This window comes from Tolypothrix tenuis PCC 7101 (assembly GCF_963874875.1).
Classification (GTDB): Bacteria; Cyanobacteriota; Cyanobacteriia; order Cyanobacteriales; family Nostocaceae; genus Aulosira; species Aulosira tenue.
Map to the genome: position 1 here is coordinate 8,135,645 of NZ_CAWNJS010000001.1, position 57,671 is coordinate 8,193,315.

46 protein-coding genes and 1 pseudogene are annotated in these 57,671 nt (G+C 41.0%); 27 read left to right on the plus strand and 20 right to left on the minus strand.

The features are described 5' to 3' along the window. Nucleotides 1-28: 28 nt before the first annotated feature. The gene (locus tag AACU25_RS32070; RefSeq protein ID WP_096582625.1) at nt 29-994 is read right to left on the minus strand and encodes a glycosyltransferase family 2 protein; all 966 of its coding nucleotides are present in this window, start codon (nt 992-994) and stop codon (nt 29-31) included. Nucleotides 995-1,061: 67 nt separating this feature from the next. After that, the gene (locus tag AACU25_RS32075) at nt 1,062-4,058 is read right to left on the minus strand and encodes a UPF0182 family protein (protein WP_096582627.1); all 2,997 of its coding nucleotides are present in this window, start codon (nt 4,056-4,058) and stop codon (nt 1,062-1,064) included. Nucleotides 4,059-4,539: 481 nt separating this feature from the next. On the opposite strand from AACU25_RS32075, the gene AACU25_RS32080 reads away from it, so the two are divergent. Next, the gene (locus AACU25_RS32080; protein ID WP_096582629.1) at nt 4,540-4,956 is read left to right on the plus strand and encodes a cyclic nucleotide-binding domain-containing protein; all 417 of its coding nucleotides are present in this window, start codon (nt 4,540-4,542) and stop codon (nt 4,954-4,956) included. Between the two features lie 208 nt (nt 4,957-5,164). Beyond that, nucleotides 5,165-5,689: a GNAT family N-acetyltransferase gene (locus tag AACU25_RS32085; RefSeq protein WP_096582631.1), complete on the plus strand. Its 525-nt coding sequence runs from the start codon at nt 5,165-5,167 to the stop codon at nt 5,687-5,689. An 11-nt stretch (nt 5,690-5,700) separates the two neighbouring features. Here AACU25_RS32085 and AACU25_RS32090 read toward each other — a convergent pair whose 3' ends face one another. Next, a complete protein-coding gene (locus AACU25_RS32090; protein WP_096582633.1) occupies nt 5,701-7,266 on the minus strand; it encodes a cobyrinic acid a,c-diamide synthase CobB in 1,566 nt (521 codons plus the stop codon). 163 nt (nt 7,267-7,429) lie between these two features. On the opposite strand from AACU25_RS32090, the gene AACU25_RS32095 reads away from it, so the two are divergent. The 3 genes from AACU25_RS32095 to AACU25_RS32105 all read left to right on the plus strand — a co-directional run bounded on the left by AACU25_RS32095 (nt 7,430) and on the right by AACU25_RS32105 (nt 9,942). Next, a complete protein-coding gene (locus AACU25_RS32095) occupies nt 7,430-8,245 on the plus strand; it encodes a hypothetical protein (RefSeq protein ID WP_096582635.1) in 816 nt (271 codons plus the stop codon). A gap of 191 nt (nt 8,246-8,436) precedes the next feature. Then, nucleotides 8,437-9,318, plus strand: a complete 882-nt coding sequence (locus tag AACU25_RS32100) for a peptidoglycan-binding domain-containing protein (protein ID WP_096582637.1) — start codon at nt 8,437-8,439, stop codon at nt 9,316-9,318. A gap of 270 nt (nt 9,319-9,588) precedes the next feature. Next, complete coding sequence (locus AACU25_RS32105) at nt 9,589-9,942, plus strand: phage holin family protein (protein WP_045869922.1); 354 nt, start codon at nt 9,589-9,591, stop codon at nt 9,940-9,942. Here AACU25_RS32105 and AACU25_RS32110 read toward each other — a convergent pair. Together AACU25_RS32110 and AACU25_RS32115 are read right to left on the minus strand one after the other, a co-directional pair. Further along, nucleotides 9,905-10,507 (minus strand): cobalamin biosynthesis protein, encoded by a 603-nt coding sequence (locus AACU25_RS32110; RefSeq protein ID WP_321206703.1) that lies wholly within the window; start codon nt 10,505-10,507, stop codon nt 9,905-9,907. The two genes, AACU25_RS32105 and AACU25_RS32110, sit on opposite strands and share 38 nt — an antisense overlap. 911 nt (nt 10,508-11,418) lie before the next feature. Beyond that, nucleotides 11,419-12,702, minus strand: a complete 1,284-nt coding sequence (locus AACU25_RS32115; RefSeq protein WP_096582641.1) for an ankyrin repeat domain-containing protein — start codon at nt 12,700-12,702, stop codon at nt 11,419-11,421. A 203-nt stretch (nt 12,703-12,905) separates the two neighbouring features. Here AACU25_RS32115 and AACU25_RS32120 point away from each other — a divergent pair, with 203 nt between their 5' ends. Then, nucleotides 12,906-13,376: a DUF4079 domain-containing protein gene (locus AACU25_RS32120; protein ID WP_096582643.1), complete on the plus strand. Its 471-nt coding sequence runs from the start codon at nt 12,906-12,908 to the stop codon at nt 13,374-13,376. Between the two features lie 181 nt (nt 13,377-13,557). Here the strand turns inward: AACU25_RS32120 and AACU25_RS32125 are convergent, their stop codons facing one another. Then, entirely contained in the window at nt 13,558-14,238 is a 681-nt protein-coding gene (locus AACU25_RS32125) for a DUF1997 domain-containing protein (protein WP_096582645.1), read from the minus strand. Nucleotides 14,239-14,416: 178 nt separating this feature from the next. Here AACU25_RS32125 and AACU25_RS32130 point away from each other — a divergent pair, with 178 nt between their 5' ends. The 3 genes and pseudogenes from AACU25_RS32130 (at nt 14,417) to crtW (ending at nt 17,043) form a co-directional block, all read left to right on the plus strand. Continuing rightward, nucleotides 14,417-15,076, plus strand: a complete 660-nt coding sequence (locus AACU25_RS32130) for an SDR family oxidoreductase (RefSeq protein ID WP_045869926.1) — start codon at nt 14,417-14,419, stop codon at nt 15,074-15,076. A gap of 267 nt (nt 15,077-15,343) precedes the next feature. Next, nucleotides 15,344-15,949: pseudogene (locus AACU25_RS32135) on the plus strand (glycoside hydrolase family 24 protein); the annotation flags it as partial. A 320-nt stretch (nt 15,950-16,269) separates the two neighbouring features. Then, entirely contained in the window at nt 16,270-17,043 is a 774-nt protein-coding gene (crtW, locus tag AACU25_RS32140) for a beta-carotene ketolase CrtW (RefSeq protein ID WP_096582649.1), read from the plus strand. 162 nt (nt 17,044-17,205) lie between these two features. On the opposite strand, the gene AACU25_RS32145 is transcribed toward crtW, so the two are convergent. The 3 genes from AACU25_RS32145 to AACU25_RS32155 all read right to left on the minus strand — a co-directional run bounded on the left by AACU25_RS32145 (nt 17,206) and on the right by AACU25_RS32155 (nt 19,807). Next, on the minus strand, nt 17,206-17,883 hold the full coding sequence (locus AACU25_RS32145; protein ID WP_096582651.1) for a DUF2834 domain-containing protein: 678 nt from the start codon (nt 17,881-17,883) through the stop codon (nt 17,206-17,208). Between the two features lie 12 nt (nt 17,884-17,895). Next, nucleotides 17,896-18,972: a heat-inducible transcriptional repressor HrcA gene (gene hrcA, locus AACU25_RS32150; protein ID WP_096582653.1), complete on the minus strand. Its 1,077-nt coding sequence runs from the start codon at nt 18,970-18,972 to the stop codon at nt 17,896-17,898. Between the two features lie 475 nt (nt 18,973-19,447). Beyond that, nucleotides 19,448-19,807: a rhodanese-like domain-containing protein gene (locus AACU25_RS32155; RefSeq protein WP_096582655.1), complete on the minus strand. Its 360-nt coding sequence runs from the start codon at nt 19,805-19,807 to the stop codon at nt 19,448-19,450. A 90-nt stretch (nt 19,808-19,897) separates the two neighbouring features. Here AACU25_RS32155 and AACU25_RS32160 point away from each other — a divergent pair, with 90 nt between their 5' ends. The 3 genes from AACU25_RS32160 (at nt 19,898) to AACU25_RS32170 (ending at nt 23,582) form a co-directional block, all read left to right on the plus strand. Continuing rightward, on the plus strand, nt 19,898-21,577 hold the full coding sequence (locus AACU25_RS32160; RefSeq protein ID WP_096582657.1) for a DUF3352 domain-containing protein: 1,680 nt from the start codon (nt 19,898-19,900) through the stop codon (nt 21,575-21,577). A 637-nt stretch (nt 21,578-22,214) separates the two neighbouring features. Continuing rightward, nucleotides 22,215-22,700 (plus strand): tRNA adenosine(34) deaminase TadA, encoded by a 486-nt coding sequence (gene tadA, locus AACU25_RS32165; RefSeq protein ID WP_096582659.1) that lies wholly within the window; start codon nt 22,215-22,217, stop codon nt 22,698-22,700. A gap of 114 nt (nt 22,701-22,814) precedes the next feature. Next, on the plus strand, nt 22,815-23,582 hold the full coding sequence (locus AACU25_RS32170) for a lysophospholipid acyltransferase family protein (RefSeq protein WP_422641122.1): 768 nt from the start codon (nt 22,815-22,817) through the stop codon (nt 23,580-23,582). Nucleotides 23,583-23,766: 184 nt separating this feature from the next. On the opposite strand, the gene AACU25_RS32175 is transcribed toward AACU25_RS32170, so the two are convergent. Beyond that, a complete protein-coding gene (locus AACU25_RS32175) occupies nt 23,767-25,869 on the minus strand; it encodes a S8 family serine peptidase (RefSeq protein WP_096582663.1) in 2,103 nt (700 codons plus the stop codon). 172 nt (nt 25,870-26,041) lie between these two features. Between AACU25_RS32175 and AACU25_RS32180 the strand changes: the two genes are divergently transcribed. The 3 genes from AACU25_RS32180 (at nt 26,042) to grxD (ending at nt 27,489) form a co-directional block, all read left to right on the plus strand. Further along, entirely contained in the window at nt 26,042-26,641 is a 600-nt protein-coding gene (locus AACU25_RS32180; protein ID WP_096582665.1) for a hypothetical protein, read from the plus strand. Nucleotides 26,642-26,848: 207 nt separating this feature from the next. Beyond that, nucleotides 26,849-27,106: a BolA family protein gene (locus AACU25_RS32185; protein WP_045869685.1), complete on the plus strand. Its 258-nt coding sequence runs from the start codon at nt 26,849-26,851 to the stop codon at nt 27,104-27,106. Nucleotides 27,107-27,165: 59 nt separating this feature from the next. After that, nucleotides 27,166-27,489 carry a Grx4 family monothiol glutaredoxin gene (grxD, locus tag AACU25_RS32190; RefSeq protein ID WP_045869434.1) on the plus strand — a complete coding sequence of 108 codons (324 nt, stop codon included), beginning with the start codon at nt 27,166-27,168 and terminating at the stop codon, nt 27,487-27,489. 239 nt (nt 27,490-27,728) lie between these two features. On the opposite strand, the gene AACU25_RS32195 is transcribed toward grxD, so the two are convergent. Next, entirely contained in the window at nt 27,729-29,132 is a 1,404-nt protein-coding gene (locus tag AACU25_RS32195) for an amidohydrolase (RefSeq protein WP_096582667.1), read from the minus strand. A gap of 83 nt (nt 29,133-29,215) precedes the next feature. On the opposite strand from AACU25_RS32195, the gene AACU25_RS32200 reads away from it, so the two are divergent. The 4 genes from AACU25_RS32200 (at nt 29,216) to AACU25_RS32215 (ending at nt 33,077) form a co-directional block, all read left to right on the plus strand. Next, entirely contained in the window at nt 29,216-30,004 is a 789-nt protein-coding gene (locus tag AACU25_RS32200; protein WP_096582669.1) for a cysteine hydrolase family protein, read from the plus strand. A gap of 108 nt (nt 30,005-30,112) precedes the next feature. Further along, nucleotides 30,113-30,568 carry a cupin domain-containing protein gene (locus AACU25_RS32205; protein ID WP_096582671.1) on the plus strand — a complete coding sequence of 152 codons (456 nt, stop codon included), beginning with the start codon at nt 30,113-30,115 and terminating at the stop codon, nt 30,566-30,568. A gap of 1,218 nt (nt 30,569-31,786) precedes the next feature. After that, on the plus strand, nt 31,787-32,035 hold the full coding sequence (locus tag AACU25_RS32210) for a hypothetical protein (RefSeq protein WP_045869430.1): 249 nt from the start codon (nt 31,787-31,789) through the stop codon (nt 32,033-32,035). A 10-nt stretch (nt 32,036-32,045) separates the two neighbouring features. After that, complete coding sequence (locus AACU25_RS32215; protein ID WP_096582675.1) at nt 32,046-33,077, plus strand: hypothetical protein; 1,032 nt, start codon at nt 32,046-32,048, stop codon at nt 33,075-33,077. A 316-nt stretch (nt 33,078-33,393) separates the two neighbouring features. Here the strand turns inward: AACU25_RS32215 and AACU25_RS32220 are convergent, their stop codons facing one another. Next, on the minus strand, nt 33,394-34,707 hold the full coding sequence (locus AACU25_RS32220) for a family 10 glycosylhydrolase (RefSeq protein ID WP_096582677.1): 1,314 nt from the start codon (nt 34,705-34,707) through the stop codon (nt 33,394-33,396). An 887-nt stretch (nt 34,708-35,594) separates the two neighbouring features. Here AACU25_RS32220 and AACU25_RS32225 point away from each other — a divergent pair. Both AACU25_RS32225 and pgmB read left to right on the plus strand, forming a co-directional pair. After that, nucleotides 35,595-38,009, plus strand: a complete 2,415-nt coding sequence (locus AACU25_RS32225) for a sucrose synthase (RefSeq protein WP_096582679.1) — start codon at nt 35,595-35,597, stop codon at nt 38,007-38,009. A 103-nt stretch (nt 38,010-38,112) separates the two neighbouring features. Next, nucleotides 38,113-40,995, plus strand: a complete 2,883-nt coding sequence (gene pgmB / locus AACU25_RS32230) for a beta-phosphoglucomutase (protein ID WP_096582681.1) — start codon at nt 38,113-38,115, stop codon at nt 40,993-40,995. 10 nt (nt 40,996-41,005) lie between these two features. On the opposite strand, the gene AACU25_RS32235 is transcribed toward pgmB, so the two are convergent. Together AACU25_RS32235 and AACU25_RS32240 are read right to left on the minus strand one after the other, a co-directional pair. Continuing rightward, nucleotides 41,006-41,461: a hypothetical protein gene (locus AACU25_RS32235; RefSeq protein WP_096582683.1), complete on the minus strand. Its 456-nt coding sequence runs from the start codon at nt 41,459-41,461 to the stop codon at nt 41,006-41,008. A gap of 123 nt (nt 41,462-41,584) precedes the next feature. Beyond that, nucleotides 41,585-42,067: an adenosine-specific kinase gene (locus tag AACU25_RS32240; protein ID WP_096582686.1), complete on the minus strand. Its 483-nt coding sequence runs from the start codon at nt 42,065-42,067 to the stop codon at nt 41,585-41,587. A gap of 1,104 nt (nt 42,068-43,171) precedes the next feature. Between AACU25_RS32240 and AACU25_RS32245 the strand changes: the two genes are divergently transcribed. The 5 genes from AACU25_RS32245 (at nt 43,172) to AACU25_RS32265 (ending at nt 52,494) form a co-directional block, all read left to right on the plus strand. Further along, nucleotides 43,172-45,475 carry a sensor histidine kinase gene (locus AACU25_RS32245; RefSeq protein WP_096582690.1) on the plus strand — a complete coding sequence of 768 codons (2,304 nt, stop codon included), beginning with the start codon at nt 43,172-43,174 and terminating at the stop codon, nt 45,473-45,475. Beyond that, nucleotides 45,423-45,869 (plus strand): response regulator, encoded by a 447-nt coding sequence (locus AACU25_RS32250; RefSeq protein ID WP_045869951.1) that lies wholly within the window; start codon nt 45,423-45,425, stop codon nt 45,867-45,869. The genes AACU25_RS32245 and AACU25_RS32250 overlap by 53 nt, the downstream gene beginning before the upstream one ends. 232 nt (nt 45,870-46,101) lie before the next feature. Continuing rightward, nucleotides 46,102-47,277, plus strand: a complete 1,176-nt coding sequence (locus AACU25_RS32255; protein WP_096582692.1) for a hybrid sensor histidine kinase/response regulator — start codon at nt 46,102-46,104, stop codon at nt 47,275-47,277. A gap of 270 nt (nt 47,278-47,547) precedes the next feature. Continuing rightward, complete coding sequence (locus tag AACU25_RS32260; RefSeq protein ID WP_096582694.1) at nt 47,548-51,327, plus strand: PAS domain-containing protein; 3,780 nt, start codon at nt 47,548-47,550, stop codon at nt 51,325-51,327. A gap of 6 nt (nt 51,328-51,333) precedes the next feature. After that, nucleotides 51,334-52,494, plus strand: a complete 1,161-nt coding sequence (locus AACU25_RS32265) for a hybrid sensor histidine kinase/response regulator (protein WP_096582696.1) — start codon at nt 51,334-51,336, stop codon at nt 52,492-52,494. A gap of 243 nt (nt 52,495-52,737) precedes the next feature. On the opposite strand, the gene AACU25_RS32270 is transcribed toward AACU25_RS32265, so the two are convergent. The 4 genes from AACU25_RS32270 to AACU25_RS32285 all read right to left on the minus strand — a co-directional run bounded on the left by AACU25_RS32270 (nt 52,738) and on the right by AACU25_RS32285 (nt 55,961). Next, nucleotides 52,738-53,136: a helix-turn-helix domain-containing protein gene (locus tag AACU25_RS32270; RefSeq protein WP_096582698.1), complete on the minus strand. Its 399-nt coding sequence runs from the start codon at nt 53,134-53,136 to the stop codon at nt 52,738-52,740. Then, on the minus strand, nt 53,120-53,419 hold the full coding sequence (locus AACU25_RS32275) for a type II toxin-antitoxin system HigB family toxin (protein WP_096582700.1): 300 nt from the start codon (nt 53,417-53,419) through the stop codon (nt 53,120-53,122). The genes AACU25_RS32270 and AACU25_RS32275 overlap by 17 nt, the downstream gene beginning before the upstream one ends. A 128-nt stretch (nt 53,420-53,547) precedes the next feature. After that, a complete protein-coding gene (locus tag AACU25_RS32280) occupies nt 53,548-54,357 on the minus strand; it encodes an SDR family NAD(P)-dependent oxidoreductase (RefSeq protein WP_096582702.1) in 810 nt (269 codons plus the stop codon). An 857-nt stretch (nt 54,358-55,214) separates the two neighbouring features. After that, entirely contained in the window at nt 55,215-55,961 is a 747-nt protein-coding gene (locus AACU25_RS32285; protein WP_096582704.1) for a creatininase family protein, read from the minus strand. Between the two features lie 127 nt (nt 55,962-56,088). Between AACU25_RS32285 and AACU25_RS32290 the strand changes: the two genes are divergently transcribed. After that, entirely contained in the window at nt 56,089-56,649 is a 561-nt protein-coding gene (locus tag AACU25_RS32290) for a hypothetical protein (protein WP_096582706.1), read from the plus strand. Between the two features lie 63 nt (nt 56,650-56,712). Here AACU25_RS32290 and AACU25_RS32295 read toward each other — a convergent pair whose 3' ends face one another. Both AACU25_RS32295 and AACU25_RS32300 read right to left on the minus strand, forming a co-directional pair. Further along, nucleotides 56,713-56,985: a cupin domain-containing protein gene (locus tag AACU25_RS32295; RefSeq protein ID WP_096582708.1), complete on the minus strand. Its 273-nt coding sequence runs from the start codon at nt 56,983-56,985 to the stop codon at nt 56,713-56,715. 22 nt (nt 56,986-57,007) lie between these two features. After that, the gene (locus AACU25_RS32300) at nt 57,008-57,340 is read right to left on the minus strand and encodes a Mo-dependent nitrogenase C-terminal domain-containing protein (RefSeq protein WP_096582710.1); all 333 of its coding nucleotides are present in this window, start codon (nt 57,338-57,340) and stop codon (nt 57,008-57,010) included. Between the last annotated feature and the right edge of the window lie 331 nt (nt 57,341-57,671).

Below are 57,671 nucleotides of genomic sequence, written 5' to 3' on the forward strand. Positions count from 1 at the left end.
TCTTTTCCAATGCCCAATTATCACAGTTTTAAGAATGCTTCAATTGCGCGTAGGCTTCGTAAACACCCTTAACGTTGTACCAATTAAGAAAAATTCGGGCAACTTCTAAAGCTAATTGGGGTTTACCTAAGTTAATTAGCCATTGTAAAAACGGTGCCATTGTCCGTTCGTTTAGCGCACCATTGAGGGAGAGAATACCCCAAAGCAAACGATGTATCCAAGTCATTTGAATCATCATCCGCACTTCCCAAGTGGGGTGCTTTTGATAAAACAAAACTCCCATGCGTCCGCGTTGAATTTCTTTGTCAATTAAGTTAGGAATTTGCTCTAATCTAAATGCTGGATGCCAATGATAACCAACTGCTGCTGGACATTTAATTAGTTGTAAACCGAGATTTTTTAGCCTGACACCAAGTTCTAAATCTTCCCATCCATAGAGTTGAAATCTAGTGTCAAAAAGTCCTACTTTCTCTAACCAATGTTTAGGAATTGCCACATTACCTGTAGCGAAAAAAGCTGCGGAAAAATCTGTGACTTTATAAGGTTCAGAAGTGGGATGATCAAAATTAGCAGTATTAATCACTGCACCGTAGGTAAAAAAGCGATCGCTTCCCAATTTCTTTTGTCCTTGTACCAGCGCCTCAGCATGAGCCTGCAAGAAGTTGGACAGCACTACTAAATCGCTGTCAATAAAGATAATTGTGTCTCCCTGTGCTTGTTCTACTCCCAAATTCCGCGCCGCAGCAGGCCCTTGATGGTCTTGCTCAAAGCATCGCACATGGGGAAACTCTTCTTGATGTGCAGCTAACCATTCTAAAGTGCCATCAGTAGAACCATCATCTACCAAAACGATTTCATAACCTGTAATCGGGGTTGAATCACCCAAATCCTGCACTTCCAAAGCCCGCAGACACTTTTCTAAAATTGGTTTGCGATTGTAAGTTGGTATAACAACACTGAAAAACACATTCTCACCCACAACACTATTACCCATCTCCAGAATAGGACAACTGTGACGCTAGCACTGTTCCTCTCCCCAAATTTGGACATCTGCTAAATAATTAACCTGATGGAGATGCTTCTTCTACAGGACGAATAATGGCTGGTGCTGGGGTTACTTCTGGTTTAAAGATGGCTTGTAATGCTTGTTCTAAAGTTTGTGCCATGACAATTCGGTTTTCGTAAGCTACAACTACCCTAACTAAGGTAGGTAAACTATTTTTTGTAGCTTCTAAATAAATTGGCTCGACATAAAGCAAAGATTGTTCTATTGGTATTACCAAGAGATTGCCTTGTATAGCTCTAGAACCTTGGCGATTCCATAAAGAAATTTGCTGAGAAATTACAGGATCTTGGTTAATTCTGGCTTCGATTTGTTCTGTCCCGTAAATCAGTCGTTCTTTGGGAAATACATAAAGTAGCAATTTACCGTAATTTTGACCATCCGATCGCGCTGCTAACCAAGCAATTAAATTCGTTCTTTGCTTGGGAGTATAAGGTAAAAGCAAGAGAAATTCTTCAAAGGGGTTGGTAGGTAAGCTGGTAATTAAATAGTACGGTTCTACTGGACGCGCTTGATTACCATAGATTTCGTTGGGAATTTGCCATTGGTCTTCTCGGTTGTAAAATACCTGAGTATCTGTCATGTGGTATGTCATCAACCGTTCAGCCTGGATGTTGAAATAATCAACGGGATAGCGAATATGGTTGCTGAGTGTTTTCGGCATTGCACTCAGGGGTTTAAATAGTTTGGGAAAGATTTTTCGCCAGGTGGTAATTATTGGGTCATGGCGATCGGCAACATAAAAGTTAACAGTGCCGTTATACGCATCTACTACAACTTTGACAGAGTTGCGAATATAGTTAATGCCATCTTGATTAGGATCGGAATAGGGATAGTGATGACTTGTTGTGTAGGCATCAACAATCCAGTAAAGATAATTTTGGTTTGTTGAGTAATCTTGATTGCTATTATCCAGATTGGCATTGGCAACTGCTAAATAAGGGTCACTGTCATATTTTAAAAAAGGTGCGATCGCTTGAATTCTTTGTTTAACATTGCGGCGTAATAAAATTTTTGTTTCTGGTAAAAAGTCCCTGGTTAACGTTATCTGCCAGTCTTTTAAATAGGCTGCAAATAGCCAACGTCGCCAAGTTGTCCCAATAGAAATGCCACCGTTGCCATCGTAGTTATTGTAAACGTTGTCACTACCACTGGGATAATCGAGTTCTCTGATTTTAGTACCAGTCATTACATAGTTATTCGTAATTTCACCGTAATAAATCCGGGGTTGCCCAATGGGAATACTGTTGCGAATACCTTGATTGGCAGTGGTGAGGGCACTGCTATCACCGCTAATATCTTTGACAAAATACTCTGGTAATCCACCGGGGCCAACTACATTTACAGGACTCAGAGTAAAACCAAAACCGTGGGTATAAATTAGATGGCGGTTCACCCAGGTTTGTGCTTCTTGGGGAACTGCACTGTAGTCTAATTCCCTGGCTGCAATTAATACTTGTCGCCGTTCTGTAATTTCCTGAGGTGGGGATGATGATTCCTGTTTTGGTGCTGCAGGACGGCTACTGGCGGCTTCTGTTTCTAGAGTGTAGCGGTCAATATCAGCGCCGGGAAATTGATAGTAGGGTCGAATTTGCTGCAACTGACGGTTAGTTTCTAAAAGTGGGCGCTGATCCCACAAGCGAATATTCCGAATGGTCAGCTCATTTGCTTTGATATCAGCTTCTGTTAATTCACCTTGAGGGTTGAAATTTCTGGTATCAATTGGTTCCAAATCGAAGGCTTGGCGAGTTGAGGCAATAGTACGCTGAATGTAGGGTTGCTCTCGTTGCAATTCATTAGGCTCAACTATTAAATATTGCACTGCATTTGGTATCAGCAAACCACCTACCAGCGCCAACAAAAAATAAACTCCTAAACCATAGAAAGCTAACTGACGATGGGGAGATTTCGGCCTCCAAAAGATTGTTCGCCATAAGAAGTAAAAGGCGATCGCTACTGCTAGGGCGCATAAAGTATTGTAAGCTGGCAGCTGTGCTACTACGTCGGTGTAGCTGGCACCGTAACTTACCCCACGCTTGGAATATACCAATTCATAACGACTTAATAAATAACTAAGAGCCACAGCTACCATAAATGCACCACCCAAGCCATATAAATGACGTTGCTGTGGTGGCGAAAACCCTGGAAAAAATCCTTGGCTGAGACTGTCGCCGGATAGGAGGTAGGTAAGAGTAACGGCAATTAAGCCATAAAAAAATAATCCCACTAGCCAGAGTCCTAGTAATTCTAATACTGGCAGGGAAAATATATAAAAGCTGGTATCTTTAATAAATAAAGGGTCAGTGTCGTTAAAGGCAGTACGAAAGAAATATTGCAGTATCTTTGCCCAATTTTGGTAAATTATCTGCCCAAAGAGCAGACTTATGACAATAGCGATCGCCCTAAGCGACAATCGAGGATAAATTAAAATAGCGATCGCAATTCCCAAAACTAAGCTTAAATACCAAACTTGGGAAAATATTTGCCTTGCCAGCTGCCATATTGTCTCTAGCTGAAAGCGATCGCTTACAAGTAAACTAGTCTTACTAAATGCTGGATTCCAGTAAGAAATGGCAATTTCACCGTAGTAAGCCAGCATTAATCCCACCAACAAGCTGAAGCCCAAAGCCAGAGGTAGCAGCCAATGCAATCTGATGGCGGGAAAGCGTCGAGGATCGAAACTACGGGCTAAATTGCGAGGATCGGACTGAGGACTGAGAAGCCTTGTAAACTCACTGCTGAGTGGCTGACTCGTCACTGGCGGAGGATACTTGAGCCGTTCTGCCAAAAAGAGGTTTACCAGCAGATAGACAGCAGTTATCCCAACTACAAATACCCATATAGTAGTCTTAGTAACCAGCCTGAGCAGAAATACTTGGAGGTAGCCGACTTCCTGAAACCAGAAAACTTCGACTGGTAACCGGGAACCCAGAACTACGAGTAGCCACAGCCCTAGGAAGAATATTAATAGGCGAAAGCCCCATTTCCACAACATTCCTTAGCAGTCAACCTTTTCTAAATTACAGTTATCAATGAATTGCCGCTGATGAAGCAAAGCTTACTAGTCAGCCAGTTCACTGATGCCTTTAACTGATCCTAGTACTTCGTTACAGAAATTATGATTGCTACGTAAGTAATTAGGCGCGATCGCACTGATAATATGTAAACTTTTGTAGGGAGAAAGGGGAAAGGGTAGCAGTACTGCTAGGTTAAGGATTTTCAACTCGGAATTTGGTTTGGGGAAAAGGTTAAAGGTTAAAGGTTTTTTCTTACCCCTTTTCCCCTTCCCCTTTTGCCCTTAACCGACAAGTATTGTAAAGGATACAGGTTTTCTCTTTTACCTGCCTCTTGAGCATTCTTAGATATAGTTATGCAGGAATCAAGCAGATTTATGCTGGCGAGCTTTGGCAAGTGTTATCCTACTAGCTAACGATTAAAGATGACCTACAATAATGTTTGATTTTTAACTCGCAATCATGCTAACCAGCGTTGACCGTTTATTATTTGTGCGGCGAGTCCCGATTTTTAAAGAATTGCGGGATGATTTTATCGTGCGGCTTGCTTCGGTGATGAACGAGCTAACCTTTCCCTCAAATCACGCCATTTTTAGGCAAGGAGAAGAAGGGCGATCGCTCTATATTGTAGTATCTGGCCGTGTTAAAGTTCACATTGGCGAAAAAAAGTTGGCAGAGGTAGACAAAGGCAAGTACTTTGGCGAAATGGCAGTTTTTGATACACAACCCCGTTCCGCCTCAGCCACGACTTTAGAACCCTGTGAGTGTTTGGAACTTACCCAAGAACAACTCTATGATGCTATTGAAGAAACTCCTGAAATTGCGGTGAATATCATTCGTGAGTTATCGCGTCTGATTCGCAAACTCAATGAAAAATGAAAATATTACTATTAGTTATTGGGTGTTTGGTGTTTGTTAGAGGTGATTTTTAATATAGAACAGAAAATAATTTTAAATTTTTAATTAGTATAATTTTTACAATTCAGCTTTTATACTTCTTCTAATAGACAAGAGTGTATTTTCTGCTGTCAGCGTCACGCAGCATCTAGAGCTTAACATACAGAATTTACAGAAAAGCAAAAAATTCATGCCAACTGATGCGGTAATCTTGCGCTTAGAAAAAGTAACGGAACAGCACGCTGATAACCTTTACTCTTTTATAAGCAATCCACTTCTGTATGAATATATTGAAGATTCAGTTCCTAGCCTCATAGAAATTAGGAGAAAATTTCAGTTTGCAGCGCTAGAAAAATCACCCGATAACCCAACGATGATTTGGCTCAAATGGGCTGCTATTAATGCTCAAAACCAATATGTAGGTATGGTGGAAATCGGGATTTTTGAAGATAAATATGCAGAAATTGGCTTTATGACATTTGTGGGTTATCAAAACCAAGGCTACGCCAGTGATTACTGTTCTTTAGCTATTGCAGAAACACAACGACGCTTTCACTTGTTATCGCTGCACGCATCAGTTAATCAGCACAACCTTGCCTCTCGTAAAGTACTTGAGAAGCTGGGGTTTAAATTGTACAAAGTCAAAAATAATGCAGAGTTTATCAAAGGTAAATTTTCTGATGAATTAATTTATCGCGTGAATTTCTCAGAATAAATTGACGTTGATTATGAGGCTATTTTCAGACATTCTTTAATAAAAGACTGCGGAATTTCTAAACTATTCCCCCAGTGTAAATGAACATAAGAAGCATAAACATTGATAGGTGAACTCCATCCTTCATAACCCATATTTTCATCACAATCATAGCGATAGGTTTCCCATAAAGGCTGAGGATTAGTCAAAGTCAAATGAGAACGATGAAACTCATGTCCGTAAACAGTTTTCCCTGTCTTTACTAACAGATTATCTTGCAAAGCTACAGCACGACGGTATCCTAAAGTTAAGCGTTTATCCATCGTTGCAGATGTTGGTAAAATTCCTACCATTGGCCAAGATTCGCCTGCAAAATCAATAATTTGCTCACACAAATACATTAATCCCCCACACTCAGCAATTACAGGTATTCCTTGCATAATTGCTGTTTTTACAGCATCGCGAGCGCTAATATTTTCTGCTAGTTGCTGGGCAAAAACTTCTGGAAATCCGCCACCAAAATAAATACCTTGGACATCTTTTGGTAATTCAGAATCTCCTAACGGACTCCAAAAAACCAGTTCTGCACCCAACTCTTGCAACAAATCAAGATTATCTTGATAGTAAAAATTAAAAGCGCGATCGCGTGCAACTGCAATCCTTATTGAGGGAGATGAGGGGGATAAGGGAGATGAGGAAGAAATGTCTTGTCCCCTTGTCCCGTTGTTATCAGTCCCCAGTCCCTTATCCCCAGTCCCCAACATAGGCAATAACCTTTCCCAGTCAAAGCAAGTATCCCCTAAATCAGCAAGCCGACTGATCACTGCATCTAATTCTGGGAGTTCTGCTGTAGGCACTAAACCTAAATGGCGATCGGGAATGGTGATATTATCTTGACGACGCAGTACCCCAAGAATGGGTAATTGTAATGATTCTAGAGCGTCCTTGAGTAGAGAAAGATGGCGATCGCTGCCTACGCGATTGAGTATTAAACCCGCTATTTTAATTCTCGGATCAAAAGAACGATAACCATGAGCGATCGCTGCTACAGAACCAGATAAGCGACTGCAATCAATTACCAACACCACAGGTAAATTCAGCAGCCTTGCAATATGTGCAGTACTGGCAAAATCGGTTATGGGTTGGGCATGGGGCATGGGGCATGGGGCATTGGGTAATTGGTAATTGGTAATGGGTAATGGGTAATGGGTAATGGGTAATTTGCTATTTTTCCCCTGCTCCCTCTGCTCCCTCTGCTCCCCTGCTCCCTCATCCCCTTGTCCCCTTGTCCCCAGTCCCCAAGCCCCAGTCCCCTTAATCCCATCAAACAGCCCCATTACGCCTTCTACCAAAGCATATTCACTATTTTGGCTGTGACGGGCAAAACATTGCTGAATATAAGCTTCAGAAGTCAAAACTGGATCTAAATTCCGACAAGCACGACCAGTTACGTGCTGATGAAACATCGGGTCGATATAGTCCGGGCCGACCTTAAACGATTGTACTGTAATACCCCGACGACATAATGATGCTAAAAGCGTCAGTGTAACTGTTGTCTTACCTACTCCACTACGTTCTCCAGCAATCACTAAAGCCATAAACCGCCTTTCGATTTGATTTCCACAAAAATTTTAGGTGCGATCGCCAAAGCTTAAATTAATTTAACAATAAAATCAGTGCGATCGCCCCATTACCCCACATCCTCTCTTCTGGCAACTCCTGATAGACTAACCAGACTCCCACGCTTCAGCACTTCTAAATATGACTAAAAACTTAGCATTTCTCACCATCCACGGTATGGGAGAAACGGAACAAGAATATTACCAAAGCCTTAAACAATCTTTAGAAAAAACTTTAGGTAAAGATATTTGGCAAAAAGTTCACTTTGAAGCAATCTATTATCAATTTGAGTTGCAAGATTATCAATATAGTGTTTGGGAAAATATGCACCAAAGTGCATCTCTAGCTTGGCAAGATTTACGAAAATTTATGCTCTTTGGTTTTAGCGATGCATCTACCTTAGAACACCGAGCTACTGATGATGGCAGCTTGTATAAAAAAATCCAAAAATCTATTATTTATTCCCTAAATCTTGCCAGAATAGCCTTGTCTTCTAATGATATTTCTGTAATTATCTTGGCTCATTCTTTAGGTTGCCAAGTTATCTCTAATTATCTTTGGGATGCTCAAAATAATAAGGGAATTTGGCAGATAAATAGTCTAGATTATCCAGTATTTCAACCAGAGCATGAAGATTTCTTAAGATTGAAATCACTGCAATATCTTATTACTACTGGTTGCAATATTCCATTATTTGTAGCTGGCTTTGCCAAAATCATCGCAATTAATAAACCCAATCCTAATTTTCAATGGTTTAACTACTATGACAAAGATGATGTTTTAGCATGGCCTTTAAAACCCTTATCGCCTTCCTATAATTTAATAGTTGAGCAAGATATCGAGATTGATTCTGGCAACATTTGGCAATCGTGGAATCCGCAAAGCCATGATGGTTATTGGACTGATGAAGACTTTATTACACATTTGTCAAACATAATTAAGAGTTTGAGTACATAGCGCCACGTATATATAAAAGTCTCAATGGTATTTTTACTCCACACTGTTGTACAGACGCGATTAATCGCGTCTCTATTGAATCAGCACTTTCCAATCAGAGAGACTTAGCACTCAGTAATTTTAACGTACAGCTTTTTTATATGCTCAAGCGGCTGTAATATTAGCATCAGAAGATTCTGGTGGCAATTACCATGAAAGGCAGCCTATCACTAAGTATCTTGAGCTACTTAGATTCACTAAAAGTATTTCGCTTTCGCAGCTCCAATAAGTTGGATTGGTTACTCATATTGTCTTCTGTGCCTGTGTTGATTGCTGCTTCTGCGGTAGTCACAATTGCTGCACCACAGAAAATCTCCCAAGCCACTCCAGGAGTTAACTTTAACCGCCCTACCCTAAACATTGGTAGTCAAGGAGAACGGGTATCTGAACTGCAAGCAGCTCTCAAACTATTGGGCTTTTATACGGGTAACGTTGACGGTATTTATAGCACTAATACTGCAACTGCCGTTTCTCGATTTAAGCAAGCAGCTGGCTTAAATCCAGACGGGATTGTTGATGCTGTGACTTGGCAAAAGTTATTCCCCAACCAAGCAATAGCACCATCAACAGTAACTTCACCTCAGCCTAACCCTACATCTACACCAGCATTAATTGCGCCTGCTTCCACGAACAACCCTAATAGAAATATTCCTAAACCAGAGCCAAAACCTGCTCAACCTAGACAAAATACAACTACCAAACCCCAAAGGACACCCACCCGTCCTTCTCCATCTCGGACTACGCCAGCTCCTACTACGCAAATCCCACGTTTTGTTGAACGTACCCCTGGTATTCAATACACCACAGATGGATTACCAATTTTGCGTTTAGGGAACCGTGGCTATGAAGTAGGCAAATTACAAGAAGTATTGAAAAAGCTGGGATTCTTGGAAGGTGGCGCAGATGGAGACTTTGGCCCCTCAACAGATGCAGCAGTCAAAGCTGCACAAAGCCGCTATGGGCTAGAACCTGACGGCGTAGCTGGTGGTGAAACCTGGCAAGTACTGTTAGGAAGATTGCAGCGACAGCGTTAAATAAATAAGAAAATGGGTATGGGGTGTTTGGTAATGGGTAATGGGTAATTGCTAATTGGTAATTGGTGTTGGGTGTTTGGGGTTTGCCACTAATTATTTCTCCCCTGCTCTCCTTTGGATTCGCCAGTCGCTCATAGGGGAAACCCCCTTGGCGCTAGCCTCTCCCCTTGGGAGAAGACCGCGCTGGCTCACCTGCTCCCTGCCCCCTTGCTTGATCTCCCTCATCTCCTCTCCTCCCTGCTCTAGCCCCTATTCCCTTACAACTTGCGTATGAAACACTTTTTATTAACTTGGCTGGCTACTGCGGTGGCTTTATTAATTACCTCGAGAGTTGTTTATGGCTTCGAGGTCAAGAGTTTTGTAGCGGCGTTGATTGCTGCTGTGGTTATTGGACTTGTTAATGGGTTTATTCGCCCAATTTTGCGGTTTTTCGCGTTTCCAATTACTTTACTGACTTTTGGTTTATTTTCCTTTGTCATCAATGCTCTAACTTTGTGGTTAGCCAGTGGACTAACTCCTGGTTCGGGTTTTGAGATTAAGGGTTTTATACCAGCTTTGTTAGGATCAATTGTGTTAGCGATTGTTTCTAGCGTGCTAAATTATTTTCTGAGAGTGGTGGAATAAGAGCTGCCACGGCTATTGTCACTGCCTTTGGTTCATCATTTAACCGAAAAATTTGTTTAGGTACTAAGCACCTAACTCCAATATCAATTAAATACGGAGTGAGGTTCGCTAAATGTGCATTCAACTGTAGAGACTGATGGGTTGAAAATTGCTCCTCATTTTCCCCTATCTGTAAGCCTATCGTTGATTGGCAATCGATATTTGCTGCTGCAAGCATAGCCGCTGCTTCCGCTACACTAGGTGTTCCCATTACTTGAGCCGTAATTTCCCCTGGGTTGGGAACAGAGACCAGCCGGAGAATTTCTGCAGGATATGTTTTTAAACAAAAATTATGTAGCTGGCAAAATTCTACTAAACCCACTTCTGAAGCTTTATTGTTGATGGTAGCAAGACCTGCGATGGCTCCGCCAAAGCCTTTGGCTAACGCGCTTTGATTCAGTTGATTTTCTCTCAACACTTGCTCAATTGCCGTCTCAATCAACTTGCTCGATACACCTTGTTGGCAGCCTAATCCTACCCAGAAGTGTTGTGACAGCTTTTGCAATTCGGGCATTGTATCACTCACTGCTAAATTTATCCTCAATTAAATTGAAAATTTTTATTGCATCTGTAAGGCTAAAAATACCCGTATCCACGACCTTTTGTATGAGTTGTATACTTTCTGGTTCAGTATGATACATCAAAACTGATCGTTACAATACTTTTCCTCAAAACGAAAAACTATATATTGTGTACATCTAGCACAGTAGGAAACGCCGAGGCAGAGAACAGGTAAAAGGTAAGAAGAAAAAATAAATTTTCTGATTGATTTTTACTTCTCTAATAAGCTTGAGGCGCAAGCGTTTTGCCTCCTCTATCTTGGTGTTTCAATTTCTTCCTTAATCTTGTGCAGCAAAGCTTTCAGAGCCAGAAATATATTCTTACTCTCTTCAATATCTATAGATTATTGATAGACAAAACTTGCTTCTTTATATCTTAGCTAAAACAAGTATAAAGCTTTGTTAATTTAAGTTTTGATTACTCAAAAACATACAAAATCTGTTGCAAAAAGCAGCTTGATTTTTCTGCTATTTTTTGCTATAATACCAATCCAAGCAAATACAAATAGAAAAATTTATCGACTTAGCCTAAATCATAAAAATTAAGCATAAATAAAAGTAGTCAGTAATTAAAAACTACTGTTTATTGATGAGGCTGAAGATAATTAATCATGAATATTGTGTACCATGAACAAGAGATCGCGCTTGAGTTGCGATCCCAGCAATAAAGTTTTCTGCTTGTAAACTAATCAAGGAATCATAGCTCAATTAACCAGCCGAAAGATGACAAATTGGCACAAAAATGTGGGGCATTAGGCATTGGGCATTGGGCATGGGGTAATTGGTAATAGAGATTTTTCCTCATCCCCAGTCCCCATTACCCCTTATCCCCAGAGGGGGCCCCGAGTTCCCCAATCCCCAGCCCCAAGCCCCCAATTCACTCCTGCGCCCCTGCTTGTTGCAGACTCCGCACAATCTCTCTAAACCCGTTAAATTCGGCAATCATCAAGGCTGTATAACCACCACGGTTTTTTAAGTTCAAATCTGCACCACCTTGAATTAATATCTTGACAGACTGAGGAAAACCGCCGGAAGCTGCCCACATTAATGATGTTGCCCCGGCTGAATCTTGAAAATTGATATCAGCCCCCCTAGCTATCAGTAACTGCAAAACCCCTGGGTGGTTGCGTTGAGTTGCTTTCATTAAAGCTGTTTTACCATCCTCTGCGGGGATATTGGCATCAGCGCCATAGTCTAGTAAAACTTTCACGGTTTCAACATGGCCTTGGAGTGCGGCTAAAGTCAAAGGGATCTCACCGAGATTTTTATCATGAACATCCGCCCCACTACGCAGCAGCGCCTCGACAATTTGGCTATGTCCCTGCAAGGCGGCTACAAGTATTGGTGTATCACCCAGGTTGTTTTTAATATGGACATTTGCACCACGGTTGAGTAATGCTTGCACTACATCTAGATAACCTTCCACAACTGCAAGGTGTAGGGCTGTCTCTCCATCGCTATCTTGAAGATTAATATCGATATCTCTATCGAGTAAAGCTGTGACAATCTCAATGTTGCCAGCAGCAGCTGCGGCGGATAGTGCTGTGCCACCATCCTGATTTTTGACATTCACATCAACCCCAGCCGCTAGTAGTGTCTGCACAACTGCGAGATGTCCTAAATCAACCGCATTCATTAACAGCGTCTCACCATCTTCATCGGGGAGATTGACATCTGCACCGCTTTGAATAAAGGCTTCTACAACTGCTGCGTGTCCTTGCTTGACTGCTAACTTTAAAGCTGTGTCATCATCTTTATCGGTGATTTCCAACTTAGCACCAGCAGCTATGAAGGCTTTTACCACATCCACATGACCTTTGAGTGCGGCTGCCATTAACGCAGTACTACCATCTTCATTCGTAGCGTTGACATCCGCACCTCTAGATATTAATAGCTGCACAATATCAAGTTGATTGGCGCTAGCTGCTAGCATCAAGGCTGTAAGGTGATAACGCTTTCTAGGGAGGTTAACATTTGCCCCAGCATCTAAGAGCGATCGCACAATTTCGGTGTAGCCTAAATTAGCCGCAAACATTAACGGCGTGGTACCATCGCGATCGCACACGTCCGCTTTAGCACCAGCAGCCAGTAGCGCCCCCAGCCGCTTGATATCACCGCTTTTGGCAGTTCCTAGCAGCAACATATCAGTGTTTTCAGTCATGGAAGAGATTTTGCCCTAGCAGTTTTGATTGATCTAGTCCCAGAATTCAGTCTGAGATTGTTTATCCACTTTTGCAAGGGGGTTGAGTCACTATTCTAGGTTGAGATTTCGCTATACTGGCATCTTTTTATTCTCTGCCGCCAATACAGAGAAATAGAGTTATGCTAATTTTTATGAAGATTTAAGAATCGGGCGGGAACACTATGAATTTGGAACTTTCTCCATCTTTAAAATATTGGCTGAACTTCTTTCACCCCATCATGATGTGGGCATTATTGGCAATCTCCATCTATGCTGCCTATTTGGGGCTAAAAGTACAGCGTACTAGAAATGCTCAGGGTGAAGAGAAGAAAGAATTGATTAAAGGTAGATATAACATCAGACATTATCAAATCGGCTCTATACTCTTGGCTTTGATGGTAGCGGGTGCGGTTGGAGGGATGGCTGTCACCTACATCAATAATGGCAAATTATTTGTAGGCCCTCACTTGCTAGCAGGCCTTGGTATGACTAGTTTGATTGCATTTTCCGCTGCCCTTTCTCCTTATATGCAAAAGGGTGCAAATTGGGCGCGGATGACTCATATTTTATTAAATTTCACACTCTTAGGGCTGTTCGCTTGGCAGGCTATCACTGGAGTGCAAATTGTTCAAAGAATTTTGACGAATGCATAGTTAAGGGTTAAGGGTCAAGGGTTAAGGGTCAAGGGTCAAGGGTCAAAGATTAGCCTTTCAAGGTAACTTGCTCAATCTCTTTTTCTTTACCTGCACTTGACCTTTATACAGACGTGATTAATCGCGTCTCTGCGACTATTGTACAGACGCGATTAATCGCGTCTCTGCAACTCTTGACTACTTACCGCTTTTTCTTAGCAGCAGCATTAAAGGGTATACCCAAAGATTGGTGGAAATCTTCTTGGACTTTGCGGGTTAAGCGACGAGATACTTGACGGACGATTTGATTCAGTACGCGATCGCCTGTAGATTGAATTAAAGACTTGGGCAGTCGTTGTATGAACTTAGGGAAGTGAAGTTCCACGACCAAATCTAATTCCCATTCTACTCTCGTCACCTTAGCAAAATTTTCAGTAGCGTCAGATACATTTTCTACTAACTGTAGGGATGCTCGATAATCTACATCATAACCAGGCGATTGATAATCAGGAATTGGAATAGTACGAATACGATATACGCCTTCATCAGCAGGTAATAATTCTAACCCTATTTTTGGTTCAACTTCATAACCAAAGGAGCCAAAACGACCAATGATTAAAGCGTAGCCATTTTCTCCTAATGGTTGAACTTTCATCGGTTCAGCGCAACGCGAAAACCAGGAAGAGTGAGTATTAAGATACTCTGCAACCATTACCGAGGGCGCATACATCTCCATACAATCACTGTAGCTACCATAAAATTTTGTAGGCATTGCTACAGGTAATCCTGTTAATGCGTCCTCTGCTGCTGTGGCACTGGACGCTACAGGTAAAACATTTTCTTTTATTTCTAATGATTGATATTCGCCGTTTCTTGAAAGCATAAATGCGTTCCTGCATCCTTTGGCGTTGGTCTATATTAATCGTTCCCAGCTAACGTGGGGTATTTCGCACTTAGATTCCATTTTGACGGAATCCTCATGAATCTGTCATGGACTTCGTAGAATTACTACAATAAAGAACTGAACAATCACATATTAGTTTCCCAGGATAGCGTTTCTCATGAAAGCATTTGTAGCAGGGGCAACAGGTGAAACAGGCCGCCGGATTGTACAAGAACTCATAGCGCACAAAATTCCCGTCCGTGCTTTAGTCAGGGATACTGAGAAAGCTAGGGAAATATTGCCCGCAGAGGCACAGTTGGTAGTGGGTGATGTGTTAAAACCCGAAACCCTGACAGAAGCTTTGGGTGATAGTACAGTCTTACTGTGTGCCACCGGTGCCAAACCCAGCTTCGATCCTACTGGGCCCTATAAGGTAGATTTTGAAGGTAGTAAAAATTTAGTAGATGCCGCTCAAGCAAAGGGAATTGAGCATTTTGTCTTTGTTTCTTCCTTGTGTACTTCTCAGTTGTTCCATCCCCTAAATTTGTTTTGGCTAATTTTAGTTTGGAAAAAGCAAGCTGAGGAATACCTTCAAAAAAGCGGCTTAATCTATACGATTGTGCGGCCTGGTGGATTGAAGAATGAAGATAACTCTAATCCGATAGTGATGCAGGGTGCTGATACGTTGTTCGATGGTAGCATTCCTCGGCAAAAAGTTGCCCAGGTTTGCGTAGAAGCCCTTTTTGAACCCACTGCACGCAATAAGGTTCTAGAGATTATTTCTAAACCCGAGGCTACTGCCAAAAACTTTAGGGAGTTATTTACTAACGTTGCTTGATTTGGGGTTTGGTAATGGGTAATTGGTAATGGGTAATTGGTAATGGAAATTTCTTCCCTGCTCCCACAGTCCCCAGTACCCAGTCCCCAGTCCCCAGTCCCCAATCCCCAGTGTAGAAAGTTTTGATTTAAGAAGTTAAAACAGAACACAGTACTGCTGCGCTAAATTCTGCCGAAATTAGTGCATAAGCTATTTTTGTTAGATAAAAGATAAAGATTAAGGAGTCAAACTCTGAAAAGCTTTAAATTTAAAGGTGTAGAAAAACTAATTGGGCCAATAGCTGCGCTGCTTGGCTTCGTCTGCTTATTACAGTGGTATATTACCGGAGATTTGCGATCGCCTTCCGATCCCACATTTGAAGGTCAACAACCTCCTTTAGTAATGAAGGGCGGAGATCCTTACATCCGTGCTTTAATGCGAACTATCTCAGCTAGTGAAGCCAGTGGTAAACGCCCTTACTCGCTGTTATATGGTGGTCAGCAGTTTAATGACCTCAGCCGTCATCCTCAAATATGTGTCACCATTGTAACTGGCCCTAACACTGGCAATTGCTCAACTGCTGCGGGTAGATATCAAATTATTAACACTACTTGGTTTCAAATTGCCCCCCGCTATCATCCCAAGCCGACGCAGTTTATGTTTTGGGTTTCTTATAGTTTTGAGGCTGAATATCAAGATGTAGTGGTTTATCGTTGGTTGAGCGATTCTCAATTTTGGGGAATTAATATTTCACAACTGCTGCACCAAGGCAAATTGAATGATGTTTTACGGCGATTGTCTTCTACTTGGACAAGTTTAGGATATGGCATAGAAACTAATTCTGTTAGTAGCTCTTTGCCTAGAATTTATAAGAAAATATTGCAAGAAGAATTAGCAACTATCAATCAACCATCATCACAAAATTTACTGCCTATTCCGACCCAAAAGTCAACGCCTAAACCTCTAGAAAGCTCAAGAGAAAGGAATAATTCCAAGCTTCCCCCTTATAGAGGTAGTAGCGGCAGTTTAGAACTCAGATTAGATAGCCTCTAATAACAAAGAAAATAGTTAAGCTTGCTCCTTTGTCACAAAATACTGTTGTATATTGCTATTTAAAAGACACTTGATTTCGCTATTAAAATGTAATTCTTTCAAGTAGGATGTGTTAATAACGCATCCTACTTGTTCATCTGAGTGCTATATGGAGTAAAAGCATGATCCAGTTAGAACAACCACCTAATACAGAAAATAAATTTATTCCAGCATTCAGAATTAAATCTCAATTTGAGGGACTTTTAGTTGCTATTTTAATTATTATTGTATGGGCGATAAGCCAGATTTTCTTATTTTGGATTGATTTTTCTCAGTGTAATGTTTGGATATTATTAGCTTTTATAATTTGGCAAACATTTTTATATACAGGATTATTTATTACTGCTCATGATGCTATACATGGGGTTGTATTGCCTAGTCATCCAAGAATCAATCGTTTTATTGGGTCTCTGTGTCTAACAATATATGGATTTTTACCTTATCAAAAATTATCACAAAAGCATTGGTTACACCATCATCATCCTGCCAGTGAGTTAGATCCTGATTTTCACGATGGTAAACATGATAATTTCTTTGCTTGGTATTTCCATTTCATGAAAAATTATTTGAGTTGGCGGCAGATAATTTCTATAACTATTATCTATAGAGTTTTTCTTCATTTATTTCACATACCTGCCGCTAATCTAAATTACTGTTGGGCACTGCCAGCGCTTTTAAGTTCATTACAATTATTTTATTTTGGTACTTTTCTACCACACAAGCAGCCAATTGAAGGTTATATTCCGCCTCACAATACTCAAACTATCGACCGTCCAATTTGGTTGTCATTTATCACTTGCTATCATTTTGGCTACCACAAAGAACATCACGAATATCCCCATATTCCTTGGTGGCAGCTACCAGAAATTTATACAATGTCTAAAAATAAATTTTGAATTGGCATTACCATCTATGCAAAGATGTGTTAGGCGTTAGGATGGTTATTTTGTGAAAAATAATATCGAAAATGTTCGCCTAACATTACCTCCCCGCACGCAACTTTCCGCAAAATCCAAAATCCAAAATCGCATACCCTGGATGAATCTGGAGGCGTAAATTTAATTTGTCACTGTTTGTTGCTGACTAGATAATGTGTCTAATTCCCTTTCTGGTAGAGATGGACGGACACTTAAATAGATGAGGGGGCCGAACAAGGGAATTAAAGTGATTAGCCAGAATAATGCAGGATTTTTCCAATCGCGACGTGCCATATCATCTGTTAGTAATGCAGGGAATAATAGGCACAGTAAAGCGAAATCTAGGCTCATCACATGGATGAAGCGGCTAGTTTGCCATTGTTGTGCAAAATCGCTCCAATTACCTTGTAAACCATAGGCAACTAAAATAGCTGTGGCTATAGTTAAACCAACTCCCGTTACACGAGAATCTAGCAGTTTGAGAACAGCGTTTTTTTGTCCTTGAAACTGTGGATTTGGTTGGCGTAGGGCTAAGTAGGGTAAAAGTGCAAATGCTCCGACTGCAAAAGATGCACTCGCAAATGGCCAAGCTCGGATTTTTTGTCCTCTCCCATCAAAAAGTGCTAAAGCACTGTAAATTACAGGCCAAATACCCATGATGTAAAAGAGAGCAATGACTAAAGGGTTAATACCTTGCCATTGCCCAATGCTCAAATTTTTGATTAACTCGAATGTATCAGGGCGATCGGGTGGGGCTAGAAAAAATGCATAAACAATAAATCCTAGCCACAACAACCCAAAGCCAATTTTTCTCGTCATGATGTCATCTGATTAACTGAAAGCCTCCGATAGGTAATCAGCAGCCGCAGCTACAACAGCGATCGCACTTTCGTAATCTAGGCGTGTGGGGCCTAAAACTCCCACACTCCCAACGGGAATGCTACCCCGGCGATAAGTAGAACTAATCAAGGTACAGGTACGTATTGGTTCGAGTGGGTTTTCTGCACCAATGCGAACATTTACCCGTGGCTTGTTCTGATCTTCAACCTCTGGCTGTTCAAAGATTAATCGCCACAGCTGGTCTTGTTCTTCTTCCAACAGATGGATAATTGTTTGCACTTGTTGGACTTGAGAAAATTCTGGCTGACGCAAAACTTCCCCCACACCCCGAACCATAATTTGTGTGGCTGTAGGTGCAACAGTTTTACGGGCTAATTCTGCAACGGAAGTTTTCAGGAATTCACCATAGCGTTGGAACTCTTGATCTAATTCACTCCAATCTAGGGTGGCTAATTCCAACAAACTGCGCCCCCGCAGGTGGCTATTCAAAAAGTTAGAGACGATTTGCAATTCGCGATCGATTACTTCCGCATCGAGTTTGGTTTCTTCTCGTGTTGGTGATAAATCCATTAACCGCGAATGCGTCTCATAGTTGTCTGTCACCACAATCAGCATGATCCGCCCCGTTTCAATTTGCATTAATTGCAAATGGCGTAACAATGCTGTATTAGTTTGTGGCATGGTAATCAAGCTGATACAACCACTCAAGCTAGCTAAAATCTGCGCTGCGCCATGCAATAGAGCTTCTAAACTCCAATCTTCCCAATGTAGGCGTTTTTGCAGTGCTTGTTCTACCTCTTTAGCCAATGCTTCTGATGGTGTAATTAGCTGATCTACATAAATGCGATATCCAGAGTCCGAAGGTACTCGTCCAGCAGATGTGTGTGGTTGGAATAGTAAACCAGATTTTTCTAGGACACCCATCACATTGCGAATTGTGGCTGAACTCACCCCTAGGTCATACTCTTCAATTAACGCTTTTGACCCTACAGGTTCTGCCGTAGCAATATAATGACGTACTGTTGCCCAAAGTATATGCTGTTGTCGATTTGTCAACTGGACTTGCATAAGGTATTCTTGGCTGAGGCAAAAAATTTTAATGAAACTTTGCAAAAATTGTCTGGGTTTCCCCGCAAATGAAAAAAAATTATTAATAGTAACCTACTATAACTAATTGTGAGTTAACATTGCTAACTATTTATCTAGCAGAAATTAATTAATATTAATTTATATTTTAATTGATTCTTCAGCCGCTCTGGAAAAGGGCTTGACTATTATCATGAAAGCTGGTTGTAGTCATCTACATTGTGGCTTACATAGGCATATTTTTCCACAAACTTTTAGGAAAAAATGTATGTGTTAGCACGGATTTTTTTTCACTTTAGATATATATCTACAGGGTAATTGCGGAAACGGGAATAGGGCATGGGGCATTGGGCATGGGGCATTGGGCATTGGGCATTGGGTAATTGGTAATTGGTAATGGGTAATTGCTTTTCTCCCCTGCTCCCTGCTCCCTGCCCCCTTGCCTCTTCCCCAGTCCCTAATATTGCGGCACTGAAGGGTCAACTAGCTGAGAATAGGCAGCGATGCCACCTGTGATATTTTTAACATTAGTAAAACCCTGAGCGAGTAACCACTGGCACATTTGAGCAGAGCGCATACCGTGGTGGCAAAGCACTAGGGTTTCAGCATGAGGATTTAAGAGGGTGGGGACTTGCTCGCCCCATTCTGCAAATTCACTGAGAGGGAAGTTAACAAAACCCTCAATGCTAGCGATCGCGAGTTCTTGGGGTTCGCGCACATCCACTAGCTGAATACTGGAATCTTTGGTTGAGAGAAGTTGTGCAAGTTCCTCAACGCTAATGTGGGCAATGGGTTGATTAGGAGAATTGCCTGTCATGAGGTTTTGTAAACAATCCTATATTATTTATGTTGACATGAAGATCGTAACCGTAGCATGAGCATCGATTCCTAAATTTTTAACTTTAGTATGTTAAATGTGAACAGGCAAAGCTCGTTTTTCACCTTCCTGGTAGCAGGTGCGATCGCATTCATATTGTTTGTGATTGGTGGTTATTACTGGTTTTTCGTGAAAAGTCCAGTTAACCTTGTGGCTTCTAGTTCTCCGCAATCTAGCGCAGCTATATTTGTATCGAAATTTTCTCCGATTACAGTTTCTCTATTAGTAAATCCAGACAAATTACAGGCGTTAGAGCGTGAAGGTGAATTATCGAAGCTAAAAACTAGTTTATTGGCTAAGAGTAATATCGATTACCAAGAAGATATTCAACCTTGGTTAGGTAATGAAATTACTCTCGCTGTTACTAGCTTAGATATTGATCGCGAACCAGAAAATGGACAACAACCTGGATATTTACTGGCGCTAGCAACTACGCAACCACAAAAAAGTCGTGAGTTTGTAGATTTGCTGTTTTCTAAGCGGGTATTGGCTGGGGGAAATTTAGCAACCGAAGAATATGAAGGTGTAAAGCTAATTTACGACAATCCACCACCCAAGCAAGAATTTCTCGCTGGTGCGGTTGTTGGGAATGAGTTTGTCTTATTCGCTAACGATTTGAAAGTACTCAAAGATGCGATTAATAATGTCCAAGCTCCTGATTTAAATTTAAACAGCTATGTGCAATATCAGAAAGCTACAGAACAATTACCTAAAGGTGCTGTGGCTGCAGCTTTCTTAAATTTCCCTTCCTTAGCAAAATGGCAAGGGTTAGAACTGCAAGAATCAACTTATGACAGCGAAATAATTTCTTTTGTATTGAACTCCAAAGGATTAATCGCAGAAACAAGCTTTTTAAGTGCAACTTCCCTAGAAAATGTGACTGCTTCTCCTGCGCCATCGTTATCTAAACCTGTAGGCGCTTTGCAATATATCCCCACATCAGCTGGTTTAGCTATCTCTGGTACTAATTTAAGTAATTTGGGTGACACCGATTTAGCCAAACTCTGGAAACAGGTTACAGCAACCCTAGCGGTTTCTAAGGAAGGTGTGAAATCGAAGATGGCGAAACCATTAACAGATTTGCAAAACCGTTGGGGGATCAATCTACCTGAAGATATCTTTAGCTGGGTAGAAGGCGAATATGCGATCGCACTTTTACCTCAAAAGCAGCCAGCCAGTAACAGTTGGGTGTTTGTTGTGGAACAATCACCGAAAGTAGCCGAAGGAATTGCGCGGTTAGATGCGATCGCGTCAGCTAAAGGGTTGAATGTGAATTCTCTCAGCCTCAATCAACAAAAAATCTCTGCTTGGACTGAACTAATCGCTAATAGCAATAAAGCTGATGTTAAGCCTTCCGCTTACACAGTAGAGACAAAAGTTCAGGGAGTGCATACTACTTTAGGGAATTACGAAATTTTCGCTTCCGATTTAGAGACAATGGCGGAAATTCTCAACGCTAAAGACAACTCTTTAATTAAAAATCGTGATTTCCAAGATAGTATTGCAGCTATTCCCCAGCCTAATCAAGGTTACATATATCTTGACTGGACAAAAAGCCAAAAGCTTGTAGAACGCCAGTTACCGATTCTTAAACTAGTAGAAGTAGTAGGGAAACCCTTTTTTGAAAATCTGCGATCGCTCACAGTTAGCAGTTACGGTAACGATCCGGGATTGCTCAAAGGTGGCGTATTTTTAAAGCTTAAACCTTAATAGAGGTGAAGGGGGAAAAGGTGAAAGGGTAAAGGGGAATCAATCCTGACTTTTTCCCTTTTACTCCTGCCAAACAATTTTGGATTTGCGATTGATTCCACAGATAAATCTGGGGGCTTGTAACATTAAATAACTATTGGTAAAATTAGCGCAAATTTCATTTAATGATATCAGCCTGTAGCTGGTAAGATGCCTGCTCCACAAGAGTTTGATAATAATTTTTTCTATTTCATGAAACAGCTATTTGCTGTATGTTATCTAAATCATGAACCTAAAATGACATGGCGGAACTAAAGCTACAATTCTCAATACCTCAAATGGTCGGCTAAGAGGAAAAAGGAGAATGGGAAAAGGGAAATCAAAAACCTTTAACCCTTAACCTTTAACCTTTTCCCCAAAACCAATTTTGGTTTCAAAACGCTTAACAGACTATATCCATCTCTTACTTTCATACTTTTAGCTTTCTTGCACTAAATATTACCTTCCTTTTATCTAGAAAACTTGACATAGTCAGCCTAAATTTGACCTATTACCAATTCTTTAAAATTGGCACAGATTAAAATCTTAAAACCCAGGTAAAATTTGATTTAATTAATTACCAATCACCAATTACCAATTACCAATTACCACTTTTAAAATGTCTATTGCAGACCCGGAATATCTTCTTCACAGAGGATGGATGACCCATGCCTTAAAATTGGCACAAGCTGCCGGTGATGCAGGAGAAGTACCTGTAGGGGCTGTAATCGTCGATGCTGGGGGTAATGTGCTGGCGGAGGGTGAAAATAGAAAAGAACGCGACAAAGACCCTACAGCTCACGCAGAAATTATTGCTTTAAGGGCAGCTGCAAAAATTTTACAAAATTGGCACCTGAATGAATGTACTCTCTATGTCACCTTAGAACCTTGCCCGATGTGTGCCGGTGCCATTATACACTCTCGCCTGAAATTGTTGGTGTATGGAGTAGACGATACCAAAACTGGTGCCATTCGTACTGTTATCAACATCCCCGATAGTGCTGCTTCAAATCACCGTCTCAAAGTCATTGGAGGCATTTTAGAGTCTACCTGCCGTCAGCAGTTGCAAGCTTGGTTTGCTACCCGACGACATCGAAGAAACTAGCAGACAGAGATGAAACTGTCCAATAGGTAGGACACAAGTAACAAAAGAAAAATTACGGTGTAATTAATCAAGGTTTCGTCACAATCTATCACAAAATCAGCAGCCACCACGATGATGGAATTTTACTCTGCTCATCCTACCTGTCAAGAAACAATAGCAACTACCGCCGCAAATCACAAGGTGGCTCACACTACCTCAGGGGTTTCTTCTTGGCTAGCGCCTGTTGCGTATCTTTTAGGTCGTCACGTCCTGTTACCAGCGTTCTTTGGTCACATTCAAATTACCGGACAAGAAAATCTCCCCACCACCGGGCCGATAATTCTTGCACCTACCCATCGTTCCCGTTGGGATGCGTTACTCGTCCCCTATGCTGCGATCGCTTGTCGGTCAAAAAAAGACATACGATTTATGGTGACTAGCAGCGAATGTACAGGACTCCAAGGCTGGTTTGTGCGCCACTTGGGTGGTTTCCCTATCGATCCCAAGCGTCCAGCAATTAGCACTCTGCGTCATGGTATTGAGCTACTTGAGCAGAAAAAAACTTTAGTTATTTTCCCAGAAGGCGGGATTTATCGGGATGGGGAAGTTCACCCCCTCAAACCCGGAATTGCACGGTTAGCTATAAGTGCGGAAGCCAGTCAGCCAGACTTGGGAATTAAAATTCTACCTATTAGTATTAATTACAGTCAGCCTTATCCCAATTGGGGTACAGATGTGATGATTAACATTGCCCCAGCTATCAAAGTTGCCGATTATAGTAACGGTTGTGTGAAACAAAATGCTAAACGCTTAACTGCTGATTTAGCTAAAGCTTTGCAACAATTGAGTCACCAAGAAACAGAAATTACTCATCCGACATTTGTCGAAATGCCTAATTCTTAATTTTGGCATTCATTTAATAGCTAATACCCCATACCTCATACACAATTTCTTATCGTACATTCAAGGGTTTAAGACCCCTTCGTCTACAAGTAGAAGATTTTCAGTGGTGGTTTAAATTCCCGACTGAAAATGTCTTTAATTTTGAATTTTGAATTTTGAATTGTTAATTCTAATGCCCCATGCCCTAAACACTTAAAATTAATTCCCAACTATTAAGCTGACCGATATCTTGGGGTACATAATCAATAATTTGCAATTGCCAGTTACCTTTAGCTGATATGGATAGTAGCTGTTTGAGGGCTGGATGCGATCGCACTGTATAAGTTGCTTGTAAGTTGGTACGACGACCTAAAGTGCGGTTTTGTAATAGAACTGGCTGGTTATTGGGAGCAATTACATAGATTTCTACATCCCCTAAGAAATCATGGGTAATATTTACTGATATTTGAATATCTTGAATCAAACTCGCCTCAGAAATGGCGATCGCACTTTTGATTCCCTGTTTATTGTTATCTGGAATTCCTAATTTACTGTCATTTCTGCCCTTGACTTGCTTAGTAGCAGTTGATGTACCTGCACGCATTTGCTGTGCAGCTTGTACTGCTTTAGCGGCATTAACTTTACCATAGCCGAACCATTGGGAATGACCGTTACTATCATAGGTTCCTTCCTTGAAACCCAATTGCGGATCGGGGTTGGTGTCCACAATTTTATCGGCGGTTTCTTGCAAGATTCGCCTAACTTGTTTGGCGGTTAAATCGGGATTTGCCGAGAGAATTAGGGCTGCTACACCTGCAACTACAGGAGTTGCGGCAGAAGTACCGCCAAAGTTGCTGGTAAAATCGCCAGCATCGTAACCTGCTGCGCCTAATTGATCGGTAGTTAGCATTCCTAATCCTGATAGTGTAGTGGCGATCGCAGGTTGTGTTTCCATAAACCCTTGATCCTGAAACCACATCCCAGGGGGAGCATTGTTACTTGGAGCACATACGGCAATGTTTTCACCCCAATTGCTATAGGCAGATTTCTTAGCCAAACTGTTAGCTGCTGAGATAGCTAGCACATCTGCGTGTACCGCAAAACCACTGAGCCAATCTGTATCGCCAGAAAGTAAATTTTTTGGCCAATTACGCTCAAACACAGTACCGCTAATCGGGCGGTTGGCGTTTCCAGCCGCAAACAAAATCACGCAGCCTTTACCATTGCGTCCCTTGGTAGCGGCACGGGTAATAGCTGCACTTTGGCGCAAAGATAAGGGGAAATAAACAGCCGATGCTCCCCAACTGCAAGAAATCACACTAGCGCCCTTTTCAATTGCCCAATTGAAAATATCTTCAATCGATTCATCATCTAAAAAACCAGTGGTGCGAATGGGCATTAAAGCACAACCTGGGGCAACTCCGACAATGCCTTTACCATTTTCTTCAGCTACAGCCAAACCTGCACAAGCTGTACCGTGGCTAGTTTCCTCTACATCTGGTAAAGGTAAAAAGTCATTTTCCTTCAAGTCTCTAGGGGCAACAATCTTACCATTGCCTTGAAAATCGGGATGGTTCAAGTCAAAAGAATCATCTACCACCGCTACAACTACAGAACGGACACCGCGAGTAATATCCCAAGCCGATTCTACAGAAATATGAGAACCCGCGGCTAATTGGTTGCTGCCATTGTGGTTAAGATACCATTGCTTGGGATAAAGCGGATCGCGGGGTTTGTAATGAGTTTCTTGCCGTACCAAAATATTCGGCTCAGCTGCTAATACTTCTTTGATTCCTTGCAATTGATTAGCAATTTTAATGGGATTTTCTTGGGCTTGTTTGCTGACAAGAAACACAAAAGTGTTAGGTAAACCCAGGACTGGTTTATCTTGCACTAAATTAAAGGAAGTAGCGAGAGCATTGATTTTAGCTGCATCAACTCCATTGGCAAATTGAATTGTAATTTGGTCATTGAGATAAACAAAAGTCCCAGGATTATCTTTGAGTTTGTAAATATGACTGGCAAAAGCCACATTTTGGTCAGCACGTGCTTGGGACATTGCCGTATCTAACTGGTTGGGTACGACTGTAAAAACTTCTAGCCTCGCTTGGGGAATGCTTTGGTGCCAAGTTCCCCAACTAAATTGAGATAATTGTTCGCGAGGAATATCGGTAGAAAGACGGACACTGAAACGATCCAAAACCTTTTCTAAAATTAATTCTTCACCACCGCGTTGTAACACTATGCCCAGATTGCTGGCTGGTACACCTGTGTTACCAGAATTTGTTAAATTGTTGGGATCATTCATAGGAGCAATTTTAGATACTATGATTATGGGCTGAGGGAACACAATTAAGCTGTTTTTCAGTCTAAAACAAAGAAACTTAGTATGTTACTTTGCTTGGTCAAAGACGAAAACAGAGTTAAGATACCCGAAGTTTCCGTTACTTTTTATATACTTTGTCGCACGATTTGATCCCATGAACCTAGCCGCTGCTGTTCCCTGGATGCGCTTCAGTTCTTTATCACTCATAGCAGCCCTCTGTCTGCTAGCACCAGTGAATGCTCAGGTAATTAATTTACCCAGCAATAACCAAGCACAACCAATTGATCCTAACAATCCCAATAACCTACGTCCTGTAGCGCAAAATAGCACTCTATTGAGCATTGAAAGTGGCGATCGCTTGATGAGCGAAGCACAAGCCGCTGTGGATTCCCAAAAATATGACGTAGCTGCCAAGAAACTCCAAGAAGCGCGTCAGGTTTTTAACCAGCTATCTAATTTTTACCAAGATCTCAACTCGAGTTTTTCGGGAATTGATATTAGAGTTTCTGATTCTCAGCGGAAAAAAGCCCTAGATAGCGCCCAGAAGCGAGACGAAGCTACTTATAGACTAGCATTAGTACATCGGGCGCAAAATCAGTCAGAATTGGCTGTACCATTGTTAATCCAAATTATCAAAAGTCAAAACCCCACCAGAGAATTAGGCAAGAAAGCTTACCAACAGTTATTTGAGTTAGGTTTTGTGGATACTCCCTATCCCCGCCAAGGTGGAAGTTCGTCCTCTTCTCAAAAATAATCAAAATTTAGCAGTTTTCTCTTTTGTAACAACAGTGGCTTCTCAATACCCTACTGGTAGGATAAAATTAACTGCCAGCCGTTAATGTATTCTCGAAAACCCTTGCTTAGAGCGAATTCAGCCGTAAACCTGCCAAAACTTGCGACTGGTAAAGGCGATCGCTCTATATTTGTTAATAATAGAAAAGAAGTTTTTTCAGGAATTGCGATGATTAGTCCGCAGCAGGTTGAGGAAATGATCAAAGCGGAACTGCCAGATGCCCAGATTCAAGTGCAAGATTTGACTGGTGGTGGTGACCATTATCAGGTAACAGTAGTTTCATCGCAGTTTGCAGGTAAGAGACTGGTACAACAACACCAGTTAGTTTACGGTGCTTTGCGGCAAGCTATGTCAACTGAAGCAATTCACGCCCTAGCATTAAAAACTTATACTCCTGAAGCTTGGCAGACAACAGCCGCTTCTTAGCAGTTTAAATACTGACTGTTGATTCTCGACTATAAGCAAAAGTAGGAAACATCAAAACCATGTCACCAGAAACTCAAGAGAAAATTGATAACCTGATTAAAGAAAACAAGATTTTTGTTTTCATGAAGGGAAACAAGTTAATGCCCCAATGTGGTTTTTCTAACAACGTTGTGCAGATTCTTAACACTTTGGGTGTACCATTCGAGACTTATGACGTGCTTTCAGATGCCGAAATTCGTCAAGGAATTAAAGAATATTCTAACTGGCCAACAATTCCCCAAGTTTTTATTGATGGTGAATTTATTGGCGGTTCAGATATCTTAATTGAACTGTACCAAAAAGGTGAATTACAGCAATTAGTGGAAGTTGCATTAGCTTCCTAGATATATTGCCATCATCTCGCTTAGTAAAGCAGAGATTATTGTGCATTATCTGATTTCATTAATATGAGAAAGCTGCAAGGTTATTTAAATCTTGCAGCTTTTTATTTACAGCAGTAACGCACAAAAAGCTTTGGGGCTGATGCGTTACGCTAGCGCTAACGCATCCTACTGAACTTCAAAAATCAAATATGAGTCTTATAGTAATTACGAATTACAAATTACGAATTATGAATTCATAATTATTGATTCAAACCCATAACTGAACGATAATGTGCTGCAAGTTGGGCTACAGTTTGCGACTGGCGCTGAGTATCCCACTGGCTTTGATGGAAGATTTTTTGTCGTAAATCATCAACGTTAATGGTGGTAACTCTGCCATCAGCAACAATTTGTTTTCCATTTACCCACACACTATTGACTACATTGCTGGGTCTGCCTAACACTAATAAACCAATAGGATCTGTGCGAGGTAAAAGTGATAAATGGGTGAGATCGTAAAGTACTAAATCGGCATTTTTACCTACTTCTAAAGAGCCAATTTTATCGGCAAAATTTATACCTTTTGCTCCGCCTAAAGAAGCCATTTCTACAGCTTGCCGGGGTGTAATCCATTGTTGATAATCTAAGTCTGTAACATTATGCAAAATTGAGCCAATTTTAATAGCTTCTAGTAAATCTTGGGAATCATTACTAGAGGCACCATCACACCCAAAAGTAACATTAACTCCCGCTTGCTGATATTTCAAAATAGGGGCAATACCACTGCCTAAACGCAAGTTACTGAGGGGATTGTGGACAACTGTAGATTGCGTTTCTGCCAGGATATCAATATCAGCTTCACTTAACCAGACACAATGCGCCAAAGAAGTGCGATCGCTTAAATAGCCAATCCGCTTCAAATGTTCCACCGCCGAACAGCCATATTTCTCTTGGGCGAGTTTTTCCTGCGCCCTAGTTTCCAGCAAGTGCGAGTGACGACTCAGATTATAGCGATCGCTTAATTCAATGCATCCGGTGAATAAAGCATCACTACACAATTGAATCCCTGTAGGTGCAACTAAAATACTCACGCCCTCATCTGGGCGATGAAACTGCTGTACAACTGCTTCGATAATTTCTAAAGTCGCAGCAGTGGAACGAAAATAAGGCTCGTGGTTTTGTTGTGTTTCTCCCGATGGTATCCCGGCTGTTAAAGATTCATCTTGAATTAATGGGGCGATAAAAGCGCGAATTCCGACTTCTCTGTAAGCCCGAATCGCCGCTGCGATCGTTTCAAATTCTTGCCCAGGAATTAACACCAAATGATCTACTACACTCGTACCGCCAGAAAGTAAAGTTTCTACCGCCGTTCCCAAGGCGCTGAGATAAACCTTTTCTAAATTTAGTTGCGAAAATTCATACAGTGCCGCTAACCATAATTCTAAAGGTAAGGGACGAATTGCCCCACGTTGCCACATTTCCGAAGAATGGGTATGAGCGTTAATAAACCCAGGCAGCAACATTTGATGTGTGCCATCAATTACCGTACCAATAACATCTAAATTAGAACCAATAGCAGCTATTTTACCGTCCACAATTTGGACATCAACAGTTGCATAAGCATCATCTGTGACAGTCAAAACATTCTGGATAGTAAACTTCATGATTTTAACCTTAATTAAGTAATCGAACGCCTAAGTGAATTTCAGGGTACAAAATAGAAAATGGTGTTGGGTTTTGCAATTTTATGAATCAGCCTTTTCACTCCTTGGGAGTTGCACCAAATGCTTGGACAGTCAACCATGCGATCGCAGATATTACACGCCCGCAAAAGACCCCACAACCCGCTATCTTATCAACAGAAACTAAAACACTGCGCCTGGATTTAGCAAAAGCTACCATCATCGTCATTGATATGCAAAATGACTTTTGCCACCCCGATGGTTGGTTATCGCATATTGGTGTAGATGTGACTCCAGCCCGTCAGCCAATTGCACCTTTACAAAATTTACTTCCCCAACTACGTGGTGCTGGTGTCCCGGTTATTTGGCTGAATTGGGGAAATCGCCCCGATTTACTAAATATTAGTGCTGGTTTACATCACGTCTATAACCCCACAGGCGAAGGTGTAGGTTTAGGCCATCCCTTACCTACCAACGGTGCTAAAGTCCTCATGGCAGGGAGTTGGGCAGCCGCAGTAGTAGAGGAACTGCAACAGTTACCGGAAGATATTCTTGTGGATAAATACCGCATGAGTGGATTTTGGGACACACCCTTAGATAGTATCTTGCGGAACCTGGGAAAGACTACATTATTCTTTGCTGGTGTCAATGCCGATCAATGTGTCATGACTACCCTATGTGATGCGAATTTCCTAGGATATGACTGCATTTTAGTAAAAGATTGTACAGCTACAACATCCCCCGATTATTGTTGGCTAGCAACACTATATAACGTCAAACAATGCTTTGGTTTTGTCACAGATTCCCAAGCAATTTTAACAGCCCTGAACCAAAATTTGCAGAGACACGATTAATCGCTTCTAAGATGCAGAGACGCGATTAATCGCGTCTGTACAAGAGTTAAAATTTATTCCCCAGTCCCCAATCCCTAGTCCCCAGTCCCCAACCAAGGAGATACATAAATGCACGCTACTCGTTGTGTAATTCCTCTAATTAAATCTCCCAAAGATTACCAAGTTTACCGCATTAGTCCCAATGATACTAATCGGTTAGCAATTATTTTTGATACAGCCAATGCGAATACTTCCTTAACTTGTTGTGTTGAAATTTTTGATGTCGGTGGACACACACCACCAAATCGTCATCAATGGGCAGTAGAAATGTTTTTTGTTCTCAAAGGAGAAGGGGTAGCTATTTGCGATGGGAAGAAAGTTGCAATTAAAACTGGTGATAGTTTATTAGTACCGCCAACAGGCACTCATTTAATTAAAAATACAGGTACTTCTCGCTTGTATACGTTAACAATTATGGTGCCAAATGAAGATTTTTCGGAACTAATTCGTAGCGGCACACGCATGGAATTAGATGCAGAAGATATGGCAGTTTTGGGAAGAGTGGATGCGTTGATGCCGTGTTAGGTGGTGAGGAAATGAGGGGGATTAAGGGGATCAATACCAATTACCCAATTCCTATTGCCCCTCATTCCCGAATTATCCAATTCCTTCTGCTTCCCAGCCCAAATTTTTATCACTTTAATAATGATCCAAATACTTGGGTAGAGGGTTTAGCAATGCTAAACTCCTACAGAAAATTATCTGGATCAGGATTTTGGTGGATTAGTATTATCTGACCGCCTGACCCTTCTGATATTTATGATGAGTCTTTAAGCGAAGAAGATAAGATAAACCACATCTAATTTATATATACACAATGTCTATAAAGTCTATAAATCTTGTGGGGTGGGCATCTTGCCAGTGGTGTCAACTTAACGTGAAACCCGCTTAGTTGGAAGGTTTCGCCCTCACCCCCAGCCCCTCTCCCTCAGGGAGAAGGGAGCAAGAGATTCAGTTCCTTGTGCAATTAAATTCCCGATATTTGTGCCAATTTCAACAATAAAAGATAGGCATCGCCAAATGTACAATTCTTAAAAGTGCGATCGCGCACATCAGGGAATTGTAATTTTCACTTTTTTCTCAGATATTGGACTATATCTATCCCAAGTCATAGGAGGTAGCCAGATAAATATTCAGCATGAAGACATAGAGGAAATAACTAATGATGTTTGAACTTTTCTGCTTTACCTTTTCCCTTCAACCCTTCCCCCTAAAAAGGGATGGGTTGAAGGTTGGGCTTTTTGTACACTAAGCTAAATCATCTATTGTCTATAGCTAGTAATACATAATTGATGATTAATTGAGCTAGCATCATGGGAGGTTGCTATGAAAAAATAACGTTTAATCAGTCAAATTCTCAGTCCAGTACAAAAGATCTATAGAGCATGAATCAGTTGAAACCCAGCATCCTCCAGAGAGTATTGAGCATCCAAGTGCAGATGTTTGGTTATGACTCACCTGCAAGCTAACTTATAAAAGAGGGTAAATTTCCCGATCAAACTCTTCCTTGTTGAGGGTGAGTGAAGAGGATGTCCAAAGGCTGAGTGTATCAACTAAGACTTGTTAGACAACCTCAGAAAGAATAGTAGGAAATTTTTCTTCATACTCCATGAGATTGCTGCTATCACACAACCTATAGAGTCAGCAAAAAAATAGCTAAAACTGGCAACTGGATACATACTGATGTTATTTGATTTGCTTGAATAGCTATATTGATTAGAACGGAAATTACCACTCGTTATTATGGCAAGTAAGTTAATCAGCGTTAGAGAATACACTGTTAGAGCGCATCAAAGAGAAATTCACACTCGTGTTTTTAACTTTATTTGTAAGCAGTGTAACGAGACGACAAACCGCGAGACTTATGGCCCAAGGCCTTTATATTGCGAACGTTGTCGTCCTCCCCAACCGCCAAAGAGACAGCAGCTAAAGCCAGCTGCAAAAGCGAAACCAAGACCAATGACTTACAAAAGCAACACTGATTTGGATTGATTAAGGTTTTATGACTTTTAAGGGACAATTGGAACCACCTCCTGAAACTTTCCTCACACCTCTGTTGGAATTAAGAGACTACTATGCGGGGATGGTAGAAGAGTACGAACGCTTATATACACAGGCGCGATCGCATCTCGATCATGTAGAAGCTTTGTTATCTACCTGGTCACCATCACAAGAAAACCACATCGCCAAACTAGAAGCGGCTGATCTTACGCCTTCTCTTCTCCCTGCACAGAAATTTTCACCCAATGGTATTTCTGAGTCTGATCACCATTTAGAAGAGTCTACTGCTTCGGAACTTCTAGACTCAGACAATGTAGAGGTAGATAATTCATCAGCCACTACTACCGATACTAACGAGTATCAATCTGCTAGTCCACAACCAGAAATAGCACCTGTACCTCCGCCTAAAGAGCAAACATCCAAGGTACAAGACTATCCGATGCTACCGGAGTATCAAAACTCAGTGAATCGGATTGAAGCTATTAGAAAGCTCTTGCAAAAACATCGCGGTACAGTGTGCCATATTGATTTCATTGTGCGATCGCTATATGGAGAGTTAGAGCCTACTGTCTTCAAAGTAGTTAAAGGTAGAGTTCAATCTTCGTTGACACAAGGTAAAGGTAGTAGTTGGGTGGCAATTCCTGATGAACCTGGTTGTTATACCCTAGACTTAAGTCTACTCAGCTCAAGTAAAAGTGGTAATTCTACCAAAACTCTCACATCGAAAAAGAAGAAACCTCTGATACTTCCCAAAAACAAAGTCGTACCCATGCTCACACAATATGAGGGTCAATTTTTAATTGATGCTCTTACCTCTTTGTTAGAGGAAAATGCTGGGAGAATTATGACAGTTGCGGAAGTCATCAATGGACTTTATGGAGAAATAGATGCTGAAGACTTGAGAGAGGTTAAAAGTAAGGTTCTCAATGAATTATCACGAGGCTATCGTACAGGAAGGTTCGCCAGAGTCCCTGACACAGTCGGATTATATACCTGGGATAACAGTTTGATTCCCAAGAAAAAATCAAGCTAAAAGAGGGAACAGGGATGAAGGCATACTTGTCGGTTAAGGGGAAAAGGTTAAGGGGAAAGGGGCAAAAAAAGACCTTTAACCCTTACCCTTTCTCCTGCAAAGACGCTACGCGTAGCTTGCTTAAGCGCAGGGGTACACCTTTTCCCCCAACCAAATTAAGAGTTGACAATCCTTAACCGAGCAGTATTGGGGATGAAGGGAAATAGAAGATAGGGGAAAGAGAACAGAATTGGAGACTTAATTTTGAATCTCTCCCTCATCTCCCTCATCCTCCTCATCCCCCTCATCTCTCTCATCTCCCTCATCCCTTCCTCCACTACTCAATCCTGGCACGCAATGCCGGAGCGCGGAATAGGGCTTGGAATCCTGCTTTTCTTTCTGCGGCTGTTTCTGGGGCATATTCCCAAAGACTTTCATAATAAAAGAAGGCTACACCTAAGCCACGTTCTTGAGCCGCTCTTACTTGAGCCTTAATTTGCTGTATGGGAACTGGGTTATTTCGTAATCCTGCCATAATCCCCACACCAGTAGGAATTACTTTTTGTGCTTGTTGGATTTCAGCGCGGGAAATATTAGTAACAAAGCTTTGAAGATTTGGACGATAAATTTGCACAATTAGCTCATCGACAATATTCAACTTAATCCAATTGAGCCAGTCTTGGAGTTGAAATTTATAAGCAAAGTCGTAGTAGTTGGGCGATACAGAGAAAATCGAGCGAGGCTTTTGCGCTTTGACAGCTTGGTTAAGTTTGACCATGAAGGCTGTAATTTTATCTGCGCGCCAACGTACCCAATCTTGATCTTCAGCGTTACGAGGAGGGCTTTTCTTGGTTTCTTGAGTGTACAACGCCACTGTATATGGATCGTAGCCAAATTCGTGGGGCAAACTCATGTGATCGTCAAACTGAATGCCATCAGCATCGTATTGGGTGACGTTTTCTAGCACTAGGCTAGTAATAAACTGCTGCACTTCTGGATGGAACGGATTGAGCCACATCACCTCTCCAGCCGCACTGATGGAAGTTTGACTCCCATCTCGCTTGCGTGTGAACCAATTGGGATGCTCCATCACCAATTCTGATGTTGGTGGAGCCATAAATCCAAACTCAAACCAAGGAATTACCAACAGACCTTGACGATGGGCTTGGTTGATTAAGTCTGCTAAAATATCATGCCCATCTGAGCCTCGTAAAACAAAGGGTTGAATCCCAGTACGCTTGGCCACAGCGCTGGGATACATGACATAGCCAGAATTCCAGATGACAGGATAGATAGTGTTAAAGTTGAGTCGCCGTAGTTGACTCACAGCCTCCAGCACCTTGGGGCGTTCTTTAAGGATGTCCATATCGTTGTTCGTCATCCACACTCCGCGAATTTCCTCACGGGGTAACTGCGAAATCTGAGCGATCGCAGGGGTAAAATTATCAACAACGAATACCGTCAGGCAAGATATTAAGGCAACTATCAAGTAAAGATACTTGCGTAATCTTTGGGGAAAAGTCGCCGCGCGTCTTTGTCGCCAACTTTGAACAGCAAACATTGATTTCAAAATTGATTTCATCGGTTTTATTGATGCGTTAGCTACACACACGCGCCATAGCAGGCTTTTTTTTAGTAATCTACTCGCCATATAGTCTACAAGCATTTATGCTTACTAGAAAATTGGTTCAACGGTAGTTAGGCATTCCCTGTGCTGGACAAACTTGGCATCAGCGCCACTAAAGCAGACTCAGCAATTTAACTAAAATTATTGACGCAGCTAATTGTCATTGGTGCCCAATTTAGCAGAATTTATCAGCATAATAACTGGAATCTCCTTGTCAAAAATCCACTTAAGTGGTAAGGAGACAACCCAGAAAATACTGAGAAATTTTGATTTCTGTTTAGATCATTTCACAAAACAGGGACACTTTTTACTGATGGTACATTGCGATCGCAATTGTGTGCCCTTTTCTCTAACTTCAATTAGTTTTTCTAATCTTTCTTGATGTAGAGTTCTTTATATGATAAGTCAGCGTTGATGCTTTTGCTCTACAACAGTTGACTTAATAAGCTTTAATCGCACTTACTTAAATTTTGTATAGAACTTATATTTGATTATTACCAAGCTAGGTATACTCTCAATACTGCTCGGTTAAAAATTGTCAACTCGGAATTGGGTTTAGGGAAAAGGTGAAAGGGTAAGGGTTAAAGGTTTTTTCTTGCCCCTTTTCCCCTTACCCTTTTGCCCTTAACCGACAAGTATTGGGTATACTCTAATCGATCTTCCCTATTTCATTCGCCCTGTACTTAACTATGCAAGTAATATCTGCGAATTAAATCTTATTAATATCTATTAGCGTATCTCGATTCTTGCAGAAAATTTATACATCTCTGCCCTCAGCTAGAAGCCCCAGGGATTGCCCTTAACTATTATTAGAAAGGAAATGTACCTCTAAATAGCAGTTGTTACAACTATCTTTGTTGAGGAGAGAAATACATGAGGTCGTGACCTAATTAAAGTTCTGGGATTCATCTATGCATGAGCTAGTTCAGGCTGCTTTAAATAGTGACGATAAAAGTGCGCTGCATCAGTTAATTCTTAATCTGAGTTCTACAGGTAAGCGTTACTTTCTCAGGAACGAAATTTTACAAGCTTTTGCTGACTATTGCCAACAATTCCAAAAGCCTACATATTTTTATCATTCTTCTTCTATAGGTCAATTAATTCATTATTGTCATGAAATTATTTTGGAAGATGACAGTATTTGGTTTGTTGTCCGACCGAGAATTGCTAGTCAGGAAGTTTGGCGATTAACATCTGATTTGGCTCAATTTGAGCTAATGACTTCCCAGGACTTGCTAGGCGTAAGAGACCGTCTAGTAAATCGCTACCAAACTCACATTTTAGATATAGATTTGCACCCTTTTTATGCAAATTCTCCCACGATTAGCGATCCCAGAAATATTGGTCAAGGTCTAGCGTTTCTCAACCGTTATTTGTGCAGCCAAGTATTAATAGACCCGCAATACTGTTTAGATGTACTGTTTAAAGTATTACATCGGCTGAACTATGATGGTATTGGCTTGCTAATTAACGATCGCATCCAATCGGGTAATCATCTAGCCCAACAAATGCAGCAAGTCCTGAAATTCCTCAGCCAGCAACACCCTGATGCGCCTTACGAAAAATTTCGCGTTGATTTGCAAGAACTAGGTTTTGAACCAGGCTGGGGTAATACTGTCTCCCGAGTGAGAGAAACTCTAGAACTATTCCAAAGACTGATTGAAAACCCACAACCTGCAATTTTAGAAGCATTTGTGGCGAGGATTCCGGCTGTGTTTCGTGTAGTTCTGATTTCTATACATGGTTGGGTGAGTCAAGAAGGTGCTTTAGGTAGAGATGAAACCCTCGGTCAAGTCGCCTATGTTTTAGAACAAGCGCGCAGCCTAGAAAACAAGCTGTGGGAAGAAATCAAACTTGCTGGTCTTGATGTGATAGGAATTAAACCGCAAGTAGTTATTCTCACTCGCCTAATTCCTAACTGTGAAGGGACATTTTGTAATCTCCGCCGGGAAAAAATTGAAGAGACAGAAAATGCTTGGATTTTGCGCGTACCTTTCCGAGAATTTAATCCCGAAGTTACAAATAACTGGATTTCTAAATATGAAATTTGGCCTTATTTAGAAACATTTGCCCAAGATGCAGAACAAGAAATATTAGCTGAATTCCAAGGTAGTAAACCACATCTTTTAATTGGTAACTATACAGATGGGAATTTAGTTGCTTTTCTGCTATCGCAAAAGCTGAAAGTTACCCATTGCCATATTGCCCATTCGTTAGAAAAGCCAAAACGTCTCTTCAGTAATCTATATTGGCAAAATCTTGAAGAACAATATCATCTTTCAGTGCAGTATAGTGCTGATTTGATTAACATGAACGCGTCCGACTTCATTGTTACTTCTTCTTATCAAGAAATTGTCGGTACGCCAGAAAGCATGGGACAGTATGAATCATATAAATGTTTCACAATGCCGGAACTTTATCATGTGATTGATGGTATTGATTTATTCAGTCCTAAATTTAATGTTGTACCACCAGGGGTAAACGAAAGTATTTTCTTTCCCTACAGCGAAGTAGAGAAAAGAGATGAGAATCTCCGTAAACATCTCAAGGAATTACTTTTTTATCAAGAAGATGATCAAATTCTCGGTCATTTAGAAAACCCTGATAAGCGACCAATTTTAACTTTAGCGCCAATTATATCTATTAAAAATCTCGCGGGTTTGGCTGAATGCTTTGGTAAAAGTCAGGCTTTGCAAGACCATTGCAACTTATTTATTTTAACAGGCAAATTGCATCCATCAGAAGCTTCTAACCCAGAAGAAGCCGAAGAAATTCAAAAACTCCATGAGATTATCAACCAATACAATCTGCACGGTCATATTCGTTGGTTGGGAATGCGTCTACCTGGACGTGATATTAGCGAAGCTTATCGAGTCATAGCTGATAAAAAGGGAATTTATGTCCATTTTGCCAGCTTTGAAGCTTTTGGTAGAAGCATTTTAGAAGCAATGATTTCTGGTTTACCAACTTTCGCCACCCAATTTGGCGGTGCTTTAGAAATTATTGATGAACGAGAACATAAATTTACGCTTAATCCTACAGATTTAGAAGGGTCAGCCAATAAAATTGTAGAATTCTGCCATCAATGTGATACTAATTCTGAAAATTGGGAGGAAACTTCCAATTGGATGATCAGACGAGTTCGCAGTAAATATAACTGGACTATACATACTAATCAGTTACTTTTGCTAGCGAAAATTTATAGTTTCTGGAACTTTGTCGCACCAGAAAATACCGAAGCTAGGGTTCGCTATATGGAAACATTATTCCATCTAGTTTATAAACCAAGAGCAGATAAAATTTTGGAAAATCATACAAGGCGATAGTTAAGGATGATGAGGGAGACAAGAGGATAAGGAGAAATACCCATTACCAATTACCAATTACCAAACCCCAACTGCCAAATTGAACTAATTCAAGACATTTACGATGGATATAACAGGTAATTATCACGATTTTATTTATAAAGACTGGATTTTAATTGAAACCCAGTTTAACCCCGATCAATTACACGCCAGAGAAACCATTTTCACAATCGGTAATGGTTATTTGGGGACACGCGGTAGCTTTGAAGAAGGGTATATGCGTGCATTACCGGCTACTTTTATCCACGGTGTTTATGATGAGGTTCCGGTTGTCTATACAGAACTTGTCAACTGTCCTGATTGGCTACCATTGGCAATCACGATCAATGGCGATCGCTTCCGTATGGATCAAGGCGAAATATTACAATACGAACGTCAGCTTGATGTGCGTCGGGGTTTAATTAGCCGTTCTGTGCGTTGGCGTAGTCCTACCGGAAGTACGGTAGACTTGCAATTTGAGCGTTTCGCTAGTATGGCAGATGAGCATATTTTAGGGCAACGCTGCCAAATAACGCCCCTAGATTTTGATGGTTTAATTGAAATTCAAGCTAGCATCAACGGTTATCCCGAAAACCCTGGTTTTAATCATTGGGAATGGTTAGATCAAGGTAAAACTGACCAAGGTGTGTGGTTACATCGCCGTACTCGTAACTCATGTATTGATATTGGGATGGCGACCCGGTTGCAAATTTTTGGCGCTGAGACAACTTTACAGGTGAACAGTGCGCCTGGTTATCCTACCTTGAGTGCGTCATTTTCAGCGACAGCTAATCAAACAGTAACAGCAGAAAAGATTGTTACGGTTTTTACTTCACGGGATATAGAAGCGCCATACAAAGCCGCACGGGAAAAACTCGCTGTTCTTCCTAACTATGTAACCCTCCTCCAAGCCCAAGAACAAGCATGGAATGAGTTATGGGAAAAAAGCGATATTGCCATTGAAGGCGATATTACAGCCGCTTTTGCTGTCCGCTACAACCTATTTCAGCTATTAATTGCAGCCAGACGAAATGATGATCAGGTAAGTATCCCCGCCAAAACCCTTTCAGGTTTCGGTTATCACGGTCACGTCTTCTGGGATACAGAAATTTTTATACTACCATTTTTTATATATACTCAACCCGAACTCGCCCGGAATCTTCTCAGCTACCGCTACCATACTTTAAAAGGCGCACGACGCAAAGCCGCCCATGATGGTTATAAAGGGGCGATGTTTGCCTGGGAAAGTGCAGATACGGGAGATGAAGTCACACCCCGCTGGGCATTACCTAACGATCCTTACGGCGAAGACGTGCGGATTTGGTGCCGCGATCGCGAAATTCATATTAGTGCAGATATCGTCTATGCTGTATGGTACTACTGGCAAGCCACTGGTGATGATGAGTGGATGCGAGACTGTGGCGCAGAAATTGTGTTAGATACGGCGATATTCTGGGGTAGCCGGGTGGAATTTAACCCCAAATACGAACGTTATGAGATTCGCGGTGTCATTGGTGCAGACGAATATCACGAATTTGTCCATAACAATACCTTCACCAACCGCATGGTGCAATGGCATCTGGAAAAGGCAATTATCATCGATGATTGGCTGCGCGCCAACTTCCCAGAACAAGCCAAGGAACTAGAAGAAAAATTGCATTTGGGTAGTAAACAGCGATCGCGCTGGCAAGATATCATCGCTAATATCTGGATTCTCTGTTATCCAGACACGGGGTTAATTGAACAGTACGAGGGATTTTTTCAATTAGAAGATATTGACTTGAGTAAGTACGAACCCCGCACCCGTTCCATGCAAGCTATCTTGGGTATTGATGGTGCAAATAAGCGGCAAGTACTCAAGCAACCAGATGTTTTAATGTTGCTGTATTTGATGCGGCAATCAGCAGAATCGCCCTACAATCAAAAAACATTGCAGATTAACTGGGACTACTATGCACCCCGTACAGATATTACCTATGGTTCTTCCCTCGGCCCAGCCATTCATGGCATCTTAGCCTCAGATTTAGGGAAATCAGCCTTAGCTTACGAACGCTTCATGCAAGCCGCAATGGTAGATTTGCAAGATGTGCGGGGCAATACTAACGACGGAATTCACGGCGCGAGTGCTGGCGGTGTTTGGCAAGCAGTAATTTTTGGCTTTGGTGGCATTCAAATGCGCGAAAATGGACCAGTAGCCCAGCCGCACTTACCCCCAGGTTGGACGCGTTTGAAATTCAAATTGCATTGGCGTGGTAAGTGGCACGATTTTGATTTGCAGCCAGGATTAGGGACTATGGAAAAATCCAATTCTCCCGATATTCGGGGAGTAATTTTTGATTTAGATGGTGTTCTCACAGATACCGCAGAATATCATTATCGCGCTTGGCAAAGGTTAGCAGATGAAGAAGGTATACCCTTTAATCGCCAAGCTAACGAAGCATTGCGTGGTGTCTCGCGGCGGGAATCTCTGATGCTGATTATTGGTGATAGACCGTATTCAGAAGAGCAAATTCAAGAGATGATGGCACGTAAGAACCGCTATTATGTGGAATCTATTGAGAATATTTCACCTGCCGATTTATTACCAGGTGCGATCGCACTTCTTGATGAACTACGACAAGCGGGGATTAAAATAGCCATTGGTTCCGCTAGCAAAAATGCCCAAACCGTTGTCGATAAACTGGGCATTGCTGATAAAGTAGATGCGATCGCAGATGGTTATAGTGTCGAAAAACCCAAGCCAGCACCGGACTTATTTCTCTTCGCCGCCAAACTGCTAGGACTCCCGCCAGCACAATGTGTAGTTGTCGAAGATGCAGCCGCAGGTGTAGAAGCCGCTTTAGCTGGGGGAATGTGGGCTGTAGGACTCGGCCCTGTTGAACGAGTTGGTGCTGCTAATGTCGTGCTGCCAGATTTAAAATGCATTAAATGGGCAGATATCAAAGGTAAATTAATAATTCGTAATTAGGAATTACGAATTACAAATGTGATTGTGTCAATGGTTCTGTCCATTGTCTACCCTTTTCGTGGGGCGATCGCAGCCATTGGTAAGCCACAACATTTAGTAGTAAACCCACACCCAATAAAAGCGCCATCAAAGCAATTTGATACCAAAAAATTGGTGTTACAAATAAGTCAACAATCAGATGCAGTAAATTCATCACGCTGTAAAATATAGTCAATCCAAAATGAATCACTCTATAGCGTTTAGAATCAGCAAAAGCAGTCGCAATAATTGCTAACATCGGTAACACAAAAAAGCCCAACATTAACCACATAATCCCTGAAATTTCATTCATCGATGTGGCTTTTTGCGATTCCGCAACCGATAAACTGTGGAACAAAGGCATTAAACCGAGTTGAGTGTGAAACAGTGTTCCTAATAAAAATACTGTCCACAACGCGATAATTTTTTCTCGATAATTAATAGCCATTTTTACCTCACATTTTTTACTCTTGAAAATATTTCAATAAAAAAGCGAGTTTGGCTTAGATAAAAAAGCCAAGAATTGTAGAGACGCGATTCATCGCGTCTTTAGTCAAAGTTCTCATCCCCTTCAAAGCTTATACCCAATTTGCCGTAAAAATCCCTGACGGATTTTGACATCTTCAGCTGTTTCTAAACCCTTGGGCGAAAAACCATCAACGACACCCAGAATACCTCTACCTTGCTCGGTTTCAGCTACAATTACCTCTACTGGATTTGCTGTAGCACAGAAAATTGAGCAAACTTCTGGACACTGCTTAATAGCATTGAGAAAATTAATTGGATAAGCTTCTTTAAGTAAAATTATAAAACTATGGCCTGCACCAATAGCGAGAGCATTTTTAATTGCTGTGTCTTCTAAAGTGCGATCGTTTCCTGTAGTTCTGAGTAAACATGGCCCGGAAGCTTCACAAAAAGCAATACCAAACTTTACCTGTGAAGATATATTGACCATAATCTCATATAAGTCTTCCACTGTTTTAATAAAGTGGCTTTGTCCCAATATCAGGTTACAGCCTTCAGGAATTTGCATTTCAACCGCTTTGAGTTCCATTTTCTTGTTGTCCTCATAGCTTTGAACTCAAATATACCAATTCTCCTTTGAATGCAATAAATAGGTAAGCATAAATAAACATAACTATATTAAAAAGGGAACAGGGCAAAGTGAAACGGAAAAAACCTTACCCTTTAACCTTTCCCCCTTCCCCCTTCCCCTGCACAATATTGTGACTCTGATAACTAATTCCTCATTAGACCCGTCCTAAATATAATCTAGGCACAAAAAAGTGGTAGAAATTAAAATTGAAAGTCTACTACTCGGATTTAAAATGTGTATGTCTTCGATTATATCCAAAAATACCCATCGAGAACAAAACAGATTTTGGGCATTAGTCACGAACAGTTTCAAGGGTTACTTCAATCAGCTTTAAAAGAACATCTTCAAATCCAGAGGGTTAATCATGTGTGGTACGTTATGGCTCTTACTTAAGCAAAAGTTGCTGCCCAGATCCCCAACTTTTTTAAAAAGTCGGGGATCTAAATCTCGCTACAGTCAGCGATATTCAAAGGATATATATAGCAGTAACTACAAGATAAAATTGTTGAGCTTGCTGCTATTAATCACTGAATTTTTCAATTAATCTCTATAAACAATTAACCAGCCATTATCTGCCTTGATCGACAGTTATCACTTACCTTCTGCGTAAATGTGGTAATATTTAACAATGATTTAACAATAGAAAATACGTAACACAACTACATACAAACGAATCAATTAATCACCTGTTATTCATATAACTTATCTCTACAAAACTTGACTGCCTGTTAAACTGTGAATGCAAGCAGATAAGGGAGATACTGCGTGATGCCACGTAAAAGTAAAAGATTAGCAACATCAGAATGAATCAAGTACTGCAGCTTCAGAGAATTAGCTATATAGTCGATAAATGACCAACTTTTGTTAATTTGTGAATTTATTAAGGTTTTTATAATTTGTATTTCTTTATTCTCTGCCCGTGGCAACTGGTGTATTGCGAGCATTCCTTCCCAACATCTGCAATTAAATTTCCACATCTAAGTAGGGTGCAAACTTCAGTAAATGTTTAACATTTATTGATACTCTACTTTTGATGCTCCGGTAAAATAGAGGAGAATCTGAATGGTATCCGAATTCCAAGCACAAAGTATTAATGTAAATAGCTTAAAAGAAGCAGCTATTCACGTTTGTAGTCAAATTCAGCCTCATGGTGTCCTCTTGGTATTGGGGGAACCGGAACTGAACATATTACAAGTTAGTAGTAATACTTGGAGTGTTTTCGGCATATTGCCCGAAGATGTATTGCAAAAAAAACTCGAAGATTTACTCGACCCCTTCCAAATCGAAAGAATTAAAGCCGGTATATTAGAAGGTAACCTGGATTATATTAACCCGACGAAGATTTGGGTGAGAAAGAAAGGTGATGACTACGTAGTATTTGATGCGGTATTTCATCGCAATCCAGAAGGAATGTTGATTCTAGAATTAGAACCAGCTATTTCTCAAGAAAATATTCCCTTTTTAAGCTTTTACCACCTAGCAAGAGCATCTATTAACCAGTTAGAAAAAACCACAAACCTGCGCGATTTCTGTCAAATTATCGTCCAAGAAGTCCGCAAAGTGACTGGTTTTGATCGGGTAATGCTCTATAAATTTGATGATGATGGGCATGGCTCAGTCATAGCTGAAGAAAAGCTAGACAGCATGGAACCTTATTTAGGTTTACATTACCCAGAATCAGATATTCCTAAACCAGCAAGAAAGCTATTTGCTTCTAATTTCATCAGATTAATCCCCGATGCTCACGCAGAACCAGTACAAATTCTGCCGATTAATCATCCGCAAAGTCAACAACCAATTGATTTAACTAACTCAATTTTGAGAAATGCGGCGAATTGCCATTTAGAGTATTTACACAACATGGGTGTAGGTGCTTCTTTAACTATTTCCTTGATTAAAGATGGCAAACTTTGGGGATTAATTGCTTGTCATCACCAAACACCGAAATATGTTTCCTATGAATTGCGGAAAGCCTGCGAATTCTTAGGTAGAGTCATATTTACAGAAATTTCCACCAGAGAAGAAACAGAAGATTACGACTATCGGATGAATTTGGCATATATTCAAACAGTGTTAATTGAATATATGTCTCAGGAAGAAAACTTCATTGATGGGTTAGTAAAACATCAGCCGAATTTGCTGAATTTAACTAGCGCTCAAGGTGCGGCTGTTTGTTTTGGCGATCGCTGTACAGTAATTGGACAAACTCCCAAAGAAGAAGACCTCAACTTTTTACTGCAATGGCTGAAGAATAACGTCCGTGAGGAAGTATTCTACACAGATTCCCTACCCCGGATTTATCCAGATGCCGAAAAATTTAAAAATGTCGCTAGTGGTTTATTAGCGATTCCCATATCTAAGCGCAACTATGTTTTATGGTTTCGACCGGAAGTGATTCAAACAGTCAATTGGGGTGGTAATCCCAATGAAGCGTTTGAAGTCAACCAAACAGAAGGAAATCTGCGCCTAGTTCCGCGTAAATCCTTTGAATTGTGGAAAGAAACCGTTCAGTTAACATCTTTACGCTGGAAAGCTGTTGAAATCAAAGCTGCACTAGAATTACGCAAAGCCATTATCAATATTGTGCTGCGTCAAGCCGATGAACTAGCACAGTTAGCACACGACTTAGAACGCTCGAACGCAGAATTGAAAAAGTTTGCTTATGTCGCCTCCCATGATTTACAAGAACCGTTAAATCAAGTAGCAAACTATGTACAGCTATTAGAGATGCGCTACGAAAACAAACTTGACGAAGACGCGAAGGAATTTATTAACTTCGCCGTTGAGGGAGTTAGCTTGATGCAAACCCTGATTGATGACGTACTTGCATATTCCAAGGTAGATATGCAAGCGATCGCATTTGGGTTAACTGAGGTAGAAACGCCACTCAATCGCAGCCTTAGTAATTTGCGCGGGCGCATTCATGAAACTGGGGCTATGATTACCCATGACCCCTTACCCACTGTGATGGCTGATAGTACACAATTAATGCAGCTATTTCAAAACCTCATCGCCAATGCAATCAAATTCCGCAGCGAACAACCACCAAAAATTCACATCGGAGCCGAAAGGTTAGAAGATGAGTGGTTATTCTCCGTCCAAGATAACGGTATTGGCTTAGAACCAAGATTTAGCGATCGCATTTTCGTCATCTTTCAGCGCCTACACACCAGAGAAGAGTATCCCGGTACAGGTATGGGCCTAGCCATCTGTAAGAAAATTATCGAATGCCATCGGGGACGAATTTGGGTAGAGTCACAACTGGGCGAAGGTGCTACCTTCTACTTTACGATTCCAGTCGGAGGCCGCGAGCGTGAGCGTAGAAACGGAAGACAAACACAAAAAGATCTTTTTGGTCGAGGATAACAAAGCTGATATCCGCTTAATCCAAGAAGCACTCAAAAACAGCACCGTACCACACGAGGTAGTGACGGTCAGAGATGGTATGGAAGCGATGGCTTATTTACGCCAAGAAGGTGAATATGCTAACGCCTCACGTCCTGACCTCATCCTCTTGGATTTGAACTTGCCCAAAAAAGATGGTCGTGAAGTCTTGGCTGAAATTAAAAGCGACCCCACACTCAAGCGCATTCCTGTAGTCGTGCTCACCACCTCCAGAAACGAGGATGATATTTTTCATAGCTACGACTTACACGTCAATTGCTACATTACCAAATCTCGCAACCTGAGCCAGCTGTTTCAAATAGTCAAAGGTATTGAGGAATTTTGGCTTTCTACGGCGACATTACCGTCGGAGTAGGGGTTGGGGATTGGGTAATGGGTAATGGGTAATGGGTAATGGGTAATGGGTAATGGGTAACTCGGGGCCCACAACCTCAGCAAGTAGGGTTATTTGGGATTTGGCATTTGGGATTGGGAATAATGAGGGAGATGAGAGAAACTAGCTAATAAACTTTGACCTTTGACCCTTGACCCTTGACCTTTGACCCTTGACCCTTGACCCTTAACAAATCAGGAGGTGACACCAAAAAATGACGGCGACAGGCTCCGTAAAAATCTTGTTGATTGAGGACAACTTGGCAGAAGCGAGATTGTTACAAGAGTTTCTCAAGCAAGCCCAATCTAAATATTTTAGTGTTGTTCATGTTCAGCGCTTACAAGATGGAGTTAAGGAATTAAGTAGGGATCAGTTATTTGGTGCTTACGATGTCATTTTGTTGGATCTCACTTTACCTGATAGTGAGGGATTATCATCCTTACCAACGTTAATTAACTGTTTGCCCAGTATCCCGATTGTGGTATTAACAAATACCAATGACGACAAGCTGGCAATTGAAGCCGTGCGTCAAGGCGCACAAGATTATCTAGTCAAGCGTCAAGTGAATGTAGATTTGTTAGTGCGCTCCATACATTATGCGATCGAGCGTAAACAAGTTTTGGAATCATTACGCACCACCAATCAAACATTAGAACACTGCGTTGAAGAACGTACCGCCGAACTGGTAAGAGCCAAAGAAATTAACCAGTTCAAATCGGAATTTGTCTCGATGCTTTCCCATGACATCCGCAATCCTCTGAACACGATTCTCCTAGCCGCAGGATTGCTGCAAGACAACGATAATAAATTATCCACAGAAAAAAAACACTCTCACTTCCAAATGATTCGCGCTGCGATTAAAAACATGGCGCAGCTTTTGGATGAAGTTTCATTAATTGGTCAAGCTGATTCAGGCAGATTACAATGCGATTTAGTCTGCCTGAATTTAGAAGCTTTCTGCCGTCAACTAGTTGATGAAGTTCAACTTGCTAGCGCGGAAAAACAGATTACTATAGTTTTTCACAGTGCTGGAAAATTAGAAGATGCACTCTGGGATGAGAGTCTACTGCGCCATATCTTAGGCAATTTAATTACTAATGCAATTAAATATTCACCACCAGGTAGCACAGTCAATTTTGACCTCATTGGGCAACATCATGCGATCGCGTTTCGGATTCAAGATTATGGTATTGGCATTCCCGAATTAGACCAACAACGCTTGTTTCAGCCTTTTCAACGGGCTGAAAATGTAGGCTCGATTCCGGGTACAGGCTTAGGTTTAGCGATTGTGAAAAAATGTGTTGATGCACATGGAGGCGAGATTTTCGTCGATAGCAAAGTTGGCAGTGGTAGCACCTTTACTGTCATACTGCCATTGCTGAACTTGTAATAGCAATTCGTAATTCGTAATTCGTAATTTGGAATTACGCGTGATGTGAATTAAAACTTTTCCCTTTCCCATCAGGATTTCAAGGCTGCTTAAAAAATCCTGGTTTGGGAACTATCGACGAAATTACGAGGGTTTCAGGACTCAATTGACATTAGGCGTTAATTAGAAATTTGTATGACTTTAGCTTTTCTACCTAGTGTGACTTAACTAGATATATTACGATCAGCATCAAAATACATTTATTTTTCCAGGTATTGGAAGCTGACGTTCATGAGCCGAGAGCAGTTATTGCAACGAATTCTGCTAATCGATGCTAACCCAGTTGAGCGCGCTCTCACAATCCAAGCACTAACTCAAGACTTACCAGGGCTTCAGATTGAAGAAATTGTGAATGCTGATGAGTTAGCACAGGCGATCGCAGAGCGTAATTTTGATTTGGCGATCGCTGATTATCAGTTACCGTGGACAAACGGACTGGATGTTTTGCAGACTCTCAAAGCTTATAGCAGCAATTGTCCTGTAATTATGTTTACAAATGCTGGTAGCGAGGAAATTGCTGTTGCAGCGATGAAAGCAGGGTTGGATGATTATCTGATCAAGTCACCCGCAAATTTCAGCCGGTTGGCGCAAGCAGTTATGAGTGTTTGGGAGAAAACTCAAACTCAGTTGCTAGCAAATCAAGCTTTACAAACTAGCGAACGTCGCTTAAATACTTTGATTAGCAACTTACCTGGTTATGTGTACCGGGTGGCTAACGATCGCAATTACACTCCTGAATTTATCAGTGAAAGTGTATTTAATATTACTGGTTATTCTCAGAAAGAATACTTAATAGAACGCACAATTTCTTGTGGGCAGGAAATTCATCCCGAAGACCGAGATCGCATTTGGGAAATGGTTCAGCAAGCAGTTGCACTCCAGCAACCCTATGAGTGTGAGTTTCGGATTATTACGAAATCGGGAGTTGAGAAATGGGTTTGGGAACGAGGACGAGGTATATTTTCCGACAGTGGTGAACTCCTCTGTTTAGAGGGCTTTGTTACTGATATTACCGCTCGCAAAGCCATCAAAACAGCACTGCAAGAGTCACGACAGCTATACCAAAATTTGGTAGAACATTCTCCTGATATTATTGAACGCTTCGATACCCAGCTGCGCCATCTTTACACTAGTCCAGTCCTGACAGAACTCACAGGAATTCCAGCAAAAGTGTTTTTAGGTAAAACCTGCCGCGAATTGGGATTCCCAGAGACAATGGTTAATGCTTGGGAAACTGCTGCCCAAGCACTACTACAAACCGGGCAAAAGCAGATCATTGAATTTGAAACTCCAACAATCAATGGAGTACGTTCCTTTGAAATGGTAATCGCGCCCGAGCTGACTCGTGACAACCTGATTGAGTCCATATTATGTATTTCACGAGATGTTACCGAGCGCAAAGCCGCTCAAATTGCTTTACAACTTCAGGCGCAGCAAGAGCAAACTTTAAATCGAGTAGTCCAAAGAATTCGTAGTTCTCTAGATTTATCGACAATTTTCTCAACCACAATAGCGGAAGTAACTCAATTATTGGGGCTTCAGAGAACTACTATTGTGCAGTATTTCCCAGAACGTCGATGTTGGCAAGTGCTGGCGGCTCATCGCCAAGATGCATCACTAACAGATACAACAGGGTTAGAAATTCCCGATCAAGACAACCCCTATGCTGCACAACTCAAACAACTCCAGGTAGTGCAGGTAGATACATTAGATAGCATTCAAGATCCAATTAACTTAGAAATTTCTCAGTTTGCTCCTCCTGCCTGGTTGTTAACGCCCATCGTTGTTAACGGTAAAATTTGGGGCAGCTTATCGATATCTAAGCCTGCCGCAGAAGCGCCTTGGAAACCACAGGAGATAGAAATCACTACTAAAATAGCAGATCAGCTAGCGATCGCCATTCAGCAAGCACAACTCTATCAACAAGCACAGCAAGAACTGCGCGATCGCCAGCGCGCGGAAGCTGCATTACAACAACTCAACCAAGAGCTAGAACAGCGAGTTCAAGAACGGACTGAGAAACTGCAAATAGCGCTTTCTGCTGCCAAAATGGGCACTTGGGACTGGGATATAGAGACAAACCTGGTTCACTGGTCGCCTGAAGAATATAAACTATTTGGCTTTCAAACCGATGCTGCAGGACGTGTCCTCGATGAGAACGGAGCAGAAATTAGTCCTCATCCCTCCTTCGAGTTGTTCTTGAGTTGTGTTCATCCTGATGATCGTGATTATGTGGTGCAAGAAGTCCGGCACGCTTTAAAACAAGGTTCTTCCTATGACATAGAGTATCGCCTGATCTGGCGAGATGGCAGTATTCATTGGTTGTATGCCAGAGGCGCTTGTGTGCTGGACAAACAGGGAGAACCTGTGCGGCTGATGGGAATTGCTATGGATATCACCAATCGCAAACAAGCAGAAGCCGCTTTGCGACGCAGCGAAAGGTGGTTGCAGAACTTTAGCCAAAAAATTTCTGTAGTGGTTTACACTATGGTTCAAGAAACCAATGGGCAGATTTGGTTTGAATATATTAGCCCAGCCTGTAAATCCATCTTTGAGGTGACAGCAGAGCAAGCAATGCAAGATGCTTCCTTTTTACTCAAGCTGATTCATCCAGATGATCTACCGCCTCGCGCTGTCTTAATGGCCCGTTGCATCCAGAACTTAGAACCTTTTTTCATGGAATATCGCATCATTACTCCCTCTGGAAAACTCAAATGGGTGCAAGTAAATTCGCAAGTGGAACCACGGGAGAATGGAGCTTTTGCTTGGCATGGAGTTTTACTAGATGTGAGCGATCGCAAACAGGCAGAAACAGCTATCAGACAGCAAGCCAAGCAGGAAAAAGCACTGCGACTGGTTACCCATGAAATTCGCCAGTCTCTAGATTTGGATGCCATTCTCACTACTGCTGTCAATGAAGTACGACATACATTGCAAGCCGATCGAGCGGCGGTTTATCGTTTTAATGCCGATTGGAGTGGCAACTTTATTGTCGAATCAGTTGCCCCCGGTTGGATAAAGTTGGTGAAACCCAACTTCAAAAAACTTTGGGAAGATACTTATTTGCAAGAAACTGAAGGAGGACGCTACAAAAACTACGAAACCTTTGCGGTTACAGATATTTACACAGTTGGACATCAAGAATGTCATATTGCGCTGCTAGAAGAATTTCAAGCTAGAGCCTATGCGATCGCGCCGATTTTTTTTGGAGAAAATCTTTGGGGTTTGTTGGCAGTTTATCAAAATTCGGCTCCTCGCTCTTGGCAAGCTTGGGAGATAGATTTGTTACAACAAATAGCCAACCAATTGGCGATCGCCATTCAGCAGTCTGAACTTTACAAGCAACTGCAAACCGAACTGCAAGAACGCCGACAAATTGAACAACAAATCCGAGCATCCCTCAAAGAAAAAGAAGTTTTATTGCGGGAGGTGTATCACCGAGTTAAGAATAATATGCAAATGGTTTCTAGTCTATTAAGTCTGCAAGCCAGTAGTATTGATGACCCTGCTGTACTGAAATTACTCACCGAAAGCCAGCGTCGAGTCAAAACAATGGCACTCGTCCACGAACGTCTCTACCGTTCTGAAAACCTCGCCCGGATTAACTTCGCAACTTATGTCGAACACCTTGTCAGTGATTTAGTACGTTCTTATACTTCCAACAAATCGGCTATCCGTTTTGTTATTGAGGTGAGCGAACTGGAACTAGACCTAGATACGGCTGTTCCCTGCGGATTAATCATTAATGAGCTAGTCTCAAATGCTTTAAAATACGCTTTCCCCAACCAAAAAGGTGAAATAGCACTGCAATTTTGGTTGCATACTCCTGAGTATTATTGTCTAGTTGTCAAAGATAATGGAATTGGGATACCTGCCGATATTGATCCACAGTGTACTACTTCATTGGGAATGCAACTTATACAAGGTTTAGTAGAGCAACTTGGAGGTACACTGCAACTATCTAGACAAGGAGGCAGTCAATTTAAGATTCTCTTGAAAAAAAGGTTGTAATATGATATGGCACAACAATCTTCTAAACCCAGTATCTTGATTGTTGAAGATGAATGGGTGATTGCTTTAGACATCAAACAGCATTTGAAAAAGTTAGGCTACAACGTCTCTGGAACTGCTAATTCTGCCGAAAAAGCTTTGGAACTGGTTGCAGATCACAAACCAGATTTAGTGTTGATGGATATTTATCTGCAAGGTGACAAAAGCGGAATTGAAGCAGCAGATCAAATTCGCCAACAATTTCAGATACCTGTCGTGTTTCTCACTGCCCATGCTGATGAGTCAACTTTAACAGAAGCGATCGCCACCCATCCCTACGGCTATATCGTTAAACCTTTTGAAGAACAGGATCTAATTATTGCGATTCAGGTAGCTTTGGCTAACCATATTGCCGAACAAGCCATTCGACAAGCACTACAAAAAGAAAAACGGCTAAATGAGCTGAAATCTCAATTCGTCTCCATTGTTTCCCATGAATTTCGCAATCCCTTAAGTTCCATACTCTTAACCCTAGAACTCTTAGAACAGCCAGACATACTCAATTCCCAAAAACGACAAGCTCATATCGAACGGGGGAAAGCAGCTATCCAGCACATGGCGCAATTGATTACAGATGTGTTGGTTCTCGGCCAAGTAGAACAAGAGCAGTTTCACTATCAACCAACACCAATTAATATTTACCAGTTTTGCTCTTTCTTGGTAGAGGATTTACAATCCCGTGCTCAAAATACAGATAGATTTATTTACAACGTTTCGGGATGTGACGAACCAGAAAATCTTTTTTATGAACTCGATCCCAACTTATTGCAACATATCCTGAACAACTTGCTAGAAAATGCTCTAAAATACTCTCCCAATGGCACCCCAGTCACATTTAACTTACACTGCGAGCCAGATTACATTCAATTTCAAGTTCAAGACCAAGGAATTGGGCTAACAGAAAAAGATTTAGAAAAGCTATTTACACCATTTCATCGCGGAATTAACGTCAATAAAATTCCCGGCACAGGATTAGGGTTATCAATTGCGAAAAAGTGTGTTGATGCACATGGTGGGCAAATATTAGTTGATAGCACTGTTGGAGTCGGCACAACCTTTACTGTTACTCTACCCTCTTTAAAACTGGAAAACTCCAACTCTAACCTCTACCAGCCCAACCATGATTAACCTTCACAAATTCATAATTTTTGTGTAAGCAAAAGTTAGTTTGACATCAACAATAGTTAAAAAAAGCAATAAATTCACCAAGTCGTTTAAGTAAAACTTATAGCAATTTGTAACATTATCGCTACAGATTTAGGTTGGGTTGAGCAAAGCGAAACCCAACACTATACCAAATTTAGATATTAGCTTGAAACTCTTTAGATTCATCACCAAATACAGGCGCAATAGCTAACATATCCTACCTTTTCAAATAAACAAACTAGGCGCAACTTTAAAATACTCACTCAAAGCTTTAGCTTGCGCTTTACTAATCGAACGCTTACCATTGACAACCTCAGACACTACACCACTTGAACCAATAATTCCCACTAAATCAGCTTGACGAGTTCCACTCTCTTCCATAATATGCTGGAGAATTTCATGAGGTGCAGATTCTTCCATCGGATAATGTTCTGTCTCATAAGCTTCAATCAAGATGATCAGCAGCTTGTATAAAGCTTGCTCTTCCTTAGTGCGATTCTTCTTAAAAGTTAGCTGTTCTACTAGCTTGAGAATACGTTCGTACTCTTGTTCTGTTTCTATTGCGACAGGAACAACTTCTGCTAAGAGATGACGATAGCTATTTTGGTCAAAAGTAAGGGTCATTTTTCCATTTATCTTTATCGTATTCAGCGTGTGTCAGAAAATACTTGTAATAGACAACCTGGTTTTCGTAATCAATACCAACAATTAGACGATAATCATTGCCTTTAATATTAAAAACAGTAAAATTTCCTACTGCTTCTGCATCACGATAAATTTTTCTTACATCTTCGAGGTTTTGCCAATCTGCCTTCTTAACAGTAGTGTACCAGTCCTCTATTTGCTTTTTGACATCAGGAAACTGAGTAGTATCAATGCGGAGATTACGAATTGAAATTAAATGCATTCGTCTTTGCTAGTCTAAGCATATTTATTCATAAAATTCCACAACTCAATTTATCCTCTCATTTTGAGAGTTAAATGTCAATAATTAAAAGTAGGATGCGTTATAATGCATCCTACTTTTAATTCTGATTATCTATTCTTCAATTCGTGCATACTTTTCACAACTTTTGTCACCAGCTTTCTGGGTGTAAACCTTACACTTTCCGTGAGGATTCTATTTCTCAAGCCAGGAATCACAACTGTTTTATTTGCCATTAAACTGCGATAACCAATTTTAGCAACCCTTTCTGTATTCATCATCCGATTGACACTGGCAATTTTTGAGTCTTCCATTGCAGCAGTTTTTTGAAATTCCGTTGCTGTGGGGCCGGGACAAAGTACAGTAACACTAACACCTGTACCTTCTAATTCCTGTGCGATCGCTTCTGAAAATGATAAGACATAGGCTTTAGTTGCAAAATAAACCGCCATTAAAGGCCCTGGTTGAAAAGCAGCAACCGAGGCAACATTTAAAATTTTGCCATAGCCTTGCTCTACCATATCCTTGAGGAACAATTTTGTTAAATGAGTGAGACTCACTATATTGACCTGTAGCATATTCAGTTCAGTAGTCAGATCTGTTTCTGCAAAGACTCCATAAGTACCAAAGCCTGCATTATTTACCAACACATCAACTTTAATAGATGATTGTTGTAATTCTGTGAAAATTTCTGTGGGAGAGGTAGGTATAGATAAGTCTTTGGCAAAAGTTTTGACAACTATGTTAAATTTTTGAGCAAAGTCTGATGCAATTTCAGCTAGCTTATCCGCGTTTTTATCTACTAACACCAAATTGTAATTATTTCTACCAAAAATGTAGGCTAATTGGTAACCAATACCACTAGCGGCTCCGGTAATTAAAGCAGTTTTTTGACGCGGACTTTTTGGGGTATTATTCATCTCAAGAATATGGTAATTTATTGAGTATGCATAAATACTCAATAAAGATTTAGAGAGTTTTATAAAAGAATTGAAGTTGATAACTGCTGATATATGTTGCCAAATTGGCAACAATTAATCTTTTTAAGACAGTAGCAATTTATAGAAGTAATATTAAATTATTTATTGTGATTTACGGCACAAATTATGCATATTTTTTCATAATTAATTACATGATGCGTTGTAACAGAAGTGAGAATTTTGTGTTGTAAATAACTAAAATCATGCATCAGTTTAAATGAAGTTAGCTGTCATAGACGCGCAGCAATTTATCACAGGCTTTTTTGAAGATGTAAGCTAATAATTAATATGTGTGTTTAAATATGAGGATTAAATTTAACTTCTTCTTGCGATGAGGCTAATTTATGTTTGAAACAACAAAATTCATACTTCATATTATGAGGCTTTCATTTGAAGTTAATTCAACCATTAGCGAACCTCAGATTTAGCGTCATTCTTGGAGATTAGTGCAAATAATAACATTTTGAAATAAAGAATGCGATAGATGGGTAGGGGCACAGCACCAATAAGATATTTGATATGCCAAAAGATTGCGGATGCCGTACCCTTACAAAGAATTTATCTGTCGCAAACATTATTTGAATTGGTATTAGCTATATAATTTAAAGCATTTATTTGTTTCTTGTTGAAAAAGCCTAAGTTTGGGGGAGAATCCCCCAAACCCCCGATTGGGTGAAGTTTGTGGGGAAGGTTTCCTTCCACAAAACTTCGGACGGTTGCGTCCCCCAAACCCCCTCCAAAATTAGTTTTCGGTTTTTTGTTGAGTAACTAATTTTTTGGGTTTTTCTCGATTGATTTTATTCTGCGTTTAAAAATTCTAAATAGTTGTTGCTGAGTTCTTTGACGGCTAATTCATAAAATTGCTTACCATGTTCTGGGGTGGCTAAGGCGGGATTTGAACCCATGCGTCCATCGGGGTAATGTAATCGAAAGTCGGCTGCACTGTAAATTCTGTGTCCTGAGGCTACTTCTGGGGAAAGGGGTGCTTGCTTAATTGCTTCTGGATAAACATATTGGGTAACAGCTACTTCGCTAGGGGTAGCATGGGAACCTTCTTGATCCCCATATAATTCTTTCGCCAGTTTATAGACCGAACTGCACATAAACCAATTACCTACTTGGCATTGTACCCGTTGGGCGTTGGGAATCTGCAAATCTTCTAAGTGGGCGTAAGTTTCCGAGAAAGCTGCTTTGAGGGTGGCGATGTTACCGCCATGTCCGTTGATAAAGTAGAACTTGGTAAAACCTGCTTTGACTAAACAAGTTACATAATCTCGCACTACCTGAATTAAAGTGCTGGGACGCAGACTTATAGTACCGGGAAAGGCGGTATGATGTAGAGCCATGCCAACATTGATTGTAGGGCCTACCATTGCTTGAGTTGCTTCACCAACACCACGGGCGATCGCTTCTGCACAAATCGCATCTGTACCAATTAATCCGGTGGGGCCATGCTGTTCTGTGGAACCTATAGGAAAAATCAGACCTCTAGACTGCTGTAGATAAGCTTCGACCTCAGGCCAGGTACTTAAATGTAGTAACATTTTTAGTCAACTTCCTCTTTAATATGGCGGCGGGAAGAAACATTGTGCTATGAAATAGCATCGTTATTAATCAGCCTCCCACTAACATGATTATGAACTCCCTGGCTGTGAGGTGGAGGTAATAACTATGAAATCTCGTGATGTTTGGCTAGGTTTGGCTGGGTTGACTGTGGGATTGATACTAATCAATAGTGCGATCGCGCCTCCAGCTTTGGCGGGACGCTATGTGTTAAATCAAACGCCTCAAACTATTGAACGCTATTTTGGACGTTACATTACCAAAAAAACTAATGGTGAGCAAGTTACTTATACTTATGCTCCCAAAAGTTTCCGACAGCTATTTAAGCAGTTTCCTAAAAGTGATTTTTCTATCACTTTTGTCAGAAATCAAGCAAAGTCTATAACCTTAAACTTCAACGGCGATTTTTTCCAATACCCAGGCAGCTATAATTACGATAAAGCTGAGGCTACAAAGTTCTATAACTATATATTTGGCTATCAGCCGCCTATTTGGAAGGAACTTTCTGCCAAATTTAGCGGTAATGAAACCATCTATTTTTACGAATATTGTCTCGGTGATGGAGTTGCAACGAATTTTGAGAGATATGGATATAAGCAATTTACAGATTCTGCAACTTTATCCTATAACAATCGTTGCGAACCCCCATACAATTTGAGTAAGAATTGAGATATTTAGATATTTACTTTCCCAATGAGATGAGAAGATATTGGGGATCAAGTTTTATTTTGATTAATCAAAGGAATAATGTTTTTTCACGTCACTGGTGATTTCCCATGTACAAGACATTCCAGCTGGGAAGACTACTAAATCACCTTTACCCATTTGCACTGGCTGTCCACCATCTGGCGTAACAATTACATCTCCTGCCAAAAAGTAGCAAGTTTCTTGAGAATCATAAGTCCAAGGGAATTTTGAAACTTCTTTTTGCCAAATTCCCCACTTTTTTACACCTAACTCTTCGAGGCGTTCTTGACTGGGTTGATGCTCAATTTTAATTTCCATGCCGCACTTGATCGAATTTTATTTAGCAGTAGGATTGGATATCCTCTCCGCATTTATCTACTAAATAGCATAGTGCGCGAAAACGCAAGCCGACAAATTGATCGTAAAGAGGATTAAGCTTGCACATAGGGGGAATATGAGCAATTTTGCGCCCAAACAGCATGATATCGCGCTCAAAGGGGCATTGTGCAGGGATGAGTTTGGCAATAAATTTCGCAACTTTCTGATTGTGAATTTCCAAATTGTCAAGCCATTGGCGTAATGGTTGCAATAAATCAAATTTAGGATTGTCTTTTTCGCTAAGAGGGCTAATAAAAGCGGAGAAAACAATAGGTTGGTTTGCGGTTTTAATCATGGTCTTAAGTAAGGTTTTTGCTAGAAATGAACTATTTACCAATTTGCAATTTAACTCGCATCTCGATTTAAGCAATTTACATTGCACTTGGCAATATAAATTAGCCTAAGTCAACCAATTAAATATGTTTGAGAATTTATTGCCTATGGTGCAACTAATAGATATTTAAACGCACCACCTGCTGCAGAACTGTCCAGTTAAATACAAAATAACAAAGAAATTATAAAGATGGTATAGCGAAAAGTTATTAATTCCTTATATTCCACATACCAATCTTATATATCAAATGTAGATCCGAGTTAGGAAAATGCACAGTATCCTGAGATGTACT

Coding starts and splice junctions, on each gene's coding strand:
- AACU25_RS32070 (WP_096582625.1), bottom strand. CDS start 994: ATGGGTAATAGTGTTGTGGGTGAGAATGTGTTTTTCAGTGTTGTTATA.
- AACU25_RS32075 (WP_096582627.1), bottom strand. CDS start 4,058: ATGTTGTGGAAATGGGGCTTTCGCCTATTAATATTCTTCCTAGGGCTG.
- AACU25_RS32080 (WP_096582629.1), top strand. CDS start 4,540: ATGCTAACCAGCGTTGACCGTTTATTATTTGTGCGGCGAGTCCCGATT.
- AACU25_RS32085 (WP_096582631.1), top strand. CDS start 5,165: ATGCCAACTGATGCGGTAATCTTGCGCTTAGAAAAAGTAACGGAACAG.
- AACU25_RS32090 (WP_096582633.1), bottom strand. CDS start 7,266: ATGGCTTTAGTGATTGCTGGAGAACGTAGTGGAGTAGGTAAGACAACA.
- AACU25_RS32095 (WP_096582635.1), top strand. CDS start 7,430: ATGACTAAAAACTTAGCATTTCTCACCATCCACGGTATGGGAGAAACG.
- AACU25_RS32100 (WP_096582637.1), top strand. CDS start 8,437: ATGAAAGGCAGCCTATCACTAAGTATCTTGAGCTACTTAGATTCACTA.
- AACU25_RS32105 (WP_045869922.1), top strand. CDS start 9,589: ATGAAACACTTTTTATTAACTTGGCTGGCTACTGCGGTGGCTTTATTA.
- AACU25_RS32115 (WP_096582641.1), bottom strand. CDS start 12,702: ATGACTGAAAACACTGATATGTTGCTGCTAGGAACTGCCAAAAGCGGT.
- AACU25_RS32120 (WP_096582643.1), top strand. CDS start 12,906: ATGAATTTGGAACTTTCTCCATCTTTAAAATATTGGCTGAACTTCTTT.
- AACU25_RS32125 (WP_096582645.1), bottom strand. CDS start 14,238: ATGCTTTCAAGAAACGGCGAATATCAATCATTAGAAATAAAAGAAAAT.
- AACU25_RS32130 (WP_045869926.1), top strand. CDS start 14,417: ATGAAAGCATTTGTAGCAGGGGCAACAGGTGAAACAGGCCGCCGGATT.
- crtW (WP_096582649.1), top strand. CDS start 16,270: ATGATCCAGTTAGAACAACCACCTAATACAGAAAATAAATTTATTCCA.
- AACU25_RS32145 (WP_096582651.1), bottom strand. CDS start 17,883: ATGACGAGAAAAATTGGCTTTGGGTTGTTGTGGCTAGGATTTATTGTT.
- hrcA (WP_096582653.1), bottom strand. CDS start 18,972: ATGCAAGTCCAGTTGACAAATCGACAACAGCATATACTTTGGGCAACA.
- AACU25_RS32155 (WP_096582655.1), bottom strand. CDS start 19,807: ATGACAGGCAATTCTCCTAATCAACCCATTGCCCACATTAGCGTTGAG.
- AACU25_RS32160 (WP_096582657.1), top strand. CDS start 19,898: ATGTTAAATGTGAACAGGCAAAGCTCGTTTTTCACCTTCCTGGTAGCA.
- tadA (WP_096582659.1), top strand. CDS start 22,215: ATGTCTATTGCAGACCCGGAATATCTTCTTCACAGAGGATGGATGACC.
- AACU25_RS32170 (WP_422641122.1), top strand. CDS start 22,815: ATGGAATTTTACTCTGCTCATCCTACCTGTCAAGAAACAATAGCAACT.
- AACU25_RS32175 (WP_096582663.1), bottom strand. CDS start 25,869: ATGAATGATCCCAACAATTTAACAAATTCTGGTAACACAGGTGTACCA.
- AACU25_RS32180 (WP_096582665.1), top strand. CDS start 26,042: ATGAACCTAGCCGCTGCTGTTCCCTGGATGCGCTTCAGTTCTTTATCA.
- AACU25_RS32185 (WP_045869685.1), top strand. CDS start 26,849: ATGATTAGTCCGCAGCAGGTTGAGGAAATGATCAAAGCGGAACTGCCA.
- grxD (WP_045869434.1), top strand. CDS start 27,166: ATGTCACCAGAAACTCAAGAGAAAATTGATAACCTGATTAAAGAAAAC.
- AACU25_RS32195 (WP_096582667.1), bottom strand. CDS start 29,132: ATGAAGTTTACTATCCAGAATGTTTTGACTGTCACAGATGATGCTTAT.
- AACU25_RS32200 (WP_096582669.1), top strand. CDS start 29,216: ATGAATCAGCCTTTTCACTCCTTGGGAGTTGCACCAAATGCTTGGACA.
- AACU25_RS32205 (WP_096582671.1), top strand. CDS start 30,113: ATGCACGCTACTCGTTGTGTAATTCCTCTAATTAAATCTCCCAAAGAT.
- AACU25_RS32210 (WP_045869430.1), top strand. CDS start 31,787: ATGGCAAGTAAGTTAATCAGCGTTAGAGAATACACTGTTAGAGCGCAT.
- AACU25_RS32215 (WP_096582675.1), top strand. CDS start 32,046: ATGACTTTTAAGGGACAATTGGAACCACCTCCTGAAACTTTCCTCACA.
- AACU25_RS32220 (WP_096582677.1), bottom strand. CDS start 34,707: ATGGCGAGTAGATTACTAAAAAAAAGCCTGCTATGGCGCGTGTGTGTA.
- AACU25_RS32225 (WP_096582679.1), top strand. CDS start 35,595: ATGCATGAGCTAGTTCAGGCTGCTTTAAATAGTGACGATAAAAGTGCG.
- pgmB (WP_096582681.1), top strand. CDS start 38,113: ATGGATATAACAGGTAATTATCACGATTTTATTTATAAAGACTGGATT.
- AACU25_RS32235 (WP_096582683.1), bottom strand. CDS start 41,461: ATGGCTATTAATTATCGAGAAAAAATTATCGCGTTGTGGACAGTATTT.
- AACU25_RS32240 (WP_096582686.1), bottom strand. CDS start 42,067: ATGGAACTCAAAGCGGTTGAAATGCAAATTCCTGAAGGCTGTAACCTG.
- AACU25_RS32245 (WP_096582690.1), top strand. CDS start 43,172: ATGGTATCCGAATTCCAAGCACAAAGTATTAATGTAAATAGCTTAAAA.
- AACU25_RS32255 (WP_096582692.1), top strand. CDS start 46,102: ATGACGGCGACAGGCTCCGTAAAAATCTTGTTGATTGAGGACAACTTG.
- AACU25_RS32260 (WP_096582694.1), top strand. CDS start 47,548: ATGAGCCGAGAGCAGTTATTGCAACGAATTCTGCTAATCGATGCTAAC.
- AACU25_RS32265 (WP_096582696.1), top strand. CDS start 51,334: ATGGCACAACAATCTTCTAAACCCAGTATCTTGATTGTTGAAGATGAA.
- AACU25_RS32270 (WP_096582698.1), bottom strand. CDS start 53,136: ATGACCCTTACTTTTGACCAAAATAGCTATCGTCATCTCTTAGCAGAA.
- AACU25_RS32275 (WP_096582700.1), bottom strand. CDS start 53,419: ATGCATTTAATTTCAATTCGTAATCTCCGCATTGATACTACTCAGTTT.
- AACU25_RS32280 (WP_096582702.1), bottom strand. CDS start 54,357: ATGAATAATACCCCAAAAAGTCCGCGTCAAAAAACTGCTTTAATTACC.
- AACU25_RS32285 (WP_096582704.1), bottom strand. CDS start 55,961: ATGTTACTACATTTAAGTACCTGGCCTGAGGTCGAAGCTTATCTACAG.
- AACU25_RS32290 (WP_096582706.1), top strand. CDS start 56,089: ATGAAATCTCGTGATGTTTGGCTAGGTTTGGCTGGGTTGACTGTGGGA.
- AACU25_RS32295 (WP_096582708.1), bottom strand. CDS start 56,985: ATGGAAATTAAAATTGAGCATCAACCCAGTCAAGAACGCCTCGAAGAG.
- AACU25_RS32300 (WP_096582710.1), bottom strand. CDS start 57,340: ATGATTAAAACCGCAAACCAACCTATTGTTTTCTCCGCTTTTATTAGC.